Origin of the sequence: Bacillus sp. FSL K6-1284 (assembly GCF_038002625.1) — a bacterium.
Classification (GTDB): Bacteria; Bacillota; Bacilli; order Bacillales; family Bacillaceae; genus Bacillus; species Bacillus paralicheniformis.
On the sequence record NZ_JBBOCW010000001.1, the window covers coordinates 3,903,619 to 3,961,289 of the forward strand.

The 57,671-nt window shown below is 47.7% G+C and carries 55 protein-coding genes (2 of these 55 only partly in view); 6 read left to right on the forward strand and 49 right to left on the reverse strand.

Going from position 1 to position 57,671, the window contains the following annotated elements; translation table 11 throughout:
* From MHB72_RS19990 to MHB72_RS20000, 3 genes are all read right to left on the reverse strand, one after another.
* A protein-coding gene (locus tag MHB72_RS19990) for an ATP-dependent Clp protease proteolytic subunit (RefSeq protein WP_216919363.1) crosses the window boundary here: on the reverse strand, positions 1–299 show its 5' portion. It extends 274 nt beyond the left edge of the window; the window shows 299 of its 573 coding nt (coding positions 1–299); its start codon is at positions 297–299; the stop codon falls past the left edge of the window.
* Positions 300–312: 13 nt separating this feature from the next.
* Positions 313–918 carry an RNA polymerase sigma factor gene (locus MHB72_RS19995; protein ID WP_020453224.1) on the reverse strand — a complete coding sequence of 202 codons (606 nt, stop codon included), beginning with the start codon at positions 916–918 and terminating at the stop codon, positions 313–315.
* A 135-nt stretch (positions 919–1,053) separates the two neighbouring features.
* Positions 1,054–1,929 carry a M23 family metallopeptidase gene (locus MHB72_RS20000; RefSeq protein ID WP_023857113.1) on the reverse strand — a complete coding sequence of 292 codons (876 nt, stop codon included), beginning with the start codon at positions 1,927–1,929 and terminating at the stop codon, positions 1,054–1,056.
* Between the two features lie 193 nt (positions 1,930–2,122).
* Between MHB72_RS20000 and MHB72_RS20005 the strand changes: the two genes are divergently transcribed.
* Positions 2,123–2,620: a GNAT family N-acetyltransferase gene (locus MHB72_RS20005; protein WP_216919361.1), complete on the forward strand. Its 498-nt coding sequence runs from the start codon at positions 2,123–2,125 to the stop codon at positions 2,618–2,620.
* A gap of 50 nt (positions 2,621–2,670) precedes the next feature.
* Here the strand turns inward: MHB72_RS20005 and MHB72_RS20010 are convergent, their stop codons facing one another.
* On the reverse strand, positions 2,671–3,114 hold the full coding sequence (locus MHB72_RS20010) for a YwnF family protein (RefSeq protein ID WP_025810657.1): 444 nt from the start codon (positions 3,112–3,114) through the stop codon (positions 2,671–2,673).
* 247 nt (positions 3,115–3,361) lie between these two features.
* On the opposite strand from MHB72_RS20010, the gene cls reads away from it, so the two are divergent.
* Positions 3,362–4,810 (forward strand): cardiolipin synthase, encoded by a 1,449-nt coding sequence (cls, locus tag MHB72_RS20015; protein WP_023857110.1) that lies wholly within the window; start codon positions 3,362–3,364, stop codon positions 4,808–4,810.
* A 52-nt stretch (positions 4,811–4,862) separates the two neighbouring features.
* Here cls and MHB72_RS20020 read toward each other — a convergent pair whose 3' ends face one another.
* The 12 genes from MHB72_RS20020 to btr form a co-directional block, all read right to left on the reverse strand.
* Positions 4,863–6,296: an MDR family MFS transporter gene (locus MHB72_RS20020; protein WP_216919359.1), complete on the reverse strand. Its 1,434-nt coding sequence runs from the start codon at positions 6,294–6,296 to the stop codon at positions 4,863–4,865.
* Positions 6,293–6,517, reverse strand: coding sequence for an MbtH family protein (locus MHB72_RS20025; RefSeq protein WP_023857108.1), 225 nt, complete (start codon positions 6,515–6,517; stop codon positions 6,293–6,295). The genes MHB72_RS20020 and MHB72_RS20025 overlap by 4 nt, the downstream gene beginning before the upstream one ends.
* Before the next feature lie 2 nt (positions 6,518–6,519).
* A complete protein-coding gene (locus tag MHB72_RS20030) occupies positions 6,520–13,686 on the reverse strand; it encodes an amino acid adenylation domain-containing protein (RefSeq protein ID WP_216919351.1) in 7,167 nt (2,388 codons plus the stop codon).
* Positions 13,687–13,700: 14 nt separating this feature from the next.
* Positions 13,701–14,627: an isochorismatase family protein gene (locus tag MHB72_RS20035; RefSeq protein WP_095323616.1), complete on the reverse strand. Its 927-nt coding sequence runs from the start codon at positions 14,625–14,627 to the stop codon at positions 13,701–13,703.
* Between the two features lie 25 nt (positions 14,628–14,652).
* Positions 14,653–16,275 (reverse strand): (2,3-dihydroxybenzoyl)adenylate synthase, encoded by a 1,623-nt coding sequence (locus MHB72_RS20040; RefSeq protein ID WP_144497859.1) that lies wholly within the window; start codon positions 16,273–16,275, stop codon positions 14,653–14,655.
* A 14-nt stretch (positions 16,276–16,289) separates the two neighbouring features.
* Positions 16,290–17,480 (reverse strand): isochorismate synthase DhbC, encoded by a 1,191-nt coding sequence (gene dhbC, locus MHB72_RS20045; protein WP_254121897.1) that lies wholly within the window; start codon positions 17,478–17,480, stop codon positions 16,290–16,292.
* Between the two features lie 24 nt (positions 17,481–17,504).
* Positions 17,505–18,284 (reverse strand): 2,3-dihydro-2,3-dihydroxybenzoate dehydrogenase, encoded by a 780-nt coding sequence (locus MHB72_RS20050; RefSeq protein WP_234112361.1) that lies wholly within the window; start codon positions 18,282–18,284, stop codon positions 17,505–17,507.
* Between the two features lie 220 nt (positions 18,285–18,504).
* Positions 18,505–19,353, reverse strand: a complete 849-nt coding sequence (locus MHB72_RS20055) for an alpha/beta hydrolase (protein ID WP_216919347.1) — start codon at positions 19,351–19,353, stop codon at positions 18,505–18,507.
* 39 nt (positions 19,354–19,392) lie between these two features.
* Complete coding sequence (locus MHB72_RS20060) at positions 19,393–20,412, reverse strand: FecCD family ABC transporter permease (RefSeq protein ID WP_154999350.1); 1,020 nt, start codon at positions 20,410–20,412, stop codon at positions 19,393–19,395.
* Positions 20,405–21,409, reverse strand: coding sequence for a FecCD family ABC transporter permease (locus MHB72_RS20065; protein WP_182069932.1), 1,005 nt, complete (start codon positions 21,407–21,409; stop codon positions 20,405–20,407). Before MHB72_RS20065 ends, MHB72_RS20060 begins: the two co-directional genes overlap by 8 nt.
* 17 nt (positions 21,410–21,426) lie before the next feature.
* Positions 21,427–22,383, reverse strand: coding sequence for an iron-hydroxamate ABC transporter substrate-binding protein (locus MHB72_RS20070; RefSeq protein ID WP_154999352.1), 957 nt, complete (start codon positions 22,381–22,383; stop codon positions 21,427–21,429).
* Positions 22,384–22,474: 91 nt separating this feature from the next.
* Complete coding sequence (gene btr, locus MHB72_RS20075; RefSeq protein WP_216919345.1) at positions 22,475–24,070, reverse strand: bacillibactin transport transcriptional regulator Btr; 1,596 nt, start codon at positions 24,068–24,070, stop codon at positions 22,475–22,477.
* Between the two features lie 332 nt (positions 24,071–24,402).
* On the opposite strand from btr, the gene MHB72_RS20080 reads away from it, so the two are divergent.
* Complete coding sequence (locus MHB72_RS20080) at positions 24,403–24,789, forward strand: DUF5362 family protein (protein WP_340904177.1); 387 nt, start codon at positions 24,403–24,405, stop codon at positions 24,787–24,789.
* 45 nt (positions 24,790–24,834) lie between these two features.
* Here MHB72_RS20080 and MHB72_RS20085 read toward each other — a convergent pair whose 3' ends face one another.
* Both MHB72_RS20085 and MHB72_RS20090 read right to left on the reverse strand, forming a co-directional pair.
* Positions 24,835–25,476 carry an NAD(P)-dependent oxidoreductase gene (locus tag MHB72_RS20085; RefSeq protein WP_023857098.1) on the reverse strand — a complete coding sequence of 214 codons (642 nt, stop codon included), beginning with the start codon at positions 25,474–25,476 and terminating at the stop codon, positions 24,835–24,837.
* A gap of 74 nt (positions 25,477–25,550) precedes the next feature.
* Complete coding sequence (locus MHB72_RS20090; RefSeq protein ID WP_020453242.1) at positions 25,551–25,952, reverse strand: Rrf2 family transcriptional regulator; 402 nt, start codon at positions 25,950–25,952, stop codon at positions 25,551–25,553.
* 174 nt (positions 25,953–26,126) lie between these two features.
* Between MHB72_RS20090 and MHB72_RS20095 the strand changes: the two genes are divergently transcribed.
* Positions 26,127–26,510 carry a GRAM domain-containing protein gene (locus MHB72_RS20095; RefSeq protein WP_254121895.1) on the forward strand — a complete coding sequence of 128 codons (384 nt, stop codon included), beginning with the start codon at positions 26,127–26,129 and terminating at the stop codon, positions 26,508–26,510.
* 38 nt (positions 26,511–26,548) lie between these two features.
* On the opposite strand, the gene MHB72_RS20100 is transcribed toward MHB72_RS20095, so the two are convergent.
* The 3 genes from MHB72_RS20100 to fdhD form a co-directional block, all read right to left on the reverse strand.
* Complete coding sequence (locus MHB72_RS20100) at positions 26,549–27,028, reverse strand: hypothetical protein (protein ID WP_216919341.1); 480 nt, start codon at positions 27,026–27,028, stop codon at positions 26,549–26,551.
* Between the two features lie 151 nt (positions 27,029–27,179).
* The gene (gene moaA / locus MHB72_RS20105; protein ID WP_023857094.1) at positions 27,180–28,205 is read right to left on the reverse strand and encodes a GTP 3',8-cyclase MoaA; all 1,026 of its coding nucleotides are present in this window, start codon (positions 28,203–28,205) and stop codon (positions 27,180–27,182) included.
* 14 nt (positions 28,206–28,219) lie between these two features.
* On the reverse strand, positions 28,220–29,011 hold the full coding sequence (gene fdhD, locus MHB72_RS20110; protein WP_216919339.1) for a formate dehydrogenase accessory sulfurtransferase FdhD: 792 nt from the start codon (positions 29,009–29,011) through the stop codon (positions 28,220–28,222).
* A 266-nt stretch (positions 29,012–29,277) separates the two neighbouring features.
* On the opposite strand from fdhD, the gene MHB72_RS20115 reads away from it, so the two are divergent.
* Entirely contained in the window at positions 29,278–30,540 is a 1,263-nt protein-coding gene (locus MHB72_RS20115) for an L-lactate MFS transporter (RefSeq protein ID WP_216919337.1), read from the forward strand.
* Positions 30,541–30,573: 33 nt separating this feature from the next.
* Positions 30,574–32,925, forward strand: a complete 2,352-nt coding sequence (locus tag MHB72_RS20120) for an FdhF/YdeP family oxidoreductase (RefSeq protein ID WP_216919335.1) — start codon at positions 30,574–30,576, stop codon at positions 32,923–32,925.
* Between the two features lie 50 nt (positions 32,926–32,975).
* Here the strand turns inward: MHB72_RS20120 and MHB72_RS20125 are convergent, their stop codons facing one another.
* The 28 genes from MHB72_RS20125 to MHB72_RS20260 form a co-directional block, all read right to left on the reverse strand.
* Positions 32,976–33,668, reverse strand: a complete 693-nt coding sequence (locus MHB72_RS20125; protein ID WP_216919333.1) for a VWA domain-containing protein — start codon at positions 33,666–33,668, stop codon at positions 32,976–32,978.
* 370 nt (positions 33,669–34,038) lie between these two features.
* On the reverse strand, positions 34,039–34,725 hold the full coding sequence (locus MHB72_RS20130) for a VWA domain-containing protein (RefSeq protein ID WP_023857087.1): 687 nt from the start codon (positions 34,723–34,725) through the stop codon (positions 34,039–34,041).
* 315 nt (positions 34,726–35,040) lie between these two features.
* Positions 35,041–36,057, reverse strand: a complete 1,017-nt coding sequence (spoIID, locus tag MHB72_RS20135; RefSeq protein WP_023857085.1) for a stage II sporulation protein D — start codon at positions 36,055–36,057, stop codon at positions 35,041–35,043.
* A gap of 196 nt (positions 36,058–36,253) precedes the next feature.
* Positions 36,254–37,564: a UDP-N-acetylglucosamine 1-carboxyvinyltransferase gene (gene murA / locus MHB72_RS20140; protein WP_216919331.1), complete on the reverse strand. Its 1,311-nt coding sequence runs from the start codon at positions 37,562–37,564 to the stop codon at positions 36,254–36,256.
* Positions 37,565–37,596: 32 nt separating this feature from the next.
* Positions 37,597–38,340: a YwmB family TATA-box binding protein gene (locus MHB72_RS20145; RefSeq protein ID WP_020453253.1), complete on the reverse strand. Its 744-nt coding sequence runs from the start codon at positions 38,338–38,340 to the stop codon at positions 37,597–37,599.
* A gap of 136 nt (positions 38,341–38,476) precedes the next feature.
* Entirely contained in the window at positions 38,477–38,710 is a 234-nt protein-coding gene (locus tag MHB72_RS20150; RefSeq protein ID WP_216919329.1) for a DUF1146 family protein, read from the reverse strand.
* A 383-nt stretch (positions 38,711–39,093) separates the two neighbouring features.
* Positions 39,094–39,489: a F0F1 ATP synthase subunit epsilon gene (locus tag MHB72_RS20155; RefSeq protein WP_020453254.1), complete on the reverse strand. Its 396-nt coding sequence runs from the start codon at positions 39,487–39,489 to the stop codon at positions 39,094–39,096.
* A 23-nt stretch (positions 39,490–39,512) separates the two neighbouring features.
* Positions 39,513–40,934: a F0F1 ATP synthase subunit beta gene (atpD, locus tag MHB72_RS20160; RefSeq protein WP_020453255.1), complete on the reverse strand. Its 1,422-nt coding sequence runs from the start codon at positions 40,932–40,934 to the stop codon at positions 39,513–39,515.
* A gap of 25 nt (positions 40,935–40,959) precedes the next feature.
* Positions 40,960–41,814 (reverse strand): ATP synthase F1 subunit gamma, encoded by an 855-nt coding sequence (gene atpG, locus MHB72_RS20165; RefSeq protein ID WP_020453256.1) that lies wholly within the window; start codon positions 41,812–41,814, stop codon positions 40,960–40,962.
* An 88-nt stretch (positions 41,815–41,902) separates the two neighbouring features.
* Complete coding sequence (atpA, locus tag MHB72_RS20170) at positions 41,903–43,411, reverse strand: F0F1 ATP synthase subunit alpha (protein WP_020453257.1); 1,509 nt, start codon at positions 43,409–43,411, stop codon at positions 41,903–41,905.
* Between the two features lie 7 nt (positions 43,412–43,418).
* Positions 43,419–43,973, reverse strand: a complete 555-nt coding sequence (locus MHB72_RS20175) for a F0F1 ATP synthase subunit delta (protein ID WP_020453258.1) — start codon at positions 43,971–43,973, stop codon at positions 43,419–43,421.
* Positions 43,970–44,488 (reverse strand): F0F1 ATP synthase subunit B, encoded by a 519-nt coding sequence (atpF, locus tag MHB72_RS20180; protein WP_020453259.1) that lies wholly within the window; start codon positions 44,486–44,488, stop codon positions 43,970–43,972. Before atpF ends, MHB72_RS20175 begins: the two co-directional genes overlap by 4 nt.
* A gap of 174 nt (positions 44,489–44,662) precedes the next feature.
* Complete coding sequence (gene atpE / locus MHB72_RS20185; protein ID WP_020453260.1) at positions 44,663–44,875, reverse strand: F0F1 ATP synthase subunit C; 213 nt, start codon at positions 44,873–44,875, stop codon at positions 44,663–44,665.
* A gap of 49 nt (positions 44,876–44,924) precedes the next feature.
* Complete coding sequence (gene atpB / locus MHB72_RS20190) at positions 44,925–45,656, reverse strand: F0F1 ATP synthase subunit A (protein WP_023857083.1); 732 nt, start codon at positions 45,654–45,656, stop codon at positions 44,925–44,927.
* A gap of 7 nt (positions 45,657–45,663) precedes the next feature.
* Positions 45,664–46,047, reverse strand: a complete 384-nt coding sequence (locus MHB72_RS20195; protein ID WP_020453262.1) for an ATP synthase subunit I — start codon at positions 46,045–46,047, stop codon at positions 45,664–45,666.
* Between the two features lie 400 nt (positions 46,048–46,447).
* On the reverse strand, positions 46,448–47,077 hold the full coding sequence (gene upp / locus MHB72_RS20200) for a uracil phosphoribosyltransferase (protein ID WP_020453263.1): 630 nt from the start codon (positions 47,075–47,077) through the stop codon (positions 46,448–46,450).
* 127 nt (positions 47,078–47,204) lie between these two features.
* Positions 47,205–48,452, reverse strand: a complete 1,248-nt coding sequence (glyA, locus tag MHB72_RS20205) for a serine hydroxymethyltransferase (protein WP_025810647.1) — start codon at positions 48,450–48,452, stop codon at positions 47,205–47,207.
* A gap of 226 nt (positions 48,453–48,678) precedes the next feature.
* Positions 48,679–49,221 carry a TIGR01440 family protein gene (locus MHB72_RS20210; protein WP_026580236.1) on the reverse strand — a complete coding sequence of 181 codons (543 nt, stop codon included), beginning with the start codon at positions 49,219–49,221 and terminating at the stop codon, positions 48,679–48,681.
* Between the two features lie 15 nt (positions 49,222–49,236).
* The gene (rpiB, locus tag MHB72_RS20215; protein ID WP_003186021.1) at positions 49,237–49,686 is read right to left on the reverse strand and encodes a ribose 5-phosphate isomerase B; all 450 of its coding nucleotides are present in this window, start codon (positions 49,684–49,686) and stop codon (positions 49,237–49,239) included.
* Between the two features lie 137 nt (positions 49,687–49,823).
* Positions 49,824–50,279, reverse strand: a complete 456-nt coding sequence (locus MHB72_RS20220) for a low molecular weight protein arginine phosphatase (protein WP_023857079.1) — start codon at positions 50,277–50,279, stop codon at positions 49,824–49,826.
* 149 nt (positions 50,280–50,428) lie between these two features.
* Positions 50,429–50,989 (reverse strand): manganese efflux pump MntP, encoded by a 561-nt coding sequence (locus MHB72_RS20225; RefSeq protein WP_216919324.1) that lies wholly within the window; start codon positions 50,987–50,989, stop codon positions 50,429–50,431.
* 74 nt (positions 50,990–51,063) lie between these two features.
* A complete protein-coding gene (locus MHB72_RS20230) occupies positions 51,064–52,107 on the reverse strand; it encodes an L-threonylcarbamoyladenylate synthase (protein WP_023857077.1) in 1,044 nt (347 codons plus the stop codon).
* 157 nt (positions 52,108–52,264) lie between these two features.
* Positions 52,265–52,708 carry a GNAT family N-acetyltransferase gene (locus tag MHB72_RS20235; RefSeq protein ID WP_023857076.1) on the reverse strand — a complete coding sequence of 148 codons (444 nt, stop codon included), beginning with the start codon at positions 52,706–52,708 and terminating at the stop codon, positions 52,265–52,267.
* 343 nt (positions 52,709–53,051) lie between these two features.
* A complete protein-coding gene (gene spoIIR, locus MHB72_RS20240) occupies positions 53,052–53,711 on the reverse strand; it encodes a stage II sporulation protein R (RefSeq protein WP_020453271.1) in 660 nt (219 codons plus the stop codon).
* A gap of 120 nt (positions 53,712–53,831) precedes the next feature.
* Positions 53,832–55,016: an MFS transporter gene (locus MHB72_RS20245; RefSeq protein WP_035337893.1), complete on the reverse strand. Its 1,185-nt coding sequence runs from the start codon at positions 55,014–55,016 to the stop codon at positions 53,832–53,834.
* 74 nt (positions 55,017–55,090) lie between these two features.
* The gene (locus MHB72_RS20250; protein WP_023857073.1) at positions 55,091–56,137 is read right to left on the reverse strand and encodes a Gfo/Idh/MocA family protein; all 1,047 of its coding nucleotides are present in this window, start codon (positions 56,135–56,137) and stop codon (positions 55,091–55,093) included.
* Positions 56,138–56,150: 13 nt separating this feature from the next.
* Complete coding sequence (locus MHB72_RS20255) at positions 56,151–56,999, reverse strand: HAD-IIB family hydrolase (protein WP_025810643.1); 849 nt, start codon at positions 56,997–56,999, stop codon at positions 56,151–56,153.
* A protein-coding gene (locus MHB72_RS20260; protein WP_035337900.1) for a DegT/DnrJ/EryC1/StrS family aminotransferase crosses the window boundary here: on the reverse strand, positions 56,986–57,671 show its 3' portion. 628 nt of this gene lie beyond the right edge of the window; only the last 686 of its 1,314 coding nucleotides appear in the window; its start codon lies off the right edge, out of view; it ends in the stop codon at positions 56,986–56,988. The genes MHB72_RS20255 and MHB72_RS20260 overlap by 14 nt, the downstream gene beginning before the upstream one ends.

A 57,671-nucleotide genomic window follows, 5' to 3' on the forward strand; every position in this document is an offset into this window, starting at 1 on the left:
CCCATGGAAGCTGCCATTCCGACGCAGATCGTGCGGACATCCGGCTTCACATAGTCCATCGTATCCAAAATCGCATATCCCGCGGAAGTTGATCCGCCCGGGCTGTTGATATAGATCGAAATGTCTTTTTCATTGTCTTCGGCTGACAAAAACAGCAACTGGGCGGTGACCCGATTGGCGAGGTCATCGTTGAATTCAGAGCCGATCATAATGATCCGGTCTTTTAAAAGTCTGGAAAAAATATCGTACGATCTTTCACCGGCAGCCGTTTTCTCAATGACGTAAGGTATGGTGTTCATAGCCTTTTTCCTCCTAGGCAGCACACCTCATCATGCTGATGCAGGACGGCTGTGAAGCGCCGAAAAGCCATGTCTGTTTGGCAAATTCGAGCAGAGCATCGGGGTTGTGATACAATATCGCCCGAACAAGCAGGTCAATGTGTTCGTCATCCCGGTCCGCCGCTTCCCTTTGCAGAACATCCGGAGAAAGCCTTTTTAATCGCTGACGCGATCTGAATAAAAGCGATTTGACGGATGATTCGGGCTTACCGAGCGACTCGGCGATTTCGTGCAGCTGAAAGGAAAACACATCTTTGAGCAGAAAAATCGTTAATTGCTTCGGCGTTAAAATACCGGAAAGCTGTTTCAGCAGGTGCTCGAAGTCATCGGCCGCCTTCATGCGCTCTGCCCTCCCGTCTTCCAGATTGTCTTCAGACAGAAAGATTTCGCGTTTCCTTTTTCTGAGCAGGTCAATCCATTTATGCTTTGCCACCGTCTTTTGATAAGCATGTGAGGCGTCTGTTCGATTGATTTCGATTAATTTCAGGATGGTATCCTGGACTAAATCCTCGGCATCCCATTTATCACCTGTCATTCTCATGCAATACTTCATCAACGCTTGCTGTTCTAGCTCATTCATGAATGCATTCACACTCCTTAAAAGAGGCCTCTTACTTAATAAACGGCTGGCTCTGCAAATTTGATACGGGTTTTTTATGATTGTAACAAAAAAGGCGCCTATCGTATTTGATAGGCGCTCTGAGGGAAGCGTGCCTTATGACTGGCTTGAATCGTCAGACTGGGTTCCGTCTTGATTTTCTGACCCTTCAGACGAATCTTCCCGTTTGGTTTTGTCGTCTTTTCCACCTGTTTGATCTTTCGCTTTGTCTTCTGTTTTTGACTTTTCTTCAACAGAAGGCTGAGCAGGTTCCTTCATTTCAGCCGCTTGTTCCTCCACCGCTTTTTCGATGCTGGAGACCGGCTTGTCCATGAAGTTCAACGGGTTTAGCGCAACACCGTCTTTGCGGATTTCAAAATGCACATGGTTTCCGCCTTCTTCATTGTAAAGGTTTTTGCCTGCTTTTCCGATGACTTGATTTTGTTCAATCTTGTCACCTTGTTTGACGCTTACTTCAGAAAGAGACTGATACACAGTTGATAAACCATTTTCATGTTCAACTTCAACAACGTAGCCCAGTACAGGGTCTTTTGCAGCTTTGATGACCGTACCGCTGAGAGATGCGGAAACATCGAATGTTTTTCCGTCTTTCTCAGCCAAGTCGATACCTTTGCTCATGCTGTACGTGTTATTATAGTTTACAAGTGCTGCTTCTTTCTCTTCTTTAGTTGCGTCAGTTTCAAAGAACTTTTTAACGACAGAAACATTTTCAGAATCAGCAACCGGCATTGCGACATTTTCAACTGGTTTGCCTACTTCTACCGCGTCATCCCGGTTATCATAGGCTGATTTCTTACCATCGTCAGCAAGCTGATCTTTTACATCGTTGTTAGAAGCCGATTGATACCAAAGAACGGCGGTTAATACAACGACGGCACTTGTCAAATAGATGGCCGGAAATACCCAGCGTTTGCGAAAAAACTGTTGCAGCTTTGTGATTTTGGAAGTACGATTCTTTTCTTCCTCTTTCATTACTCATCACCTCAGCAACATTCTGAACACTTTTCAGAAAATATATACATTTACAAAAAACTTTTTTTCAAGTTAGTCTGCACCGGCTGCTTCGTTTTTATGTAAAAACCGCCCTAAAACCTGAAATTTCACCAATGTGCATGATAACGGGAAAAACGCCGAAGATATAACATATGAAGAAAGGACAGAGAGAATGAAACTACGGATCGCCAATCGGGAAGACCTTCCCGCAGTAGTCGAAATTTACAACTCCACCATTGCGTCGCGAATGGTTACGGCAGATACAGAACCCGTCACACCTGAAGAAAGGCTGAACTGGTTTTTGAACCATACCGAGGCAAGGCCTCTTTATATTGTGGAAAATGAACAAGGGGATATCGCCGGCTGGATCAGCTTCGAATCATTTTACGGTAGGCCCGCCTATAACAAAACCGCCGAAGTCAGCATTTACCTTCATGAAGACCACCGCGGCAAAGGGGCGGGTTCAGCGGTGCTTGAAAAAGCGCTTGAAGTCGCGCCAAAGCTTGGAATCCGTTCTTTAATGGCGTTTATTTTCGCCCACAACGAACCGAGCATCAAGCTTTTCAAAAAATACGGCTTTACCGAGTGGGGACACTTTCCCGGAATCGCCGAGATGGATCGAATACGGTACGATTTAAAAATATTAGGAAAAGAATTGAATGAAGCCTGATCATCATGGCACGAAAAAAAGAGCTGTCATGCAGCTCTTTTTTTCTTTCATCATTCAGCCAGCCTGCGCCTTCTGATCTCTTCTTCATTTAAAAATTCCAAAAAGCTTCTCATCACAGTAAACGGCTCTTCTTTGACCGCCTGAACGTACCGGCTTTTCCGTTCATCGGAAAGCACTTCGCTTGTTTGCATCCGTTCCAATATATATTTCATCACCGATTGCTGAACATTTCTTTTTTGGTAAGACGACTCTCTGAACAGCGCCATGCCGAAAGCTGCTGCTGCGGCAGCGCAGCCGATTTTTATCATTGAATCGGTTCCATAGGATGCCTGCCCCCAAAAAGAAGAAAGATAAACCAATGAAGCAACAAGCAGCGGAATCGCGATAAAAAGAAATATCAGCCTTTTCTTTAAGAACGGCGCCGCCACATGCTTGAGGTTATCCATTTCTTCTTTCATAAAAGCCGGCATTTGATGGAAACGTTCCATATCCATAATCAATCCCTCCCGATTTGGTTAAAGAGGCGTTGTTTCGCTGATTAAATCACGCTTTTTATATGTATATCGTAACTTAGATCCAACATGTTTTACAGTTTTTTGCCTTTCCCCTTTTTATTAGGAACTTTCCGTCCCCCGCCCCGTATAACATGAGATAGTTGCTTGAAAGGGGAGTAACTGTTATAAATGGAATGTATAAAAACAAATCCGTCTTGTGAGGTTCAATATGGATATTATTAAAAATATCAGCATCACATCGATATTTCTCGGCTTTATATTAGTTTTAAACACGCTATTGGCAATCGTTGTGATCTTTAGGGAACGCCGGGATGCAAGCTCCTCCTGGGCCTGGCTCTTGGTACTCTTCTTTATTCCCGTTCTTGGCTTTATCCTCTATTTGCTCTTCGGCCACAATTTGAGCAGGAATCACCTTTTTCAATGGGAAGACCGAAAGAGGATCGGGATGGAAAAAATATTGGAACAGCAGCTGACCAAGCTGAAAAACCGCGAGTTTGAATTTCGCAATAAAGCGACGGCGGACAGCAAAGACTTGATTTATATGCACATTCTGAATAACCACGCCGTTTTCACGGAAGACAATGCGGTCGAGCTGTTAACGGACGGACGCCAGAAATTCGACAGACTGCTTCGCGACATTGAAAACGCCAAAGACCATATACATCTTCAATATTATATTTATAAAGGCGATGAGATCGGAAAAAAGCTGCGGGACGCGCTGATCAAAAAAGCAAAAGAAGGCGTTGAAGTCCGTGTTTTGTATGATGAATTGGGATCAAGAAGCCTCAGGAAAAGCTTTTTCAAAGATCTGAAAAAGGCGGGAGGATTTGTCGAAGTTTTTTTCCCGTCGCGTTTTAAATTTATCAATTTGCGCATGAATTACCGCAACCACCGCAAGCTCGTCATCATCGACGGCGTCATCGGCTATGTCGGAGGATTTAATGTCGGGGACGAATACCTCGGTCTAAATCCGGCTTTTGGCTATTGGCGGGACACGCATCTCAGAATCAAAGGAACGGCAGTCCATTCGATTCAAACGCGTTTTATCCTGGATTGGAATCAGGCCTCGCACCATCACGATATTACATATATGCCAAACCACTTTCCTGACATCGATTCCAACGGAAACATCGGCATGCAAATCGTCACCAGCGGCCCCGATTCAGAATGGGAGCAGATTAAAAACGGCTATATTAAAATGATATCAACGGCAAAGCGGTCGATTCTTATACAGACGCCTTATTTTATTCCGGACGCAAGCCTGCTCGATGCCCTCAGAATTGCTTGTCTGTCCGGCGTTGACGTGAGAATCATGATTCCTAACAAACCCGACCATCCTTTTGTGTACTGGGCTACCTATTCTTACATCGGCGAACTTTTAAAAGCCGGCGCTTCCGTATTTATTTACGACAACGGATTTATCCATGCGAAAACAATTGTTGTAGATGAAGAAATTTCATCAGTCGGCACGGCAAATATTGATATGCGCAGCTTCAAGCTCAATTTTGAAGTGAATGCTTTTTTATACGATGAGGAAATTTCGAGAAGCCTTGTCCTATCATTTGAAAAAGATCTGCAAGTCTCAAGGGAGCTGACCTATGAGGAATATTTAAACAGAAGCAAATCGATCCGCTTCAAAGAAGCCATTTCGATCCTGCTGTCGCCGATTTTATAGCGCGCCATTCATGCGGTAAAAAAATCCTCCCGGAAACGGGAGGATTTTTGTTTTACTTACCGGAAGCCGCCGCACCTTTGGAAACTGAAGCATGCTTGTCCATTTGACGTTCAGTGTCAGCATCCTTGAGCTTGAGTGCGATGAAAAATGCTGCCATGAGGAAGCCGGCTGCACCGAGCAAAGCGGTCCGGTAAGCTGATAAATCGGGCTCTATCCCTGCGCCAGGCTGACTGAGCACGGCAAGGACGCACGACATGACGGCAACTCCAAAAGCAGATCCGAGTCGGTTTTGCACATTAAACAGCGTCGTTGCCCGACCCATTGATGAGGATGAAATGTTGGCAAAACAAACAACCTGCGCCGCGCCAACCGCATGCCCCAGGAAAAAGCCCGCCGAAAACAGCAGCAGCCTGAGAAGCCACAGATTTGACCCGTATCCGGTCAGGCTCAGCAGCCCAAACAATACAGCGGCGCCTAAAAGCGCAACGGAAATGACCCGCCTCGGCCCGAACTTATCTAACGACCTCGGCATCAGCTGGGAGGCCAGCATCAAGCCTAATGCTTCGGGAAACGTGATCAAAGCGGTATCGGTCGCAGAATAGCCGAGTGCTTCCTGGCACAACAGCGGAAATATATAGAGCATGCCAAGGAGTCCGCCTGCTGTCAAAAGCGAAATGACGCTCATCATTCCAAAAACCCGGTCCTTCAATAAGCGCAGTTCAATCAGCGGATGCTCAGCCTTCAGCTCGACAAAAACGAGAATGGCGAGGAGAATCACTCCCCCGGTTCCTGAAACAAGCACATTCGGAGAGCCGAAGCCCTGCACAGGCCCCTGGCTGAGTGCAAAAACTGCCAACGCCATTCCCGGCCCAGCCAAAAGAAATCCTAGCCAATCAAATCTCCCCGCTTTCGGCTCCATATGTTCATGAAGATATAACAGGCCAAACAGCAGAATGATCATACCGATCGGAATATTAATGTAAAAAATCCAGCGCCATGACAGCTGATCCGTCAGAAACCCGCTGATGATCGGCCCAACCGCAGGCGCGACCGCAATCGGAAGGACGAGAACTCTCGAAATTTTAGCCCGTTCGTGTGGAGGAAACGTCCTGAACAAGATTGCCATTCCCACTGGTGTGATCAATCCGCCGCCGGCTCCCTGGATCACGCGAAATACGTTTAATGCCGCCAGATTGTCAGCGATTCCGCATAATGCGGATGCAGCCGTAAATATGGAAAGCGCGGCAAGGAAAACACGCTTTGTCCCAAAGCGGTCTCCAAACCAGCCGGCTGCGGGAAGAAAGACCGCCAAGCTGACTAAGTATCCGATGTTAATTGTGCCTGCAGCAGACGGCAAAGTTTGAAATTCGTTCATGATGGCGGGCAATGCCATGTTAATGACACTCGCATCCATTGCAGCCATAAACATGGCCGTTACATATACAATGCTGACAACCGTCCTTTGATTGAACGGCCTTCTCTTCATTGCTGACCGCCGTGAACTTCTGCAGCCGGCTTCAAGCTGTTCGGCGAGAGATCGGTCCAATTCGAGCTGATATAGTCGATGCAGGCGCTGCGGCTCGTTTCCCCGCAGACAATCTCCCACCCTGCCGGAATATGAACAAAGGCGGGCCAGAGTGAATACTGGCCTTCCTCATTCATTAAAACAACATATGTGCCCTGTTCATTTTCAAAAGGATTTGTCATCGTTATCTCTCCCTACTTGTCCGTATCTTTTTCAAGCCGTCCAGTTTTTCCGCAACATGACGTCCGATTTCGGCCAGCGGCTCCGGCTGGCACAAATCTTTATGCCGGCAATCCATATCATGAATATCAATGTTTCCGTTCAGATAAGGAAGCCATGACTCCGGATCGATCGGATCAAACCATTCCGGTATCACGGTAGATTTGAAGAACAGGATATCACCATGAAAGACGCGGGGCTTATATTCGCTTAAAATCCGGACGGAATTCACATAAGTCTCCTTTAAATTCAAGATCGCAGCCTCATCCAGGCTGGCAAGCGCACTGCCGTCTCGGCGCAGTATATCGATCGCACTGGAAAGTTTCAGCGGTTCCCCGTTAAGGCTGTCCGGATCGTATCCTCCCAATGCCAAGAGTGCAATCAATGCTTCCTGCTCATCAGGTGCATCTTTAATTGGAAGGAAGTGATTCGGGTATGCATCAAGCATGACAAGAAGCGAAATGTCTTCCCCTTGTTCCTGCAGCTGAGTTGCGATCGCATGTACAACATTGCCTCCGAGAGACCAGCCGAGAAGACGATAAGGCCCTGTTGGCTGAATCGTACGAATGTGCCTGATATAATCCGCGGCCATGTCGTCGAGCGTATCAGGAAGCTCTTCCTGCCTTGCGATCCCGCGAGCTTGAAGGCCGTATATCGGATATTCCTTCCCGAGTGCCGTCATTAAACCGGCATAACACCAGCTGAGGCCCCCGGCCGGATGTACACAAAACAGGGGATCCTGACTGCCTCCGGTTCTCAGCGGAAGCAGTACATCCAGCGCACTTTGCCCGCCGCCGGATTCAAGCCGTTCAGCGAGTCCGCTGACAGTAGGCGCTTCAAGCAGGTCGCCGATGCCGAGCTCGACGCCGAGCGCTTCACGAATGCGGCTCATCAGCTGTACGGCGAGCAGAGAATGACCGCCAAGTTCGAAGAATCCGTCATCAATACCAATCCGCGGCACATTGAGGATTTCTGAAAAAAGATCGCATAAGATTTCTTCCTGCGGTGTTCTTGGCCCCCGCCCTTTAACAGCCGCGGCAAAATCAGGCTCAGGCAGCGCTTTTCGATCAAGTTTGCCATTTGGAGTCAATGGCAGGTCTGCAATTTTTACAAATGCAGAAGGCACCATGTACTCCGGCAGAGTGCCTGCGGCAAACCGGCGCAGCTCAGCCGGATCAGTTTCTTCTTCAGACGTCGGGACAACATAGGCGATCAGGCGCTTGTCCCCGGGCTGGTCTTCCCTTACAACTACAGCAGCTTGATTCACCTTGTGATGGCGGACAAGCACCGCTTCTATCTCGCCGAGTTCGATTCTAAAGCCGCGGATCTTGATCTGCTGATCGGCCCTGCCCATATAATCAAGAGAGCCGTCTTGGCGCCTGCGGGCAAGATCGCCGGTTCGGTACATCCGGGTTCCGGGCGGACCAAACGGATCAGCGACAAAACGGTCTGCCGTCAAATCGGGTCTGCCCAAGTAACCCCGTGCGAGGCCGCCCCCCGACACATACATCTCTCCGGTGACGCCCGGGGGTACCGGTTCAAGGTATTCATCAAGCACATATACACCTAAATCGGGAATCCCTTGACCGATCAGGCTGTTCGCTTGAAGTGCTGCAGTCTGCTGATCGAGGGAAATATAGCTGACATGTACCGTCGTTTCTGTAATTCCGTACATATTAATCAGCCGCGGGAAATGCTCCGGATGGCGTTCATACCAATCTTCAAGCCTCTTCAGTTCGAGCGCTTCCCCTCCAAAAATGATAAAGCGCAAGGAAAGGCACTTTCCTGTCTCAGCATTGTCCCGGTCAGCCTGCATCAATTGATAAAATGCGGAAGGGGTCTGATTGAGCACAGTCACTCCCTCGCGTACGAGAAGATTGAGAAAGTCGGCCGGCGAGCGGCTGATTGTATGAGGCACCACGACAAGCCGTCCCCCATTGAGCAGCGCTCCCCAAATTTCCCATACCGAAAAATCAAATGCGTAAGAATGAAACATCGTCCAAACATCGTCAGAGCCAAAATGGAACCATTGGTCAGTCGCTCCGAACAGCCGCACGACATTTTGATGTGGAACGATCACTCCTTTCGGCTTGCCGGTCGAACCGGATGTGTAAATGACATACGCCGGGTGAAGAGGCAGCAAAGGCTTCGTACGGTCGACATTAACCGGATTGGCAGAAGCGCATCCGTTCAGTTCCTCTTGTATGCAAGGGTCATCAAGGACAATCCGTTCAACAGATGCGGGAACAGAAAGGCATGATTCGACCGCTGAACTCGTAACGATGCAGGCAGGATGTGCATCATTCAACATAAACGCTATCCTTTCTGCCGGGTAGTCCGGATCCAGAGGCACATATGCCGCGCCAGCTTTCAGCACTGCAAGCAGTCCGACAACCATATCCAAAGATCTTGGCAGCGCCAGGGCAGCAAATTGTTCGGGACCGACCCCTTTGGCGATCAGGAGATGGGCAAGCCGGTTAGCGCGTCTATTGAGCTCGCCGTATGTGAGCGAGTCATTTTCATATATAACCGCAACGGCTTCCGGGTCCTTCGCAGCCTGCTTTTCAAATAAAACAGGCAAAGATGAACAAGTTATGTTGTTGGACGATTTGCTCCAGTCAGCCAGCATGTTTTCACGTTCGGCCGGAAGGAGAATATCAAGTCTTCCGATCGGCTGATCAGGGTCGGATACTGCTGAATCCAGCAGTCTGACAAGCCGTTCGGCTAATGTTTGAACCGTATTTCGCTCAAATAAATCTGTGCTGTATTCCACAAATCCGCCGATACCTGCGGGTGTTCCATCCGCTTTTCGATGTTCCCGAAGCTCAATCGTCAAATCAAACTTGGCTGCGCCGACACTGCGAATGTCAATGTCTGATTTAAGGCCGGAAAGTTCAAGCTCAGGTTCAGGCGTATTTTGATAGGCGAGCATGATTTGGAACAGCGGATGTCTCGCTCTTGACCTGGCAGGATTGAGCACTTCAACAAGGCGCTCGAACGGAAGGTCCTGATGCTCATATGCTGCAAGATTTACTTTTCTAACTCTGTTCAGAAGTTCCCGAAAACTTGGATTACCCGATGTATCTGTTCGGAGCACAAGCGTATTAACGAACAATCCGACAATTCCGCCTAAAGCATCATCGTTTCTTCCCGCTATCGGGCTCCCGAGCGGAATGTCGTGGCCTGCTCCGAGCCGTGTCAGCAGTGAGGCAAGGGCCGACTGCAAAATCATGAACATGCTGACTCCGGTGCTGCGGGACAAACCGAGCAAACGGCCGTGTAGCTGTTCGTCAATGCTGAGATCAATCGTACCGCCTCTGTAGCTTGATTCCGACGGACGCGAGTGATCAGTCGGAAGCTCCAGCTGATCAGGCAGATGTTCCAATGCCTTTGACCAATACCCGAGCTGCTTGGCAATCAGACTGTCCGGATTGCTCTCATGTCCAAGCAGATGTTCCTGCCATACGGCATAGTCGGCATATTGTATAGAAAGCGGCTCCCAAGCAGGTGCCTCACCATTCAGACGCGCATTGTAGGCGGTTTCCAAATCGCGGGTCAGCGGCGTTAAAGACCAGCCGTCGCCAATCATATGGTGCAAAAGCAGAAGAAGAACAAATTTGTCCGGTCCGAGTACGAATAGCTGGGCGCGAAACGGAGGTTCCTTTTCTAAATGAAAACGGTGCCGAACAGCCTCAGCCAGGACTTTTTCCAAATCATGTTCGCTGACATGGGATACAGCGAGTTCGGAACGCGCTTGATCCGCTTCCAATATCAGCTGGTGTGTTGTCCCCTGCTGATACGGAAAAATTGTTCGAAGCGGCTCATGTCTTGCTGCCACATCGCCCAGAGCGGCTGTCAGCGCCTCTCGGTCCAAACGTCCGGTTAAATGAACGACAACCGGAATATTATAGGTCGGGCTCGGTCCTTCCAAACAGTGCAAAAACCATAGGCGCCGCTGCGCGAAGGACAGCGGAATTTCTTCCCGGCGCTCTCTTTTACGCAATGCCGGACGGGCGCTCTGCGCCTGATCAAGCTGTTTGGCAAGCCCGGCGGCTGTGGGCTCATCGAATAAACGGCCGATTCCGAGTTCGACGCCAAGCGTTTCCCGAATCCGGCCGACAAGCCTGCCTGCCAGAAGCGAATGTCCGCCGAGATCAAAAAAGCTGTCATCAATACTGACTCGTGGCACCCCCAGCACTTCAGCGAATAAATCACACAATATTTCCTCTTGAGGTGCCCTTGGCTCACGTCCCCCTATATGCATACTCAATGCCGGAGCCGGCAGGGATTTGCGGTCAAGCTTTCCGTTCGGCGTAAGCGGCAGTTCATCAAGAATGACAAATGCAGACGGAATCATATAGTCGGGCAGTGTTTCACCAACGTAGCCGCGAAGCTCGACAGGATGAAGGCTTTCTCCCGAAGCGGGAACGACATACGCAAATATACGCGGATCACCGGGCTGGTCTTCACGAACAATAGCAGCAGCTTGTTTAACAACCGGATGATTTGCAAGCACCGCTTCTATTTCTCCCATCTCAATGCGGAATCCGCGAATTTTGACTTGATGGTCCGCACGGCCGATATAATCAAGCGACCCGTCTTCGCGCCAGCGCACGAGGTCGCCCGTCCGGTACATCCTCGATCCAGGCGGCCCGTATGGATTCGCAATAAAGCGTTCAGCCGTGAGAGCATGACGGTTCAAGTAGCCGCGCGCCACTCCTGTTCCTGCCACATAAAGTTCTCCAGCCGCTCCCGGAGGCACGGGCTGCAATCCGGCGTCTAGAACATACAGCTGCGTATTCCAAATCGCACGGCCGATCCCCGGAGATTTCGTGCAGTTGCCTCCCAGCGCGGCGGCTGTAGACCAAATCGTTGTTTCCGTCGGTCCATAAAGGTTCGTTAATGTGCATCCAAGCTGCTGCAATTGCCGGGCCAAGCTGACTTGCAGAGCTTCCCCTCCGACAAGCGCACGAAGACCTTTAAGCTTCTCCGGAGCGCTCGAGGCCAATGCATACCAAAGGGTCGGTGTGGCCTGCATCATTGTGATTCCGTATGTTTCAATCATTTTAGCCAATGCGGAGGGGTCTTGTACCGTCTCCTTCTCGGCAAGAACGACTGCCGACCCGCTGATCAGTGGCAAATAAATTTCGAGTGCTGAGATGTCGAATGCAATCGTTGTGACGGCCAGCAGCCGGTCGTCTTGATTAAGCGGGAACATATCCTGCATTGAAAGCAAAAAATTGAATAAGCTTTCAGCTTGTACAACTACGCCTTTAGGTCTGCCGGTTGATCCGGATGTATAAATCATATATGCCGGCTGAGCGCCGGAATGCTGTCTGCCGGGATTTCCTTCAGAACATCCGGAGATTTTTTCCATAACAGTTTGTTCATCAAGGATGAACTTCGGCGTTTGCGAACTGATCATGTCTTGTGCTTTTTTGCTGGTGATGACAAACAGCGGCTGTGCATCATTGAGCATATACTCGATCCTGTCAGCCGGATAATCGGGATCTATAGGTAAATAAGCCGCTCCAGCCTTGAGAACGGCGAGCATGCTGACAATCATTTCCGCTGAGCGCGGCAGGGCCAAAGCAACGAATGTCTCGGGTTTCGCCCCCTTATTGATCAGCAGATGAGCCAGTTGATTTGCCCTTTTATTTAATTCGGAATAGGTGAGAACCTCATCATTGGAAACGACTGCCGGAGATTCAGGGTACTCCTTCGCCATCATTTCAAATCGTTGCGTAAGACTCTCATTTGGAAGACCGCGGTCTGTTTGATTCCATTCGATCAAAATTTGAGCGCGTTCTTCCGGGAGAAGAATATCCAACGTCCCCACCGGCTGAGTTTGCTCGCAATCGGCAATCGTTTTCAGAAGAGTAAGAAAACGATGAATATGATGTTCAAGTTCATCCGTATGATAAACAGCGGGGTTTGCATCCATGTTTATTTTCAACCCGCCTCCGTCCGGGCGGCCGTAAATGTTGATTGACAGATCGTCCACAGGTCCTGTGGCAAGATTATGCACGATGCCTTGACAGCCGGCAAAATTCAAGCGTTGCTCAAAAGGCATCAAATTAAGCTGCGGACCGAACAGCCGCTGATTTTCGCCAAGCAGCTTGAGTTCCCGGCGCAGTTCTTCGTGGCGGTAATGCTGATGACGCCTCAGTTTCATCATCTCTGCTGAGATTTGCTTGACCAGCTCTCCTACGCTCATGTCCGGCTGCATGCCAATCCGAAGCGGAAGGAGATTCATGACCATACCCGGAATATGGAGAGCGGCTGACCCAAGGCGGCACATCATCGGCATCCCGAGAACGACGTCATTTGCCCCCGTCAGCCGATGAACATATATTGCAGCTGCTGCCATTACGGTTTCGTGCCAAGTTGCCCCCATTCTGCTTGCGGCAGACAGAAGACGCTCAGCATGTTCACTCGGCAGATAGTCAGACCTGCGAAGAAAGCTTGAAGAGGTGCGCGGCGCCCTTTCGGCAAGACTGACTACCTCCGGTTCATCGCTGAATCGCTCAAGCCAAAATTGCCGATCTTCCTGATACTTCTCTGATGCGCGGTAAGCCGTTTCCTCCGCGAGAATCAAATCGAGGGAGCCAAAGGCTCCGCTCTGATCGATCGATTTGTTCTGCATCAATGCGGTATATATTTTTGACAGCCGCTCGGCGATCAATGTAAAGCTGAACCCGTCCGTTGCGATATGGTGAGTTCGCTGATACCAGAAGTAATGATCCGGCGCCGTTTTGAAAAGCGCTTCTGTAAAAAGCGGACCGCGAGTCAGATCAACCGGACGGGCAAGGTCATCCTTCATCCAGCTTTTCGCCGCCTGTTCCGGATCGGTTTCTGAGCTGACATCAACATAATGAATCGGAAAATCTGCCGACGGAACGATCACTTGCCACGGTCCGTCTTGATCTTCTCCAAATCTGGCATGGAATGATTCAGCTTCTTTCATGACATGGCGCAGCGCTTTCTCGAAAAGCTCCTGATCAAGCGGGCCTTTAATTTCAACGTATTCAGCTGTATTGTAGATCGGATTTTCCGGATCAAGCTGCTGAGCAAACCAAATGCCGGCTTGCGCTCCTGATAATGGCTTTCGGTTATGTTGACATTCAGGCATTAAGGTGACCTCCTTCATTGATAGTCTGCATTCGGCAATGGTGCTTCTTTAGAGGAGGACAACAGTCTCCACCAGTTTTCAATCGAAGGGTCCTCCGCAAGCTCCACAAATGACACCTCCCGCCCCGCTCGGCGCCAGCGCTCCGCGAGACTCATGATTCTCACGGAATCAAGTCCCCTGTAAATCAAATTTTCGCTGTCGCTTATCTTTTCAGGTGATTCAAGAAGAAGCGATGCGACCTGTTCGCGAATGATCTGTTTTGTCAGTGCATGAGAGCTTTCTTTTGCGTGTTCATGGCTTGCGTCATCTTTCAGCTGGCTCAAAAGCTGTTCCGCAGTGATTGTGACGCTGCAGCGGTCAGCTGCGTATGTGATGGCCATTTCATGATGCTTTAATGAGAAATCCGCCACCGCATCGGCGACAAAAAACGTTTCAATATCTTGCATAAACGCATCACATGCCGTCATCAGGCAGCCGATATGGGCATAGATGCCGGTGATGATGAGCTGATCCCGACCTTGCTCCTCCAGCACACCTAAAAGGTTGGTTTTTCTGAACGCATTGTACCTCCACTTGGTCAGAACGATGTCGCCTTTATTCGGTTTCAGCTCATCTACGATCTTCTGCTCATCGGAATCAGTACCGATTCCAGGTCCCCAAAAATCTTGGAGAAGCCCCCGTTCTTCCGGTGTCTGAGCGCCTGGCTGAGCCGTGAAAATAACCGGAATGCCAAGCTCGGCACATCGCTTCCGAAGCTTCTTAATATTAGCCAGCAGATCTGTTACCGGAGACTCGCCGCAACGGTAAGCGTTGAGAAAATATTGCTGCATATCATGGATGAGAAGTGCAGCACGCTTCGGATGAGGAGTCCATGACACCTTGTTTTTCGGCATATTTGATGCTTCTGGCATTTGGTACGGTAAGATGGCAGGAATGGCCATCAAATCACATCCTCTCATTTTTTTATCACGTGATATTCTTAGCTGCAGACATTTTTTCAGCAATCGCTGTACGCAGTTCTTTTTTGCTGACTTTTCCTACGCCTGTCTGCGGGAATGCTTCAACCATTTCCACCCGGTCGGGTATTTTGTAGGCTGCAAGGCCCCTTTCTCTCAAAAACGATTGCAATTCAGCCTGAGCAGGTGCAGCGCCGCGTGGAATAACATACGCACACGTTCTTTCACCGAGAAATTGATCCGGCATCGAGACAACCGCCGCATCGAGTACGGCGGGATGTGCGAGCAGGTGGTTTTCCACTTCTTCCGCGGCAACCTTCTCCCCGCCTCTGTTGATCTGGTCTTTGGCTCGTCCTTCAACAATCAAATAGCCTGATGAATTGACTTTGACCAAGTCGCCCGTACGGTAAAACCCGTCTTCTGTGAACGCTTTGGCATTATGTTCCTCAGCTTTGTAATAGCCGCGGATCGTATAAGGACCTCTTGTCAGAAGCTCCCCGGTCTGTCCGGGTCCAAGTTCGCGTCCTTCTTTATCCACAATTTTAATTTCGTCAAACGGAGACATCGGTCTGCCTTGTGTGTGAACGATCGTGTCTTCAGGATCATCAAGTCTGGTATAGTTGACCAGACCTTCTGCCATGCCATAAACCTGCTGCAGTTTGCAGCCAAACACCGATGTGACGCGTCTGGCGGCTTCGGCACTGAATTTCGCTCCGCCGACTTGAAGGACCTGGAGACTTGACAAGTCGTCCCGGCGCGCCGGAGCAGCGTCAAGCCAGATTAGCGCAAGCGGCGGTACGAGACCTGTGATCGTTACCCTCTCCTTTTCGATCAGAGGAAAGGTTTCATCCGGGCTGCCTCCTGACGCAAGAACGACTCGGCCTCCCGCATAGAGTGTACCGAGCACTCCCGGCGAACTGAGCGGATAATTGTGAGCGATTGGAAGAGCGGCAAGATACACGCTGTTGTGATCAAGCCTGCAAATCTCTGCGCTGACCCTCAAGCTGTATATATAATCATCATGCGTCCTCGGGATCAGCTTAGAAAGACCTGTGCTTCCCCCTGACAACTGAAGAAAAGCGACATCTTCTGAATGGACGTTCTGCGGAGGTGCAGGCTGATCATAAAGGCCCGACAGCGCTTCAAACTCCTCCGATTCGCCGGCGACAATGACATGACGAAGCCCCCGCAGCTTTCCCTTTACCTGTCTCGCCAGCTTGCGGTAGTCAAACCTTGCGTGATGATCGGGAATCACATAAGCAGCAGCTTCAGAAAACTCGCAAAAATACGTGATCTCGCTATGTCTGTGCGATGGAAGCGCAAAGACAGGCAGAGCTCCGATTCGGAAGAGTGCAAAGCAAACTTCAAAAAACTCGATGACATTCGGTAGCTGGACAACGACGCGGTCATTTTTTTTGATCCCAAGCTTTAAAAGACCGCCGGCCAAAGAGTCGGCTCTCTTGTCTAACTCTCGATAACTTAAATGGGTATCTCCGTATGTAAGAGCAATGCGGCTGCCATGTTTTTCGGCCCGTTCCCTCAGCATTCCCCCAAATGTTTCGCCTCGCCAGCATCCCTCCTTCCGATATTTATCCGCAAACTCCTTCGGCCATGTTGGGCACCCTTTCAACATCCTTTATCCCTCCGTTATTCACTGTTCATTCCCATCGCAAGAAGCATCGTCCGAAACTTTGCAGACGTTTCTGCAAGTTCTTCTTCAGGCTTCGATCCGGCGACAATTCCGGCGCCTGCGTACAGCCGCAGCGCGTGTTCCTCCGCCTCAGCACAGCGAATCGTTACGACCCATTCACCGTCACCGTCCGCGTCACACCAGCCGACCATACCTGTGAAAAATCCGCGGTCAAACGGCTCAATCTGTTTAATCGCTTCTTTCGCCGCATTCGTTGGCGTGCCGCAGACAGCGGGCGTCGGGTGAAGGGCAGAGGCGAGCTCCAATGATGATACAGAAAGGTCTGTAAGCTCTCCCTTCAATTCCGTTGAAAGATGCCACATCGTCGGCGTGCTGATGAGAGACGGTTCCGGCACCTCCAGCTTTCGGCAAAACGGCCTGAGCGCGGAAGCAACCGCTTCGACAACGACCGCATGTTCGTGACGGTCTTTAGGAGAAGCAAGCAGTTCAGCCGCCCGTCTTCGATCTTCTTCGGGATCATCGCTCCGAGGTCTTGAGCCTGCTAAAGGATTTGCCGTAACGCGGAACCCGGACCGCGATACAAGCAGCTCGGGACTTGCGCCTATCAAAGTGGTACGAGGCGCTTCCGGCGATTGCCCGGTTAAGTCAACGGCAAAGTTGTACCCGCTTGTATTGCGGCGGGCAAGATTTCGCAGCAATTGACCGATATCGACTTTGATCGGCGAGGTCAGCTGCAATGACCGGGAAAGGACGATCTTACTGTATTCTCCTGCTGCTATACCTGCCAACCCTCGTCTGACCCCGGTCATATACGCTTCCGGGCTTGGAATCTGCTCGATATCATAGGGGTACAGGGCAGGTTCAGGCTCCTCTTTACCATCTTCTTCACATGTCAGCGGCCCTGCATGCCACGCTTCGACCGGCACGGTTAACTGCGCCGGCTTTGCATCATCAAACGGCACAGCTCCGACCACAATCGGGTTTTTCTGCCCGTTCTCCCTCGCTTTTTTCAGAACTTCCTCTGCCCGCTGCGCAAGGCTTTGCTCTTCCGTTTGAGAAACAGAAGCCAAGACTCCTTCCGCCAGAATGGTCCGCTCAGGGGAAGAGAAAAAGAATGAAGCACCGGCCTGATATTGCTTTAACAGCTGATCTGCAAGCGCTTCTGACACGACATGACGTTCTATCATCATTAAAACCTCCTTTAGATTGAATCAGGCTCCAAGCGTTGCTCCGCCATCGACACGCAAATCGTGCATCGTAATGTGACGAGCCCCGTCAGACAGCAAAAAAACTACAGCATCTGCAATATCAGCCGGCGAAGCCAATTTTCCGAGCGGGATTCCCGTTTTGAATGTTTCAAGCGATCCTTCAATGACGCCTTGCGCAGCTTCCTCACCCTGCCATAGCGACCGCTGCATCGGCGTATCGGTTGATCCGGGCGATACGATATTGCAGCGGATGTTGTACTCGGCAAGTTCAAGGCCGAGACATTTCGTAAACATTAAAGCAGCAGCCTTGGAGGCCGCGTAGGCGGCCATATGCATCCGCGGCACAGCGGCCGCATTTGATCCAACAGTCACGATCGCTCCAGTCCTGCGCGGAATCATCCGGCGGGCGACGGCACGCGATACGTTAAAAACCCCGGTAGAGTTGACGCTGAACGTCTTCTCCCAATCTTCATCACTCAATGAATGGATCAGACCTGTTCTGAGAACGCCGGCTACATTGACAAGCATGTCTATCGGACCGATCTCGCGTTCAACATGGGCGATAAGCTGCTCGACGGCGGCACTGCCGCCCACATCCGCGGCAAAACCGGAACCCTGCAGGTCTTTTTGTTCAAGTTCGGCTTCAAGTTCAAGCAGCCCTTTTCGATTTTGATCAGCTGCTGCAACAAACACCCCGCGTTCAGCAAGCGACAGGGCCACTTCTTTGCCGATTCCTTGCGAAGCCCCAGTCACCAAAGCAACCTTGCCTTTCACTCTTATCATTTCCTTTCTAAAAAGCGGCAGCGCCCGAGTCTTAAAAAGTCTCTGCCGGCTAAAATTCTAATTGATAATGATAATCATTATCGTTTAAAAATATAATATACCAATAAATGCAAACGGTCAAATCGTTTTCGATTGTTTATCCGTATCAATGCTCATGGTATATTATCTGTTATCCATTCTTATCTTTTTTAAAGCTCGGGGCGCCGGAAGCGCCCCGCTTTCAATCAGGCTTGAAGACAAACTGGAGCGCTCTGCTGATTAACACAGGCAGAACCGATATATGACCTTCCCCTTTAAATTCATGGTATTCCGCGCGAACCCCCTGGTTTTCCAAGGCGGCCAAGCGGTCGGCCAGCCTTTTTGCATTGTCGTTCATCCCGCTTTTATGCGTCTTTTCAAGCTCTCCGGCCCCAAGCAATACCTTTACATCGCCATCCGCTTCTTGCAATTTCGATATAAAGTCATGCTCTTCATCAAAAAATGACGGATGCCAATGGATGGACGGGCTGCCGGCGATATATGTTTGAAATAGGGCCGGTTTTGTAAACAGGGTCTGCAGAACAAAAAGTCCGCCAAGGGAATGACCGAAAATCGCCTGCCTTTTCATATCAATCTGGAATTCATGTTCGATCTCCGGCTTTAACTGCTGTTCGATGAAGGACAGAAAAGCTTTCGCCCCGCCCGGCTCAGGCCAGTCTGCTCCATCGGGTCTCCTGGGCAGCTCAGCGCCCGAATCCGGCAGAGTAAAATCGTAATACCGCCCCCGGTCAAAGGGAGCGTCGGTTTCATAGCCGATGCCGACGATAACGGCCGGCACGACGCCGGTTTTATCGGGACGGCGCGACTGCATCCGCAATGCCTCCACCATCGTTCCAAACACGGAATTGGCGTCAAGCAGATAAATCACGGGATATCCTGCGGGCGGCTTTTCCCCAAATGGTTTCGCAATAAAAATCCGGTATGTGCGGCTCCCATCCGGAGAACGCATGCACCGCTGTTCTGTCCCCGGTATCGCCACCGGAATACATTCAGCAGCATTGACAGACTGCTGAAGTTTTTCTTGAGCCATGTCATTCTCCCTTCCCCTCTTTGCAGAGCTAAAAACAGTCTAATGAACCGTCTTTTTTTGTTTAAACAGTAAAAATAAGAAGTACGGCACACCGAAAATGGCAAGAATGATACCCGCCGGCACCTCGGACGGCTGGAACAGCAACTTTCCGGCAAAATCGGCGCACAATACGAGAAACATCCCGATCAATCCGCTTAACAGCAATGAGTGGCGGTGCAGGACGCCGGCGAGCCTCCGCGAAATGTGCGGAGCAATCAGGCCGACAAATGCCATGCTCCCCGAGATAGCCACACAGGCGCTGATGATGCCGACACAAGCCGTGAGCAGCACTACTTTTTCAACATTCGCGGATACGCCGAGACTCTTCACCGTATCTTCATGAAAGCGAATGGTATCGAGCAGGCCGGACTTTGTCAGCAGGAATGGAATGAGAAGCAGCAGCCACGGCAGTGCCGCTTGAATATACGTCCAATTCGCCGACCAGATGCTTCCGTTTTTCCAAACCATGGCCATTTCGTGGTCATTCGGATTCATCTTCAATGACAGGTACAGCGAAACAGCGCTGAAACCCGAATTAATCGCGATTCCAACGAGAATAATCCTGCCCGAATCCAAGTTGCCGCCGTGCCAGGCAAAGATAAAAATGAATATTGCCGCCAAAATGCCCCCGATCAAGCCGAAGAATGGCATCCCCATTGCAGCGAGCAGGCTTGTCGTTTCGGTCTGGCCTTGAAAGATCAGCATGTAGCCGACGATCGCCGCCCCCGCACCTGCATTAATCCCCAGGATTCCCGGGTCAGCCAGTCCGTTCCTTGTCATCGCCTGGATGACGGAACCGGCAATGCCGAGCCCAAGACCCACGAGTGCTGCCGTCACAATCCTTGGAAGACGCAGCTCAAACAGGAGAATGGCGTATTGCTCATTCGGGTTGATGTGAAGCAATGTTGATAACAGCTCAGCCGGATGTACAGCAAACGATCCTACTGTTATGCTGAGATAACAGATTGTGAGAATCAGCACAATAAAAACAGCATAGATGACTGCAACCTTTTTAGGCACGCTGCTCCCCTCCTTTTCTTTTGATCAAATAAAGGAAGAAAGGAACGCCGATCACCGAAGTAACGACTTCAATCGGTGTCTCAAACGGATAGTTGATCAGCCGGCTGAGAAGATCGGCCAGCGTCAAAAAAACGCCGCCGAGAACGCAGGAGCACGGGATCAGCCGGCTGTAATCCGATCCGACGAGAAAACGCGTAATGTGCGGCACGACCAGTCCGACAAAAGCAATTTTTCCCGCCATAGCGACGGAACAGCCTGTCAGAACAACGACCGCTGCCATCGCTGTCCATTTGACGGCCTGCTTTTTCTGGCCGAGGCTTTCGGAAATGTCGTCCCCCAATGATAAAGCTGTCACTTTTTTGCTGAGAGAGAGCGCCAGAATGATGCCGATCACAAAAAACGGCACGGCATACTTCAGCAGCTCGGGATTCAATTGATGCAGCCTGGCGCTGTACCAGAAGCTGACGTCCTGGGAAATTTGAAAGTAAATCGATATCGCCGCAGACAGACTGCTGAGCAGCATGCTTGTTACCGTCCCGATTATGGCAAGTTGAACCGGCATAAAACCGTTTGGAATCACCGAGGCGAGACCGAAGACAAGGCCGGCGCCGACGGCTGATCCGATAAACGAATAGCCCATCATCTCCAGAGAGGATGAACCCGGAATCACCACCATCAACAGCGTGATCACAAACGCTGACCCGTCGGAAACGCCCATAATCGACGGGGAAGCCAAGTAATTTCGGGTGACACCCTGCATAAGCGCACCGGACACCGCCAGCGCCGCTCCGATTAAAAGAGCGCCGGCAGCGCGCGGAAGGCGGGAATGCCAAATGATTTGATGATCTGTGTTGCCCGGATCAAAATGCAGCAGCGCCGAAAAAATCACCTCGGGCTCAAGCTGTTTTGCACCGTAACATACCGATAGAAAAACAGACAGCAGTATGGCAAACGGAGCGGCGATCATAATGACGCGGGTCATTTGCTTTGAATGCATAGCTCAAGGAACCTTTTCTATTTGTTCTGCGCTAATTTCTCAGCTGCAGCCTTTAAAAATTCAACCTTGCTCCATGCCGTGCCGCCCTGCGCAAGCGGGTCTACAGCATTGACAAATACACGGTCATTTTTCACTGCAGAAATGCTTTTCCAAATTGGATTTTTCTCTAGATCTTTCAGCGCATTCGGATTGTCGGCATTCTCATCGTCTGAGAATTGGACAAACATATAGTCCGGATTCATTTCGCTCAGTTTTTCTAAAGAAACTAACTCCTGGGCTTTTGCCGCCTTGACTTCTTTTGGAGCTGTGAAGCCGAGCTCACCGTATAATGTGGAATTGAAGAATACGTCTTCCGGATAGATAAAGACATTGCCTTTTCTGATTCTGACTACGAGCGCTTTTGTATCTTTTGCCGTTTTCTCAAGCTTTGTTTTAGCTTCCTTAAGGTCTGCTTCATAATCCGAAATAATCTGCTTCGCTTTATCTTCTTTGCCTGTCAGTTCAGCCAGCAGCTTTAAATTGTCTTTCCAGTTTGAAGAAACGTGGGAAACAGGAATCGTCGTCGCGATGTTATCGAGTTTTTTCACCACTTTATCGGGAAATTTCGTTGAAGCCAGGATGACATCCGGTTTCAGCTCAAGGATTTTCTCCAGGTTCGGCTCCATTTTTTCGCCGACAGCGGTTGCTTTGTCAGTAATGCTCTTAAACAGGTCCGGGAACTTTCCGGAGAAGGAAATGGCACCGGCTGGGTGAACATCCAGAAGCTTGGCATCTTCCATCGATTCCACGCTTCCCGTAATGACGATTTGTTCGGCCGGGATCTTCACCTTGTATGTATGATCGAGGTACTCGATGCTCTTCTCAGCTGACGCTGTGCTCTTGCCATCGCCGCCCGCCTTTTCTTTGCTGTTCCCGCATCCCGCTGCGCTAAACGCGAGAAGGAGAATAAATAATAAGATTGATATTTTTCTCATCTGACTGAGACCCCCTGATTTAATTGATAACTATTATCAATTAAAATTATAGGTAAGCCTCTCCGATAACACCATGGATAATATCCGGCAATTAAAATGGATTTTTTCCGGACAAGAGCCGAACCGCCTGGCGAATGATTCGTTCATGGCTGCATGCGGAGTATTCCCGCCAAGGATCCGAATTCACCTGATACACCCGGTGATGCCGCACCGCTTTCAAATCCTGCCATGCAGCCGACTGCTGCAGCTCCCGGTAGAATGCCAGCGTCTCGGGCTCTTTAAAAACGAAAATCATGATGATATCCGGCTGATATGCCGCGATCGTTTCGATCGACACGGACCGGTCAGTCGGTTCTTTCAGCGATACAGCCGATTCAAAGCCAAGGTCGCCGAAAAATACATCTTGAACAGAGCGGTTATGCGCCAGATAAATCTCGTGTTTATGCAGGCGCAAAAACAAAAAGCTTCGGCGTCCGCAGATCGGATAAAGCGTTTCTTTCGCGGTCTCGGTGAGACGCTGGTAAGACAGCAGCCATTTCTGAGCCTCCGCTTCTTCATCCAAATGGGATGCGGTCAGCATAAAATGCCTTCTCCATTGTTCCTGTGAAGGCAAAAAGAAAACATCGGCGATCGACTGGAGTTGTTCCCGTTCCTCGTGAGACACGCTGTCCATGCTGATAATGAGCTCAGGGGCAGCCGATGACAATGTCCGCAGGTTTTCTTCCCACGGCTCGTGAAAGCGGTAAGCGCTCAGATGGATCGGAATATCTGCCGCGTAATGCTTATAGTAATACGATGTCCACTTCGGATGCAGGGAAGCGGCGTAAGGAATGAGGTGAAGCGGTATAAGCTGTCCGATCGTATTCTGGCCGTAGGCCGCCAGTTTCCTGCGCCTTTTTTTCATATAAACGGTCGGGGATAAACCAGTATGCTTCTTAAATGTCCTGCTGAAATAAAATTCATCCTGATACCCGATTTGGCTTGAGATTTCCCTCAGCTTGTAGCTTGCTTTCGCCATCAGCTGCTTCGCTTTCGTCATCCTCGTCTCAGTGATAAACTCTGTCACGCTTCGACCGTACAGCTTTTTGAACGTTTCGCTGTAATGCTTCGCGCTGATTCCGGCCATTTGCGCGAGTTGATCAAGCGTCAGGTGTGCATCTGAATGCTCTTCAATATACTCCTTTGTTTTTCCTATGGCTGATGCGGTGTTTTCGGGATGAGTCAGTTTAGCCGAATAGATATCGTACAAAAGCTGCTGCAGGTCTGCTTGGCATTTCAGCTCCTGGAGCGCTGAAGAAGCCGGCCATAAGGCGGAAAGTTCCTGAAGGCGGGAAGCCAGATTTCCGACAGAATGGACATTCATCATCTGAAGTTCGGAAAAAGCGTCAGGGTCGGTGTCTGCTTCAAGTGTCAGGCGGCGGTCGTCATAGCTGTAGGGCTGCAGCCTGATGAGATACCCGCTGATTTCAGCTGACGAAGCTGTGATTCCGAATGTTTCATAAGGCGGAACAATATACAGCGTTTCTTTTTGGAGCGGACTGCCTGATGCCTGTATATCAATTCTCCCTTCACCCTTCAAGTGAAAGATCAAAACAAAAGAGTCTGCCAGCTGCTGTTCATCCGGAAGATCGCCGGGCTTTCTTATATGATCGACTTGCAAGAGACGATAGAAATAAGAAGATTTCATAGAAAAACCGCCTTTCTTAACACCAGTAATATCACAAAAATAAAAATGCCCCTAAAACAATATGGTAAATTGGTTGCGGGGTTCTGGTCCGGCACAAAATACCAGTTTGCAAGGTGCATTTCACATCACTTATAGCAATATGCTTCTTACGATTTACTATAACACAGTCGCTTTTATTGGGGAATAATGTTGTCAGTGCGGTCATCTGCCCAATGTGCACTTTAAAATATAATAAAAAATCAATACTTATCATTTCAATATCTTTTTGCCTGGTGTATAACTATAGAGAAATTACTATATTTAAAGGGAAGGCGTGACTTCTTATTTTGGAAATGACATCCAGCATGAAAAAATCGCTTGATGCGATTGCAAAATGGGGGAAAATAACCGGCGTTTTTATGATTATCGGCGGAGGCATCTATGACTTCTTCGGAATTTCTTTGCTTATCATCGGAGCCGCTCCAGGTGTGCTGATGATTTTTTCGGGGATCTACCTTATAAAATCGGCAAACGCCGCTCAGAAAATGAGTGATGACATGCCGCAAGAACCGCATGAGGCCTTGCTTGACAACTATGTGAAGTTTATGAAATGGCAATTTTTCTTCTTACTATCCAATATTGTGATCTTCATTTTATGCATAGTCGCCTTTTTCTTCCTGATCTTTTTAGGTATTCTTACCGATTTACACAGCGGATATGATCCTTATTATTATGAATGAAAATCAAAAGCCTGTCTCGGGAATTGATCCCAAGACAGGCTTTTATTATTCGGCTTCACCGACAACAGTGAAACGCTCATTGATATGCTCGCCTTTTTCAGCCTCGTCCACCACTGCAATGGCATAGTCTGCATAGCTGATGTAGCTTTCTCCGGCGGCGTTTACGATTAAGTTTTCCTGACCTTTTTGATATGAACCTGTTCGCTTTCCTTCCGGATTGAAAAATGCCGCCGGGCTGATGAACGTCCATTTCAGTCCCTCCGCTTCTTTCAAATCCTGAAGGTTCTGCCCCTGATTTTTAGCCGTCGGCAAGTATTCTTTAGGAAACTCAGGCGTATCGTACAGCTGGGTTGTTTTTTCCTTATCGACATAAAGGCTTCCTGCACCGCCTACGACGATTAATCTTGTTTCAGGAGCCTGCTTAAACAGTTCAATCAGCTTTCTTCCAGCTTCAACATGGAGATGCTCCTGCCCTGGGGCCGCGCCGAATGCATTGACGACAACATCCAATCCTTTGATGTCTGCCGCTGTCAGGTTGAAAATGTCTTTTTCAACGACAGTTGCACCGCTGTTCGCCATTTTTGACGCACTTCTGACAATTGCCGTCACTTCGTGTCCTCTTTCTGATGCTTCTTTTAAAATCATGCTGCCCGCTTGACCGCTTGCACCGATAATACCAATTTTCATAATCGCTTCCTCCAATAATTTAAGTGTTTGTAACAAAATAAGTTACATGTTGATGATGAAACATCATCTCTTATTTAAAAGAGATGAGTTAAGACGTCTTTAAGAGACTTGCTGGCCAATTCGTTCTCCATCGCCTGCTGAACGCTGTGAAACGTTTGGTCAAGCGTTGTTTGAATTTGTCTTCCAACCGGACAGTTTGGATTCGGCTTGTCATGAATCGCAAACAATTCCTCTTGCGGCTGAACCGCGCGGTAAATATCCAGCAGAGATATATCTTCAGGATCTCTTTTCAGGGTTGCCCCGGCCACTCCCGGCCGCGACGTCAGAATACCGCCTTTTTTGAGCTGGCTGATCATGCGTCTGATCACAACCGGGTTCGTATTGACGCTCCCGGCGATCATTTCCGAAGATTCCCGCGGGTTTGCAGCGATTAAAGACAAAATATGAATGGCCACTGAAAGACGGGTGTTCACCATAAGTTTTCACCACCGATGTAATTATTATAGTTACAGGATAAGTTTTTTGTCAACTATTATCATATCCTTAATAATCGTAAGAATAAATAAAATTTTTTCAAACCACCCTCATGTCTCACTTTGGAACTTTTTCGCAGGATCTTTCGTATTAATTGGTGAAGGGAGTGTTTTTCAATGAAAGAGATAGCAGAAGGAAAAGCAGCTTTGGATGTCCGGCTTGAGCCGAATGAAGAGATCAGATCTATTATTCTTTGCGCTTATAACGCGAGACTGTCTGCACGTTACACTCCTTACAGAGGCGTGCTTGCGGCCACTGACAGGCGGCTCATGTTTTATTCTTCTCTGTTTGGCGCCCCTTTTCACCTTGACATCCGCTATGATACCATCTCCTCGTTCCGCCGCGAAAAAGGGCTGATAACAGGAGGCGATCACCTCGTCGTGATGAACGACGGGGATCGGGAAGCATTTCAATATTTTAGCGGCTGCGATGTTTTGGAAACATTCATCGAATCCGTTCGAAAGCTAAGGAAACTGCCTGAAGACATCATGCATGTCTGAAAAACGCCGGCTTCGGATTGTGCCCGCAGCCGGCATACTCAATTATTAATCTCGTACTTCTCCCCATATCTCAGCACTTTATAAATTGCCATTCCATCAGAAAGATGATTTTCGGAATATCTCACGGGAATCAGAGCAAAAAATACATAATAGGTTGAAAAATAAACAAACTGGTAGAAAAAAATATTTTCGGGTATGATGTCTTTGATAATCAGCAGATTGACAATAAAAATAGACGCTAAATTAAACAGCGATCCGCCGGCATAAATCATCGCATTCGTAAAACGGTTATCGTATTTCAGATCTCCGTATTTGCAGAAGGAATCCATGAAGTAAACACTTCTGATTTGCACAGGGCCGAATTTCAGCAATTTTTTGCCCATCCCGATTTCAAGCGAAGATTTCCCGCCGAACAACACCGCCATGACGCTGTGGCCCAAGACATGAAGCACCGACACGGCGGGAAAAACGATCAAGAACGACCAGAAGAATTTGACAATATCCTGCAGTCCGAACATTCAATCATCCTTTCTGTTTCAGCCCATGTTTTTTAAAGAATTTCCGCTTTTCCCCCCGTATCAAACCTGTCAATATGCAAGTCAAGCCGGCCTCCGAAGCATAAAAAAACCGCCCATCTTTTCAATGGACGGCTCTCTCCAAGGCGGTCAATTATCCTCCTATATAGGACATTTCAACCTTTTTCCGCGGAGCCGCTTTTGAAAGAGCGCGGTCGAGCGAATACTGGTCATCGCGATTCCGCCAGACGGTGCCGATCGCCTTTGCCAGCTCCTGATCGGTCTGCCCGCTTCTGATCAGAGTTCTTAAATCAAACCCGCTCGATGCGAAAAGACATGTGAAAAGCTCGCCTTTCGCCGATAGTCTTGCTCTGTTGCACGTGCTGCAAAAAGCATCGGATACAGAAGAGATAAAACCGATTTCTCCTGAACCGTCCAGATATCCGTACCGTTTGGCGACTTCTCCTTTGTAGTTCGGGTCGATCGGTTCAACCGGCATGTCTTCATTGATGATCCGGATGATATCCGCTTTTGTCACCACTGACTGACGGTTCCATTCATTTGTGTTCCCGACATCCATAAACTCAATAAACCGCAAGATATGGCCTTTTTCTTTAAAATAGCGGGCCATCGGCAAAATATCCTTTTCATTGACCCCTTTTTGGACGACCATGTTGATCTTGACGCCGAGTCCGGCCTCTTTCGCCGCTTCAATTCCGGCCAGCACCTTGCTGACGGAGACGCCTCTGCCGTTGATCGCTTTGAAACGCTCGTCATCCAGGGAATCCAGGCTGACCGTGACCCGTTTCAGCCCCGCTTTTTTCAGCTTGTCAGCGTAAACCGGCAGCAGGACGCCATTCGTCGTCATTGCAATATCGCGAATCCCTTTGATCTCCGCAAGCTTCCCGACTAATTCCGGCATATCTTTTCTCATCAACGGCTCGCCGCCGGTGAGGCGGATTTTTTCCACCCCGAACTGATGAACAAACAGCTTGGCCAATCGTTCAAGCTCTTCAAAAGACAACAGTTCGCCTTTTGGCAAAAACGGATAATCCTGTCCAAAGATTTCGGCAGGCATGCAATACGTACATCTTAAGTTGCAGCGGTCGGTGACAGAAATTCTTAAATCCCGAAGCGGCCGGCTTTTCTGATCCAAAACTTGTTCACTGTTGTTGTTCACGCCTGTTGCCTCCTTTATGTTAACTGAATTCGCTCGTGATGCGTATATACATTAAATGACCGGTTCCTGGCAAAACCAATCGTCATGATATTCAGCTCCTCTGCCATTTGAATGGCCAGCTCGGTCGGCGCCGACTTGGAAATGACCGCGGAAACCCCGATTTTTGCGGCTTTAAGCAGTACTTCCGAAGAAATTCTGCCGCTGAACACGATCAGCTTGTCGCGCACAGGGACCTGGTGAAGCAGACAATATCCGTACAATTTATCAAGCGCATTATGTCTTCCGATATCAGATCTGACTGCAATCAGCTTGTCAGTGCTGCACAAAGCGGCATTATGAACGCCCCCCGTATGGCGAAAAAGCTTGCTGTTTTTCTGCATGTCGCGCATCAGCGCCAAACAGTTCTCAGGCGTAATGGTCACGCCGTCAATCGCCGTTTTTGCGGTTTTGACGTCCTGCTGGAAATAAAAATGCCGCCCTTTTCCGCAGCAGGAGCCGATCACCCGCTTCGTGTAATCCTTCAGTACCAGCTTTTTTGAGCTATCAAGGTCGACATATGCAAATCCGAGACTTTCATCTATTGTAAACCTTTTAATCTCATTTTTAAATCGGATCACACCTTCAGATGCGAGAAATCCGATCACTAGTTCTTCCAGGCTGTCCGGCGAACAAACAAGCGTGACAAATTCCTCACCGTTCACCATGACAGTCAGGGGGAATTCCGTTGCCATCTGATCTTCTTGCTGTGTCATCTCTCCATTATCATAACGGAAAATGTTTCGGCTTGTTGTGATGTTTTTCCCCATGAATAAACCCCGCCCCTTTGTTTCTTATCATATCTATTACTATACTCGTCTATCATGCCGTTTCACAACCGTCAGGTCAAATTTGGAAGCTTCATCTTGTTGATAGCTTGAAAACATGATATTATTTTTTAAAAGTTCAAAAAATATACACTTTTCAAACAGACTGCCTTTCTTCGCAGCAACCCCGGAAACCGCTTTCAAACAATCGCTCCCCGGCAGCCTTCTGTCTTTATGACAAGCCTTTCTTTTCCACAGGAGGTTCTCGCATGAAAAAAGTGAAAAACAGGTGGCTCATTGCTTTATGTGCTGTAGGTATTCATTTGTCTATCGGGTCTGTATACGCATGGAGCGTCTTTACAAACCCGCTCGCTGAAACCTTCGGCTGGAGCCTCAGCCAGATCAGCCTGACGTTCAGCATCGCTATTTTATTTCTCGGTCTTTCAGCCGCATTTTTGGGGCACTTCGTCGAAAAGCACGGCCCTAAAAAAGCAGGCATGCTCGCCGCTCTTTTCTTCGGAGCTGGCGTGACGTTTTCAGGCTTCGCCGTTCAGATCGGCTCCCTTCCCCTGCTTTATTTGTTTTACGGCGTCTTCGGAGGAATCGGACTCGGCGTCGGCTATATTACGCCCGTATCTTCGCTTGTTAAATGGTTTCCTGACCGCCGCGGCTTGGCTACGGGGCTAGCCATTATGGGATTCGGATTTGCGGCCTTGATCAGCAGCCCGATCATACAGAAGCTGATCTCAGCGGTCGGTATAGCCAATACCTTTTTTATTCTCGGCATTTGCTACTTTCTTGTGATGATGCTGTCTTCGCTTTACCTCGCTCCGCCGGAAGACGGCTGGAAGCCTGAAGGATTTTCAACCAAAAACAACGGAAAGGCGCAAAGCGCCGATATTTCCCAGCTGACGGCAAATGAAGCCATTAAAACGAAACGGTTTTATTATTTATGGCTGATGCTTTTTATTAATGTTACGTGCGGAATCGCCATCATATCCATCGCTTCGCCGCTGGCGCAGGAAAGTGCGGGCATGTCCGCCGCCGCTGCTGCCGCTCTCGTCGGCGTTTTGGGCGCATTTAACGGCTTAGGGCGAATCGGCTGGGCCTCAGCCTCTGATTACATCGGCCGGCCGAATACGTATACCGTCTTTTTCGCTGTACAGCTGATCGCCTTTCCGCTTTTGCCGTTTATTTCCGACAAGGCCGTCTTCTCTGTTTTGATGGCATTGATCTATACGTGCTATGGAGGCGGGTTTGCCGCAATTCCGGCTTATATCGGGGATTTGTTCGGAACAAAGCAGCTCGGTGCAATCCACGGATACATTTTAACGGCATGGGCGGCGGCAGGACTTGCGGGCCCGATGTTCTCTTCTTGGGTGCGTGATGCAACAGGAAGCTACAGCCAGAGCCTGACGGTTTTCGCAGCACTGTTCGCCATCGGCCTGTTCATTTCGATCTTCATTAGAACCGACATTAAACAGTTGCGAAAAAAAGCGGCGGTTCATGTCTCAAACTCGGTAAAAGGATGATCTGGCAGTATCCGCTGGAAAGGAGAGAATGGAATGGGAAAAACAAAGCATGAAGGTCCGATGAAGCTGAATAAAAAGCCCGCGCCAAAACTGTGGGCGTCTTGGGCGCCGCTGGGACTCGGAAAGGTAAAGCCAAAGCATATCAGAGATACGATGAAAACGGCATGGGACAATAAAGACAACATTTCGTACGCCTACAGAATTTTGACGCAAGGCGTGTGCGACGGCTGTGCGCTCGGTGTATCCGGGCTCCGTGATCAGACGCTCACAGGGCCTCATCTATGCACGACGCGGCTGAACGTCCTCCGCTTAAATACGATGCCAGCGATCGAGGACAATTGGCTGTCCGCCGACATTGAACAGTTGAGAAAGCTGGACAGCACCGAGCTGAGAAAGCTCGGACGCATCCCTTATCCGCTGTCGAGAAAAAAAGGAGAACGGTCGTTTTCGAGAATTTCATGGGACGAAGCGCTCAGTCGAATCGCGGACAAAATCAAATCGATTGATAAACGACAGCTCGCCTTTTATTTAACGGCCAGGGGTATTACGAATGAGGTATACTATACAGCCGCAAAAGCGGCTCGGTTTATCGGCACAAACAACATTGACAACGCCTCGCGGATCTGCCACTCGCCAAGCAAAACAGCTTTAAAAAGGTCCCTTGGCATCGGCGCCTCAAGCTGCAGCTACCGAGACTGGATCGGGACGGATGTCCTCGTCTTCTGGGGATCTGTCGCCGCCAATAACCAGCCGGTGTCAACAAAATACATGTATGCCGCCAAAAAAGCGGGAACAAAAATCATTATGATCAACCCGTACCTGGAACCTTCGATGGAGAAATACTGGATTCCATCGATAGCTGAGAGCGCCCTTTTCGGCACCAAAATCACTGATGACGTATACCAAGTCAATATCGGCGGCGACATTGCCTTTATGAACGGGGTAATGAAGCACTGGTTTGAAATGGAACGGGAGGCCCCCGGTTCAAGCATTGACCGCGCTTTTATCGAAGCACACACAAACGGATTCAATGAGCTTAAACAGCATATCGAAAAACAAAATTGGAAGACGCTTGAAGAGTCATCCGGCATATCGAAAGATAGAATGAAAGAATTCGCCATCTTGCTGGCCCGGGCGAAAACCGGCGTTTTCATTTGGAGCATGGGACTCACACAGCACCGTTTTGCGACCGACAACATTTCACAGGTGGCAAATCTCGCCCTTTTACAAGGATTCATCGGCAGAAAGCATTGCGGCCTTATGCCGATCAGAGGGCACAGCGGTGTGCAGGGTTCTGGAGAAATGGGTGCCGATCCTTTCGTCCTGCCAGGCGGTGATTTTGACGAAGAAACTACCGCACGGATCGAGAAGATTTGGGGCTTCCGTATACCGACTTGGCAAGGCGATACGATCGGCCAGACAATCGAAAACATGCTGCTGCCGAACGAAAGCGAAAGAAAAGTAAAAGTGTTTTATACAAGCGGAGGCAACTTTTTGGAAACGATGCCGAACCCCGATTTTATCAAAAAAGCATTACAGGAAGTTGAGATGAGAGTCCATCAGGACATCATCTTCAATACTTCCACCCTTGTCGATGCCAAAGAAGAAGTTATCATTCTCCCCGCAATGACAAGATATGAACAGCCTGGCGGAGGAACCTCGACCAGTACGGAACGGATGGTCTATTTCAGCCCTGAAATTAAAGGACCGCGCATCGGAGAAGCCCGTTCTGAATGGGAAATTTATATGGATCTTGCCAAACGGGTTCGGCCCGCAGACAAAGAACTGATCCATTTTGACGACGCTGCAGAAATCCGTGAAGAAATCGCTGCTGCCAACCGGAATTATGACGGGATTCAGCATATAAAAAAACGCGGAGATGTCTTTCAATGGGGCGGCGCCTGGCTTTGTGAAGGCGGGATGTGTCCGACGGCAGACGGTAAGGGTAACCTGATCCCCGTCGATCTTCCTGAAAACAGACAAACTGAAGGACGCTTCCTCGTGACGACAAGGAGGGGAAAACAGTTCAACTCGATGATTTATAGTGAAAAAGATCCTTTCAACGCGGCAGATCGCCGGGATGTCATGATCAATCCAAAAGATGCCGAGGAGCTTTATATTCAAGATGGAGAAGCGATCGTTCTATTCAACCGCTACGGAACTTTCCAAGGCCGGGCAAAATATGCCACCGTACAACGCGGAAACACGGCGGTCTACTGGCCGGAAGGAAATGTCCTGATCCCTAAAGGCGTATACGAAAACCATGCCCGTATTCCGGAATACAACACGGCGGTCATGATTGAAAAGGCGGAGATTTTCCATTCAAGAAAAGATCCGCGCTATGCAGAAAAACGAATCGAAGAACTCGAAATGTCGACAGATTAGCTTAACAGAAGGTCGGGACGGCACTGCGGCCGTCCCGCTCTCGTACGGAGTTACTGAGACAGTTTTACGCCTTCTTCTTTCCATACCTTTTTAAAATCAGAAGCTGAGTCGGCTTCAATCAATTTTCCGCCGCCAGCAGCAGCTACTTTTTTAAGCTTAGCTTTTTCTTTCACGGTTTTCACATCAAGTCCAACAATGTTGACGATTGTTTTAATGTTGGATTTGCGCAGATCTTTCGCTGCCTGAACAGGGTCTCCTCCGCATGTTTCTTCACCGTCTGTCACGATGTAAACATAATTCTTACCATCTTTATCGGCAAGATCTTCTTTTACATCATAAAGAGATTTTGCAATCGGAGACCAGCCTGTAGGCCTAATTCCGCTTAAAGCGTTTTCGAACGAGTTGGAAGAAAACGGCTGCAGATCATAGACGGTTTCCGTCGTACCGCAAGATAGTTCTTTTCCGGAGTTTTTATTGTTGCCTTTATGTCCGAACACATTCAGCATAACATTCGCATCGCTTGAAAGCAGGTCAGCAAAGTCGGTTACGGATTCTTTGGCAATATCAAATTTTCTTTCTCCTTCAACCTTTTGTGCCATGCTGCCGCTTGCATCAAGCACAACTGCAACATTGACATCTTTTTTGCTGTTGTCCGCATTTCCGTCTTCAGCCGCGAAAGCAGCAGCCGGAGCCAATGACAAAAGCATGGTGAACGTTGTTAACAGAGTAAACCTTTTTTTCACCTTTCTCACTTTCCTTTCCGCACTTTTTTTCGGACCGAACTTCCGCATGAGATCTAGTCCACCAACATCGTAAAAGAAGGCTTGATAGAAATAAATAGGCCGGATCTCCTTTTCAAATTCACAAATTCTTCATAATCCTTACGATAATCGACCGACACTTCCACTTAAGTCCTACCAAAAAAGTCCGCTAAAAGACCGTTTTCGTCCCAATAAAACAACAGTTACGACAAATTACCCCTCCAAAGGATTCAGCGGGGTTCAACGTTCTGAAACAATAACTTAATATTTGTAAAGTGTTTTACTTGACTTTTGACAATCTTTTCATCAAAAAAGGAAAGCTGCGGAAACATGTCCACAGCTTTTTTCCAGTTTATTTAGAAAGCTCGATTGCTTCCTGAGTGAAAATTCTTTTGATGTCATTTTTGGTTTTTGCTTGGAAATATTCACCGCCGCCGGCTGCTGCGATGCTTGTCAATTGTCCGTGAAAATCTCCTTCATAATCAAAGCCGATTACGTTGACAACCGCATTAGATTTGCGCAGTTCTGTTGCGACTTTTACCGGGTTGCCTCCGCATGTTTCCTCACCGTCTGTCAGCAGATAGACGACGTTTTTCCCGTTGTTGTTCTGCTGGTCAAGCGCGTTTTTGGCATCTTGCAGCGCGTTTGCAATCGGTGTCCATCCAGTTGGTCCGATGCCGTTTAATGAATTGCGGAAGCTTTGCTCGTCATACGTTTGGAATCCGTACACTCCTCTGATTGCATTGCAGGATTGTACTTTTCCGGAGTTTTTATTGTTTCCCTCTGAACCGAAAACCCTCATGAGCACGTTTGCATTTTCAAGCTTAGAACCAAAGCTAAACGCCTCATTTTTGGCAAGCTCGTATTTTGAGACTCCGCCGATCTTTTTAGCCATGCTGCCGCTTGCATCAAGCATAATCGCGATGTTAGGCGAATCTTCAGCAACTGTTACCTCCTGTTTTTTCTCAGCTGCGAAAGCAGGTGAACCAAGGCTAAGAACCATAGCGGTCAAAATCCCTAATGTCAGCTTCTTCTTCATTTCTCCCTTTCCCCTTTCTTAAATAAAGTCGTTAACACATTATTATCGTAGAAGAACACCAGGGAGAAATAAATAGGGCATGTCTCCTTTTCCTCGTTATTCATTTCAGCATACAACAAGCAGATAAAATAGACTTTATAGCCTGTGAACCCTTATATTGACAAGAGATTTACGGCCTTTTGACGCTGTTCAGCAAGCCCTCCGGCACATGATTCTTGAAATATTTGTATAATATTTTGGCGTACATCAACTTCATAAGAATGCCAAATTTGATGACATTCAAAAGACGTCGCCAATGAGGCAGACGTCTCTTTATTATTTCTTCGCCATGTATTTATTTAAAAATTCATCAGCATTGGATACGGCTGTTCCTTTGTAATAATACTTGACGATGGCTTCCGCTTTCTTGCCGTCTTTCGCCATATAATGTGCGCCGTATTGGCTCATTCCTACTCCATGTCCAAAACCCCTCGTCGTGACGGTAATCTGATTCCCGTCGCGTTTCCAATCAAAGTCTGCCGATTTGAGGCCGAGCTTTTCACGAATATCTCTTCCCTCAAGCTTCTTTCCATTAATGACAGCAGTCGCTACGCGTTTTCCCGGCGTTCTTTCAGTGATCTTCCCAATGCTGTTTGAGCTGGGCAGCTTCACGCCGAGCTTTTGTTCAAATTCAGTGACAGTAAACGTTTTGTGGTTCAGGAATTTCGGCGACTTTGTATCCCAGGAGCTTTTCACGCTTTGCAGGTACGGAATATCACTTGTCCAATAAGCCCCCGCATTCTCGGTGTACCCGTTGCTCGTCGAGAAAAACGAAGCGTCAATTGGCTTATGATCATAGGTTAAAATTTTGCCTTGCGTACTGGCGACAGCTTCGGTCACTTTTTTGATTTTCCAATCGTAATCTTTCTTCCACAGCCTGCGGAGCTCTTCTTTGTTTTTATACACCTGGAACATCTGCGTATCATCGACGAGCGAGCCCTTCGGCGATCGGACAGCCTGCTCTGATACCATTTGCCTCACAATATATGTGCGGGCCGCGAGCGCTTGTGCTTTCAAAGCTTCGATATCGAAATCAGCCGGCATTTCCGAAGCAACGACACCAATGACATACTCTTCAAGCGGAATGTCTTCAACTTTCCGGTCAGCCGTTCTGTAGACCGGAATTGAAACGGGAGACTCTTTTAAGGTGACTTTCTTTTTTTCCTCGTGTTGCTGAGCGTGCTTTTCTGTTTTGATTGCCCCCGGTCCCCCGTGAAAAGGGAGGACAAGCAGTGTTGGTATGAGTAAAATCAGCATGCAGATTCCTGCTAGTACAATAAATAGCTGTTTCAAATCAGTGCCCCCATTTCTGTTTTGTCTCTTTCATTTTATGGGCGGGGACAAGCTAATATGACTGTACTTTTCAACTGCGGCTGCGTATTTTAAAAGCCATTCTTGTGCATAATGATAGATATGGGAGACATACTGATATAGAATACTTGAAACATAAAAATCAGTATGCCGGATGACATACTGATTTCACGTTGATTTATGCGTTTAAATCGGATACAACTTCTTTATTTTCAATATGAACCGCTTCTTCATCGTTAACGCGCTCAATATCAGCACCGATACCGGCAAGTTTTTGGTGGAAGTTGACATATCCCCGGTCTAAATGTTTTAATTCGGTTACGCGCGTATGACCGTCAGCGACAAGGCCAGCAAGGATAAGAGCTGCGCCGGCGCGAAGATCCGTTGCGGCCACCTCAGCACCTTGAAGCTGCACAGGACCATTAATAATGACAGAACGGCCTTCGATTTTAATATCTCCGTTCATACGGCGGAATTCTTCCGCATGCATGAAGCGGTTCTCAAAGACGGTTTCTGTGATCATGCTGGTTCCATTTGCGCGCATCAAAAGAGCCATCATCTGAGACTGCATATCAGTCGGGAAACCTGGATGTGGCATTGTTTTTAAATCAATAGGCTTCAATTCAGAAGGACCGATGATCCGAAGACCGTCTCCTTCTTCCATGATTTGAACGCCCATTTCTTCCATTTTCGCAATTAAAGATGTTAAGTGCTCAGGAACCGCTCCCTTTACCAGTACGTTCCCTTCGGTAATCGCAGCGGCAACCATGAACGTACCCGCCTCGATCCGGTCAGGAATAATGGTATGTTTTGTACCATGAAGCGCCCTAACGCCTTCAATTTTAATGGTGCCTGTACCGGCACCCCGAATTTTACCGCCCATTGCATTGATATAGTTAGCCAGATCAACGATTTCAGGCTCTTTAGCAGCATTTTCGAGCGTTGTCGTGCCCTCAGCCAAAGCTGCAGCCATGATCAGGTTTTCAGTTGCTCCGACACTAGGAAAATCAAGATAAATTTTTGCGCCTTGAAGGCGGCCTTCTACAGTCGCTTCAATAAAGCCGTTTCCGACTTTAATTTTTGCGCCCATTGCTTCAAAGCCTTTCAGATGCTGATCGATCGGTCTTGAACCGATTGCACATCCTCCAGGCAAAGCCACTCTCGAGTGACCTGTGCGAGCAAGAAGCGGACCCATCACCAATACAGATGCGCGCATTTTACGAACATATTCAAACGGAGCTTCCGTAGACAAAGTGCGAGATGCATCAACCGTTACTGTATTATTTTCAAAATGTACACTTGCGCCTAAATGACGTAACACTTCGTTAATCGTATATACATCGGAGAGCGTAGGCACATCACATATTACGCTTTTTTCTTCACTGGCTAATAAAGATGCAGCGATAACTGGTAAAACGGCATTTTTTGCTCCTTCAACTTTGACTGTGCCGTTTAACTTTCGACCGCCGCGGACGATGATTTTTTCCAAGGTATTCCCCTCCGCGTCCCAATTTCTCTATATTAATATTCAGTCGTGACGATTGGTGTGCCAACCGTGACGGTAAGTTTTTCGCCCATTCCCGCATTTCTAAGCGAGACTTGCAGATTCATACGGTGTTTTTCTGTCTTGATGGATTCTTTCCACTCGTTAGTGTAAGCAGAAATAGAAACGAAATTTGGTTCGATTAAATCTTCAACTGACTTTGCATCAAATTCATGTACTAGTTCATTTGCTTTTTTTTGCAAAACAACATTCATCATACCATTTAAATGGCCCTTTAGACAAGTAAAAATTGCGGTCTTTTCTCGCATTATGTCGAATGCATCCCGTTCAAACTGCTTATATGTAGTATTCCAGTTTTCCCGTGGTCCCGCGCCTTTTTGCTCATACAATAAATACGAAACAAGTCTCTGGTTTTTGTGGGTGGATACCAAATGTATTTTGGAATTGATGTGATTTTTTTTGTCCTGAAAAACACCTGTTGCTTTAACTGTATCATCGTCTTCCCGCGTTATAGTCCATTGATATTGTCGATGCTGTTTCTTGAAATGTTTCAGTTTTGCAAAAAAATCTTTTTCACTTAGGGTAAGCTGCTTTTTTGTATGCAGGGTCCATTCTTCAAGCTCGACATCATGGCGGCTCAAACCTTCCGCCAGCTGTTCCAGCGGCGTATTGCCCGCTGCTTCAAGCGATTGAAAGACATGAACAATTAAAAATAAAACCACAATAAAAATGAGGGCATTAACCGTTTGTTTTGTCTTCATTCCGCATCATCCTCTCCTACTCTCCATTGTTGACGGATCGTAGGAAAAGCATACGTGGAAAAACAAGGTCCCCCGGTGATTTTGCGGAATGCGGCGTTACCCACATTTGTCCATTCCCAAAAATTCTTTTACTCAATCATGAAAATAAATTTTGAAGCTGTCTGGAATAATAAAGATAGTCCAGGAAAAAATTGCTGACGGTGGAGCCGACGGCGATTGTAATGATGATCATTAACACCCTCGCCTGAATGACTTTTCCTTTCCTGATAAGCGGATCAATTTTGACCGCCAGAAGAGCCCACCAAGTCAATGCAATAAAAAAAAGATGAACGATGATACTGACAGCAGCCTGTTGTCCGATCTCTTCCATTATTGATGACGCCTCCTTACGTTCCAGCCGGTTTGGTGGCTCCGGCCTGCCTAGTCTCTTCTGCTGTGGGATAAAGGAATGATGCCGGTCATTTCAAGTCATTTTAACAGTTTTGATGTTTCATGTTAAGACGTTCATGGATAGAACTTTTTCCCATAGATGGAGTGATCCTCTGTTGCCTGAGGCCAATGTTGAGGAGTTTGCTTGAATGTCTTACATCCTCTTTCTGGCGGAAGAGAACATAGCTTACTATTTTGTATTATAGATAGATTCAAACTAAAAAGGCGAACAATTTGTGAACTTTTTTCAACATTTTCAATTCTGTTTAATCATGAATATAAAAGAACCCTTCCCATCCTTAAATATGGGAAGGATCCTCATCTTTATCTCGCAACATCCAACCGGTTAATCGCGCGTTTTAAAGCAAGCTCTGCCCGAATAATGTCAACATCTGGCGTATGCTTTTGCAAACGTTCCTCGGCACGCCGTTTTGCGGCCAAGGCGCGTTCTTTGTCAATTTGTTCAGATGTTTCCGCCGTCTGGGCCAGAATGGTGACATGGTCAGGGCGGACTTCAACTATGCCCCCGCTGACGGCAACCAGCTCAGTTTGACCGTCTTTTTTCAGACGGACTGCAGCAATTTTTAGCGGAGCAACCGTCGGAATATGGCCGGGTAAAATACCAAGCTCACCGCTCTCTGCTCGAACGCTTACCATTTCTATATCCGCATCGTATACTGGGCCGTCGGGAGTAACGATATTGACTTTTAAGGTCTTCATGCTTTTACCCTCCTAGGACCAGATTATACTTCTACACCCATTTCTTTCGCTTTTTCGACAACTTCTTCGATTCGGCCGACAAGACGGAAAGCGTCCTCTGGAAGGTGATCATACTTACCTTCAAGGATTTCTTTAAAGCCTTTTACCGTTTCTTTGACAGGAACGTAAGAACCTTTTTGTCCTGTAAACTGTTCAGCTACGTGGAAGTTTTGCGATAGGAAGAACTGTACGCGGCGCGCACGGCTGACGACAAGCTTATCATCGTCAGAAAGCTCATCCATACCGAGAATCGCAATGATATCCTGAAGCTCTTTATAGCGCTGCAGGATTTGCTGTACTTGGCGGGCCACTTGATAGTGCTCTTCTCCGACGATTTCTGGCGCAAGTGCACGAGAAGTTGAAGCCAGAGGGTCAACCGCAGGGTAAATACCCATTTCAGACAGCTTACGCTCAAGGTTTGTTGTCGCATCCAAGTGAGCGAACGTTGTTGCCGGTGCCGGGTCAGTATAGTCATCGGCAGGAACGTAGATCGCCTGAATCGATGTAACGGAACCGACATTTGTAGAAGTGATCCGTTCCTGAAGCTGACCCATTTCAGTTGCAAGCGTCGGCTGATAACCAACCGCAGACGGCATGCGTCCAAGAAGTGCAGATACTTCAGATCCGGCTTGAGTGAATCGGAAGATGTTATCGATAAAGAACAATACGTCCTGGCCTTCTTTATCACGGAAATGCTCTGCCATTGTAAGTCCTGTCAAGGCAACGCGCATCCGCGCACCAGGCGGCTCGTTCATCTGACCGAAGACCATTGCCGTTTTGCCGATAACGCCGGAATCTTTCATTTCATAGTAAAGGTCGTTTCCTTCACGCGTACGCTCGCCGACACCCGCGAATACAGAGATACCGCCGTGCTCTTGAGCGATGTTGTTGATTAGCTCCTGAATCAAGACGGTTTTTCCAACTCCCGCTCCTCCGAAAAGACCGATTTTTCCGCCTTTAATATATGGAGCGAGCAAGTCGACGACTTTAATACCCGTCTCTAAGATTTCAACCTCTGTTGATAGCTGATCAAATGTTGGAGCTTCTCTGTGAATCGGATCTTTGGCAGCATCAGCCGGAAGCGGCTCATCCAAATCGATGTTTTCCCCGAGTACATTAAATACGCGGCCGAGTGTCACGTTTCCGACCGGAACGGAGATCGGCTCTCCCAGGTCGATGGCTTCCATTCCGCGTGTAACACCGTCAGTTGAAGCCATTGCAATCGTCCGAACTGAATCATCACCCAAGTGAAGCGCTACTTCAAGGGTAAGTTCGATATCTACTTCATTCTCGTTCTGCGCTTTATGTGTAACTTTAATCGCATTATATATTTCAGGCAAGTGACCGTCTTCAAAACGAACGTCTACGACCGGTCCCAATACCTGGCTAACGCGTCCTTTTTTCATCTCTATCCCTCCTGACAAGCTTTTTCTATTCTAAGGCAGCTGCACCGCCGACAATTTCCGTAATCTCCTGCGTAATCGCCGCCTGACGAGCACGGTTGTAAGACAGTTCGAGGTCAGCGATAAGCTCTTTCGCATTGTCCGTTGCGTTTTTCATCGCTGTCATCCGCGCAGCATGTTCACTCGCTTTACTGTCCAGAATCGCGCCGAAAATCAAGCTCTCAGCGTACTGAGGCAGAAGCACTTCCAAAATTTCTTCTTCGTCCGGTTCAAATTCATAGGAAGTTCTTTTTTTGTTTGGCGCGATATCTGATAATGGCAGCAGCTTTTTCTCCGTCACCTCTTGAGAAATCGCGCTGACAAAGTGGTTGTAGAACAAGTAAAGTTCATCAAATGTCTCATCGATAAACATTTGTATCGTACTGTTCGCCAAATCCTTAATTTCTGGAAAGGAAACTTCGTCCCTGATGCCGGTCATTTCGGAAATAACCGGGATGCCGCGTTTTTTGAAGAACTCGCGTCCCATTTTTCCGATCGCGATGACCGCATATTCGTCTTTTGACTGATGGCGTTCCTGGATTTTCTGGTACGCTTTGCGGAGAACGTTAGCGTTAAAAGCGCCGGCAAGTCCGCGGTCAGATGTGATGACCAGATAGCCGGTCCGCTTCACGGGACGGCTCGACATCATCGGATGCGTTCCGGTGTATCCAAGCGCAATATCAGCAACGACTTCCTGCATTTTCTCCATGTATGGAACGAACGATTTCGCTTTACTCTCAGCGCGGTTCAGCTTTGAGGCAGAAACCATTTGCTGAGCTTTGGTGATTTGACTCGTTTTTTTATTTGAAGTAATTCTGGATTTAATATCCCGTAATGAGGCCAAAAGGTTTCACCACCTTTTTGTTTTCAAATTCACTCCGAATTTACGTGAAAAAGAGAGAAAAAGAAGATCTTTTTCTCACTTCAAATGTTTAGTTACTGGGTGCAAACGTACGTTTAAAGCCTTCGATCGCAGCCTTCATGTCCTCGTCGGCCGGAAGGTTTCCTGTCTGAGCAATTGAATCAAGGAGATCTTTATGGTTTTGATCAAGGTACATAAAGAACTCTTCTTCAAAGCGTCTGATGTCCTCTACAGGCACATCATCGAGGAATCCGCGGGTCAGGGCATAAAGAATGGCAACCTGCTTTTCGACGCGGAGCGGCTGGTTCAGATCCTGTTTCAGAACTTCCACTGTACGGGCTCCACGGTTCAGCTTGGCCTGCGTCGCTTTATCAAGGTCAGATCCGAACTGTGCAAATGACTCAAGCTCGCGATAAGATGCCAAGTCAAGACGAAGCGTACCGGCTACTTTCTTCATCGCTTTGATTTGCGCAGATCCGCCGACACGGGATACCGATAATCCAGGGTTGACGGCAGGGCGCACGCCTGAGAAGAACAAATCAGACTGCAGGAAGATCTGTCCGTCTGTGATTGAGATGACGTTTGTCGGAATATAGGCTGAAATGTCGCCAGCCTGCGTTTCAACAAACGGCAATGCTGTTAAAGATCCTCCGCCTTTAGCGTCGCTCAGTTTCGCAGCGCGCTCAAGCAAGCGGGAGTGCAGGTAGAATACATCTCCAGGGAATGCTTCACGGCCTGGAGGACGGCGCAGAAGCAAGGAAAGTTCACGATAAGCCGTCGCTTGTTTTGAAAGGTCGTCATACACAACCAGCACGTGTTTTCCGTTGTACATGAATTCTTCACCCATCGTAACACCCGCATACGGCGCTAGATACAATAGCGGTGCAGGCTGTGAAGCGGAAGCTGTGACAACGATGGTATAGTCAAGAGCGCCTTTTTTGCGCAGCGTTTCAACGACACCGCGAACAGTCGATTCTTTCTGACCGATCGCAACATAGATACAAATCATGTCCTGATCTCTTTGGTTCAAGATCGTGTCAATCGCAATCGATGTTTTACCCGTCTGACGGTCACCGATGATCAGCTCACGCTGACCGCGGCCGATAGGAATCAGCGCATCGATCGGTTTAATTCCCGTTTGAAGCGGTTCATGAACGGATTTACGATCCATAACACCAGGTGCCGGGCTTTCGATCGGACGGGTTTTGCTTGTGAGAACCGGGCCCATTCCGTCTACAGGCTGACCGAGCGGATTGACAACGCGGCCGAGCAGCTCTTCACCGACGGGAACTTCCATGATCCGTCCGGTTCTTTTGACTTCGTCACCTTCACGGATGTCTTTGTAAGGTCCCAAAATAACGATACCTACGTTTGATTCTTCAAGGTTCTGAGCTAAGCCCAGCACACCGTTTGAAAATTCGACAAGCTCACCTGCCATACAGTTATCAAGGCCGTGCACGCGTGCGATACCGTCACCGACCTGAATTACCGTACCTACGTCGTGAACTTCTATTTCAGACTGATAATTTTCAATTTGCTGTTTAATAAGAGTGCTAATTTCTTCAGCTTTGATGCTCACTTAGGTTTCACCCCTTCTTTCGATTTTCGCCTGCTAATTGACGTTCTATCCGGTCAAGCTTCCCTCTTACACTGCCGTCATAAATACGGTTCCCGATGCGGATTTTTACTCCGCCGATCAGATCCGGATTCACTTCGTTTCTGACGCGCAGTGAAGCGGCGCCTGCTTCTTTTGCAAACACTTGAGAAAAAGAGGAAATTTCCTCTTCACTGAGCGGTTTTACAGAGTATACGATCGCGTCTTCCGTCCCGCGGAACCGGTTCGCCATTTTTACATAATCGTCCGCGAGATCCGGGACGATTGACGTGCGGCTGCGGTCAACGAGAAGATAAAGCGTATGTAAGACTGCAGTCGAAACAGATCCGAACGAGTCTTTTAAAATCTGCTTTTTCTTTTCAGCGGGCACTTTAGGATGACTCAGAACGGCATTGAGGTCTTTATGATCAATAAATATCTTCTTAACGACGGTCAGCTCTTCTTCTATTTCATTGACCTTCTTGGATTCAAGGGCAATGTCAAACAAAGCGGCTGCGTAGCGTTTGGAGACAGCTGATTGGCTCATCGGCTTTCTCCCACTTCTTTAAGATAGTCTTGGATCAATTTTTCCTGGGCTTGTTCGTCAAGCTCTTTTTCGATCACTTTCGAAGCGATCATCACAGACAGTGATGCAACCTGCTCACGTAGCGCGCTGACAGCCTGGTCTCTTTCTTTGACGATCTCGCTTCTGGCTGATTCTTTCATGCGTTCTGCTTCCTGGCGCGCAGCCTTGATGATTTCATCCTTTTGCTGTTCTCCCAGTTTTTTCGCGTTTTCAATCAGAGAATGGGATTCTTCACGCGCTTCTTTCAAAAGCGCCTGCTGCTCTTCAATGAGCTTCTTCGCTTCTTCATTCTTTTTCTCGGCAGAGGAAATCTCTCCGGTAATGTAGTCTTCACGCTCTTTCATTATATTTAATAGCGGCCCTAAAGCGTATTTCTTCAAGAGCGCTAACAAAATCAGCATGGCAACAAGCTGGAACAGCATTGTTCCGGCATTAAACCCTACTCCTGCACCCATAACCTGTGGTAAAAAAGACATCGAATACGGCAACTCCCTTCTTGCAGATTATCTCTCCGAGGCCATCGAAAAAATGTTCTCCCTCTTTTTTCAAGAGGTTGTTTCTTCCGGCCGTTATGACAGTTCAAGCAACCATAAAGCAATGGCGAAGGCCTCTTGCAGTGATCTTCGCCATTTTACTAGTTATATAAGTTTTTAGCCGAAGAATGCTAAGAACGCGATAACAACAGCGATAATCGGAAGGGCCTCAACCAATGCTACCCCGATGAACATAAGCGTTCTTAATTCTTTACCAGCCTCAGGCTGACGTGCGATTCCTTCTACTGTACGTGATACGATAAGTCCGTTACCAATACCTGCACCAAGTGCACCTAATCCAATTGCGATTGCAGCTGCTATTAAATTCATGAAAAAGTTCCTCCTTTAAATTGTTATCCTTTTCGGATATGTCTTGTTTTTAGTGTTCATGACTTACTTTGTGAGACATGTAAACCATTGTTAACATCGTGAAGATGAATGCCTGGATTGTACCTACGAACAAGCTGAACGCCTGCCATAAGATCATCGGCACAACCGCTCCAATGGTTCCAACCAGCCCCATGAAAATGCTTTGAGAATAGAAGTTGGTTGCCATTCCGGCAAGAAGGCCGAGCAGAATTTCGCCGGCGAAAATATTACCGTAAAGACGCAATCCCAATGTTAATGTATTCGCAAATTCTTCAATAATTTTGAGCGGCACTAAATACGGAATTGGTCTGAAGAAATCTTTGGTATACTCCCCCAACCCTTTTCTTTTCACTCCGTAGTAATGAGTGAGGCCTACTACCATGACGGCGAGGGTTAAAGTAACCGCCGGATCGGCTGTCGGGGATTTCCACCATAATTCATGGCCTACTGTAATGGAAAACGGAAGGCCGAGCATGTTGGCAACAAATATGTACATCAGCAGGGTTATGCCAAGGGCGAGAAAGTCTCTGCCGACTTTAAGATCCATTGTGCTGCCGATAATATTGCGAACAAAGTCGACAATCCACTCCATAAAGTTCTGGGCTTTCGTCGGCCGGATCGCGAGTGTTCTTGTGGTCAGCACCGCTATCAGAAAGACGATGATGCTTGTCACAGTAATCATTAAGATACTTGATACATCAAAGTTAAGGCCTAAAAAGTTAACAACTCTTGATTCGTGCAAAGGGTCTTCACCTCTCTTCCATTGATGAACGTTTTAGCTGGATAAAGGAATCTATCATAATGACAGGATAAATTGTCATCAACCCCACAATGACGCCTGCCAAATGAATATATTCAGGGTATTTATAAGCAATGGCCGCCGCGATAATGGCGTTGCACAATCTGGAAGCAGTCCCGAGAGAACGGATCATTTTGCCTTTTGCCACTGCTTTATCGAAGGCCTGCATCCTTTTGGTCAGCAGCCAGAGATTGAAATAGCTGAAAACAGTGCCGGTAATCAGGCCTAAAAAAATCGCCTGAAATGGCAGAAATCCATAGCCCAACACGCAGACTGCTAAAATATATAGGACATATTTTTGTTGCCTACGGAATGAAAGACTCGCATCGGTCATCAAATACGCTCCTGATGTGAAAATTTTAAATCTATCTTACGATTACGGTAAACTAGGCGGTCTGACCATTTTACAGAACGTAGTGTTCTGTTCAAGACTTCACACACTCCGAAAATTCTCGGGCCGGTGATCTGTCTGTCGCCTGCAAATATGGGGTTTTCAAAGGATTTTAACAGAGGACTGGTCATTATGATAACCGCTATGAAAACCTTATCATAATAGCCTATTTTAGCATACAATAGCCCCCCTGAGGTGTCAATCTGTTTAAAGTTAAAAAACTATTCATAATCACAGCGTCTCTCACAAAATGTTCACAAATTCGCCCCATTTAAGACGCACACATGTTTAATTATGGTATAAAACACAAAAAAAGAAAACCCTTTTTCAGGATTTTCTTACATTATTTCGTTCCGAACATGCGGTCTCCGGCGTCGCCCAATCCGGGAACGATATATCCTTTTTCATTTAGTTTCTCATCCAAAGCGGCAATGTAAATGTCAACATCAGGATGATGCTTCTGAACTTCGTCTACACCTTCCGGAGCAGCGATCAGACACATAAAACGGATATTTTTTGCGCCGCGTTTCTTCAAGCTGTTCAGTGCCTCTACCGCCGAACCTCCGGTAGCCAGCATCGGATCGACGACGATGAATTCGCGTTCTTCAACATCGGATGGAAGCTTGACATAATATTCAACAGGCTTCAATGTTTCAGGATCACGGTAAAGCCCGACATGTCCGACTTTTGCAGCGGGAATCAGCTTCAAAATTCCGTCTACCATTCCCAGTCCCGCTCTTAGAATCGGAACAACCCCGAGTTTTTTTCCGGCGATGACGTTTGACTTTGCCATTTGCACAGGAGTTTCTACATTCACTTCCTCCAGCGGCAGGTCCCGCGTAATCTCAAATGCCATCAGCGTTGCAACCTCATCAACAAGCTCTCTGAATTCTTTTGTTCCGGTCTCTACATCCCGGATGTATGTAAGCTTATGCTGTATAAGAGGGTGGTCAAACACATATACCTTTCCCATATCCGTTTTCAGCTCCTTTTTTTCACACACTTCTATTGATTCTACATAAAAAAACAGCTTGTTTCAACAAAAATCAGGAGACAATTTTATGAAAAAAGCCGCCCCTTTTGGGAGCGGCACAAATATCTTAGTAATCAAGCCCGGTATATAACGGGTATTTGCTTGTCAGCGCTTCTACGCGCTGTTTTGCTTCTTCCAGCTTCGCTTCGTCTTCATGGTTTTTAAGGGCAAGCGCGATGATCGCTCCCACTTCTTCGATCGCTTCCAGATCAAAGCCGCGGCTTGTCACGGCTGCTGTACCTACGCGGATTCCGCTCGTTACGAAAGGTTTTTCAGGATCATAAGGAATCGCGTTTTTGTTGACGGTGATGCCGACTTCATCAAGAACATTTTCAGCCACTTTTCCGGTCATGCCGAGAGAGCGCAGGTCGACCAGCACAAGATGGTTATCCGTTCCGCCTGATACGAGCTCGATGCCCTCTTTTTTCAATGTTTCAGCCAAGTGCTTCGCATTATTGATGACATTTTGGGCGTATGTTTTGAATTCGTCTTTTAAAGCTTCGCCAAAGGAAACAGCCTTTGCAGCGATCACGTGCATTAACGGTCCGCCTTGAATTCCAGGGAAGATCGACTTGTCGATTTGCTTTGCAAACTCTTCACGGCAAAGAATCATGCCGCCGCGCGGTCCGCGAAGCGTTTTATGAGTTGTCGTCGTCACAAAGTCAGAGTAAGGAACAGGATTCGGGTGAAGACCTGCTGCTACAAGTCCGGCGATATGCGCCATGTCTACCATCACATAGGCTCCGACTTCATCAGCGATTTCGCGGAACTTTTTAAAATCGATGGTGCGCGGATACGCGCTTGCCCCGGCCACGATCAGCTTAGGCTTATGTTTAAGCGCTTTTTCACGTACATCTTCGTAGTCAATATACTGCGTCTCTTTATCAACACCGTATTCAACGAAATTGTACTGAACACCGCTGAAGTTGACAGGGCTGCCGTGCGTTAAATGTCCGCCATGAGCAAGGTTCATTCCCAATACGGTGTCACCGTGCTCTAAAATCGTGAAGTATACCGCCATGTTCGCTTGTGCGCCGGAATGCGGCTGAACGTTGACGTGCTCGGCGCCGAAAATCTGCTTGGCGCGGTCGCGCGCGATATCCTCTGCGACATCTACATGCTCACATCCGCCGTAGTAGCGTTTACCAGGATATCCTTCCGCATATTTATTTGTTAAAACCGAGCCTTGAGCTTCCATAACCGCTTCGCTTACAAAGTTTTCAGAAGCGATCAGCTCAATCTTCGACTGTTGACGTTTCCGCTCATCTTGAATGGCGCTAAAAACTTGTTCATCTTGCGCAGGTAAATGTTTCATCAGCGAGATCCTCTCCTATCTGTTTCCATTTCGTTAATTATACCATCTCATTGTACACGGTTTTTCATGCAAATGTAAGAGATTATTTTTAAAAATCGTTTTTTATTATTGGAAAAACCGAATATTAAACGAATAGACAAATCATATAGTTCGACATATCATTTGTTCAAAAAATTATTTTAATAAAGAAAAAAAGCCTGTCCGGCTCTTCCCCCCGCTTCTTCCGCTACTCCGCTTCATAGACGGCGCGGACGCCTCCAATCAGCTTCGGCCTTGTCCGCGCAAGCGTCACATGCGCTTCGCCCAGCTGTTTTTGAGAGACGCGGACAGGAACGGCCACAGGCTTTAAATGCATCCCTATAAACGTGTCGCCGATGTCGATCCCCGCATCGGCCTCTATTTGTTCAACAAGGACAGGAGCCTTCATATGTTGATAGGCATATGAAGCCATGGAACCCCCCGCTTTCGGAACAGGAACAGCAAAAACAACGGGAAGACGGTATGCTTTCGCCGTTTCTTCCTCGACAACCAACGCCCTGTTTAAATGCTCGCAGCATTGAAAAGCAAGGGCGACTCCTGTTTGATCCCTGAGCTCTTCTAAGCCTTTGTAGACCGCTTCAGCGATTTGTCTGCTTCCCGAAGTGCCGATTCGCCTTCCGGCCACCTCGCTTGTGCTGCATCCGATGACGACGATGTGGCCGTTGCGTAAATTTGCCTGCTGATGAAATTCATCTAATATAGAACGCCATGTTTGTTCGAGATTCTTCATGATTGACGACACCCTTTATTCATGCTTGTCTTCATAATCGGCGATTTTTCCGATGCGGACAGCGTGCCGCCCGGCTGAAAACTCAGTCGTAAGCCAAACCTTTGCAATCTCTCTCGCTAAACCAGGGCCGATCACCCGTTCACCCATCGCAAGAACATTCGTGTCATTGTGCTCTCTTGTCATTTTCGCGCTGAAAACGTCGTGGACAAGGGCGCAGCGGATGCCTTTTACTTTATTGGCGGAAATGCTCATGCCGATTCCTGTTCCGCATATTAAAATGCCTCTGTCAGCTTCCCCGTTCGCCACTTTTTGCGCGACCGGAAACGCATAATCCGGGTAGTCCACAGATCCTGAACCGCATTCGCAGCCGTAATCTTCGTATTCGATGTTCAATTCATCCATCAATGCCATAATTTCTTTTCTGATATTGATTCCGCCGTGATCTGAAGCAATGATTACTTTCATTGGAATGACTCCTCCTCGTTTGATGTGCCGCCAAAAGTCTCGTGCAGACCGTTAAGCAGTATACAGCCGCTATATATTTCTGATTGATCATGTCTATTGTACCCGCTGCCGCTCGATTTGCAAACGCTCCTTAGCTTCTATTCCCGAGATTTTCCCGCCAGCATTTCTGCCAATTTTTTCAGCAGCTGCTCCAGCTCATCTCTCGTTTTTTGATAGTCGCTGAGAGATCCGCCGAACGGGTCAATGATGTCCCCGCTTTCTCCTTTGACATACTCTTTCAGCGTATAGATTTTATCTCGGCTCTTTGAAAATTCATGTACTGCCACCTGTTTGTGCTGCTCCGTCATCGTCAACACGAGATCCGCCCATTCAACCTTCTCCTCGGAAAGCTGTGAAGATGTATGATTCAGAGCGATGTTTTTTTCAAAAAGCGCTTCGACTGCATATAAAGAAGCTTTTCCGTTTTCAGGAGCAAACAACCCGGCAGATTTGACGGAGACATCCAGTTTTTTTTCGGCAGCCGCAGATTTAAAAAGCGCTTCCGCCATCGGGCTGCGGCACGTATTTCCAGTACAGACAAATAGTATGTTCAATCCTGTTCACTCCTTTGTTCATATTATAAAGGATTCAGCGGAAAATAATAAAATCCGCTCCAGAAATCAAAAAAGAGAGGATCTCTCCCCTCTTTTTCTAAGTTTCATTATGTTATGCAAAGCGGGAAAAAGATTTTCTCCTCTTTCAATTAAATGGGCAGCAAAAGCTTCAGGCCGAAGCTCAGTAGGATGGCTCCTCCGAGCGCTTCGCTGTAAGCTCCAAGCCACGTTTGAACCTTTTTTCCAAGCAGCAGACCCGCCCAAGTTAACACCATGCTGAACAAACCGAACAAAAAGATCGTTAATAGCGGTTTCGTCCCGTAGAGGCCGAGGCTGAGACCGACTGAAAAGCTGTCGAGGCTGACGCCGACGGCAAAAATGAATAAGCCGAAGCCGTGCGGAGAGATGACCTGCTCCCCGCTTTTATTAAAAGATGCGGCAATCATCTGAATGCCCAGCACCAATAAAAGCGCTCCTCCAAGATACCCCGCAAGCGCACCAAGCGCGCCCGAAAGAAACTGTCCCGCAATCATACCGCCAAGCGGCATGATGACATGGAACAATCCAATAATGACGCCGATTTGAAAGATTTGGTTCCTTTTCAGCTTGGCCATTCCCATTCCAAGACCGACTGAAAAGGCATCCATGCCGAGTGCAAAAGCCATGATCGAGAGCGTCAGGATTTCGCCTATTAACACATCAACATTCATGCAATTCCCCCTTGGACACGCCAGCTTTTCTAGCTTATGCACGTCCAAAGGCGGATAGAACAACCCTGCTTAGGCTACGCTTCGATTACGCGATGGCCTGCCGCTTTCAAGAGCCGGTTCATAATCGCCCGGCCCACCCCTTCCTCAGGGAAAGACTCAGCAAAAATAAAATCGAGCTGTTCTTCGTCAAAGCTGCGGAGAATGTCATACAAACCGGCGGCAACCGTTTCAAGACGGTCTCTTCTGCCGCAGATGCGGACGGCATCCGCCTGATAGGCACCGGCCCGTTCCTCTGTCGTAAGGACGCCGACTTTCATGCCGTCTTTCTGATATTGGCCGATCAGCCGTTGAATATCTTCAACGCTTCCGTTCACAATGGCAAGCGGGGCTTCCGGTGCATAATGCGTATATTTCATCCCGGGAGACATCGGCGCCTTTTTTTCGTCGGTGAGGCCCTGGTCAATCAAGACAGAGCCGGCCGCTTCTTCGAGCTGCTCTTTTGTGACGCCGCCCGGCCTCAAAATGACCGGAATTTCCCCGGTGCATGAAACAACTGTTGATTCAACCCCTACTCCTGTAGGACCGCCGTCAACGATACCTGCAATCCTTCCATTTAAATCGTGAACGACATGCTCGGCTTTCGTCGGACTCGGTTTCCCGGACAGATTGGCGCTCGGGGCGGCCACCGGAACGCCGGCCTGTCTAATCAGCTCAAGGGCAACAGGATGATCAGGCATTCTGACCGCGACCGTATCGAGCCCCGCCGTCACCTTTGTGGATAACACCCCGGGTCTGCAAGGCAGTACAAGGGTCAGCGGTCCGGGCCAAAAACGCTTCATCAGCATTTCGGCCTGAGGCGAATCAACCTCTGCAAATTCTCCGAGCTGTTCAATTTCAGCGATGTGGACAATGAGCGGATTGTCGCTCGGACGCCCTTTCGCTTCGTATATTTTAGCTACTGCTTCGCTGTGTTTGGCGTTTGCACCAAGACCGTAAACCGTCTCTGTCGGAAAAGCAACCGTTTCATTTTGCTTGAGCAGTCTTGCCGCTTGTGCAATTTGTGGACAGTTTGTGGACAAATCACGTTTTACATCCACAGTCCATACTTTTGTTTTCATTAACATCAAAACTCCCTTAACAAAACACTAAAAACGTTAATCATTCATGTAAATCCTGTTGAAAGTATAAAAGATGAAGAAAAAGAAAACAAGCGTTGTCCACATTTTGTGGATAACGCTTTTGAATCCGTGGATATCTCTGTGTATAAGTTAACGGCTAATTAGACGTTTTCTCCATCAAAACGGCTCCGTTTACGCTCAACGAGTCTGAAACATGCTCTGATCCATCAAGCTCTTCCGGAATTGCCGCAGCTTGTTTAAAACCGAGCACTTCAAGGAAATCCATCGATGTTCGTTTATTGGCAACTAAATACAGGGTTTGGATTCCCCGCTTTTCACACAATACCTGCATGCTTTGAAACAGGGAAACGATGTGGCCCTGGCTGAGCTTGTCAGACACGACAAGCGAGCGCAGCAGCCCTTTTTTGTTTTCAAATTCCTCCATTCCGAGGCAGGCGACGATTTCATCGGGAGGGTCTTCCATCATGATAAACTGGCTCTTCGCTTCCTCAATGCCTTTATGGCTTGTCCCCGCCTTTTTTAAAAACGCTTCGATCGCATTCATGTCTTTCATTTCCGCTAACCTCAATTGGTAGAACATCTTTTCACCCCGTTTTTTAACTTCTCTATCCAATCTATGAGGGCGACAGTAAAATATACCTTTTGATTTGGAAGAAAGCCGGCAATTCATTTTTCAATTTTGATTAGCAGGAACTAATGCTTTGAATGAGTATGCAAATGAACTCTGTACTGGTGATAAGACAGTTTCTCTTTCTACCGGGCAATGTAATTGACACATCAGAAAGGGACAGAAGGTGTATATTCGAAAAGCAGTATTTTCCCTGAACCGTTTTGGAAAATTATATCATATTCAAAAGCGTGAATAACCATCATGAAAAAACAAACAGTAAAAAACCGCCCTGCACGAAAGCACGGCGGTTCCTTTAAGAAAAAAGCCCGGTAATCCATTCGACAAGAAAAAATTTCACTTCTTTGTCTTCTTTATCTTTGCCAGATACCGCTTCATCTGCAGCGACTGTTTTTTCTTCCCGGGCGTTTTCCCCGGCATCGGTTTGTTCGTCTTCAGGCGACTTTACGGCTTCCCCATTGGAAAAATCAAGAAAGCAAAGCGGCGGAAACAGGACACACCACCAGTTGGCTCCCTCTCCCTTGCCTAATGTAATTAAAACAGCCTCATATTCTCCGGCTGGATACACCATATTGCCGTATAGCTTTGTCGGAAATGAAACTCGATCAAAACGGACAGACACGGATTGCCGGACATTTTCGCGCTTCATAACATCCTTGGCAACCTCTTTGATTTCGGGCAGCTTCGACCTGATGACTTGTCTCGCTTCCTCAACCGAGGTCAGGTTTTCCACCCATTTCGTAATTTGTTTATTGACCTCATCCCTGATTTTGCGTTTGACGCTTTGGTCGCTCCCGCTGTCGCTGTTTGCCAAAATCCGCAGCCGAATCGCTTCATCTGGAATCACGGCAGGCTTCCCGTCTGATGATTGGGCCGTCTCTTCCGTCGTGAGATTTGCAAGCGCTCCTATTAATAAAAGAAAAATATACATACAGGCAATGTTTGATTTCTTCATTTTCCCCACCGTTCCTCTCCGTTCTTCAACCTTTTCTAGCAATATTATGGTCAAAGATGGAACGGTTTAAACGGATGCTGAAAAAAATTCTACTAAGCTTGTAATCTCTTCCTAAAAGGTCTACATATCCAAATGGCTCTGCTTGTTTTTTTGCAGGCCGGATAAAAAAATCACCGCGCTGATCACGAGCAGCAAGCCCCCCAATCCGCCGAACAGCAGAAACGGGAAGACAGCCGCTACGCTTGCATCAATCGCCCAGCCGATCAAAAATGAAAGAAGCGCTCCTCCCAGACTTGCGGATGAAATGAAGAGACTGGTGATTTCCTCTGTAAAAGGCTTTCCAGCCAACGAGGCCAGAGTGACGGCGCACGGAAAAATGCCGGCTGCCGAGAGCCCGATGAAAAATACGAGGAGCAGCTGTGTTTGATGAACCGGAAACCATGCCAGAATCAAAAGCAAAACAGTCAAGGCTCCGGCACTGAAGATCAGAAAGGCAACGGAAGTCAAGCGTCCGCCAAAAATACTTGTCAACAAACGCCCGCACACCATTCCCGTCCAAAAAAACGAAACGCTGATCACGCTGATTTCTTCTGCTCCTTTTTCCAGCATCAGCGCCGGCAAAAAGTTTGCGAAATTGGTCTCGATACCCGCATATACAAAAGCGAATATGAGAAAGAGGAAAATGCTTTTTTCTTTCCTTCCGGTTTCAAATATGGCTGACACAGTCGGTTTTTCCTGATAAGTCATTTGACCGGAAGCAGTGTCAGGGGTTTTTCTGCACAAATAAACCACCCACATACACGCAAGCACAAAAACGAAGATAAATAAAGCATACAAGGGGAAATGCCAGGCATATCGTTCCGTAAGGATATAAATAAGAAAAGGAAACAGCAAAGCGCCCAATCCGAAAAAAACCTCTAAAATATTCATCCCCTTCGCATTTTTATCTTGGGCAATCACATACGCTCCCATCGTCGTTTCTAAAGTACCGGCGCCAAAGCCGAGCAAAAACCCCATGATGACAAAAAAGATGAACATATCAAAAAGGAACACGCCTAAAAGCGTTACGAGAATAAGAAGAAGGCCAAACGTCAATACAGCCGCATGAGAGGTGCGCCTGACAAATATCGGCGCAAGCAGGACACCGATTAGAAAACCGGTGAATTGGAAAAAGATCAGGAAGGATAGATCATGAACATCCCGGTGATATTCTTGAATGATATAAGGTGACAGGCTCCCCAGCAGGATATGGATAACCCCTACGAGAAAATAAAACGAACAGCCGAATAGAAATATTTTTTTCATTAGACTCACTCCTTCGTTGCAGACCATAAAACCCTTGCGGCTATTGGCACGGCCGGCAAGGGCTTTTCGCAATGCTAGTTTGCTTGTTTTGAAAGGGACAGCTGCTGACCTTTATTGAAAAATTCATTTAAGTAGAACTGCGTCTTGTATCCATCATCAAAAGTGGCAAGAGGTGCGAAATTGCGATCCCGAATTCCGTTCATCCATTGAATCAGCTGAACTCTGAAGGAATCGGCCCATCCGTAAAATTCATTTTCAGGGTCTGTCAGCCACGTGTCCGGCATTGTTATCATCTGCTCCGTCAATCCGGTCCTCAGCAAAAACTGATTTTTCTGCCGTGAATGATAGTAGAATACGCCGTTTTGGCCATTGACCTCGATGCTAAAGCCGCACTCATCCGTTTTTGTGCATTTTGACGTAATCATATTGACAAACACATGATTTTCAAGCTGGCCGTATACTTCAGAATGATCATCAACATATACCTGTTTTTGTTCTTTTTCTTTGACGACCGTCATCATTTTGACTTTTAAACTGTCCAGTTTAAACGGGCTGTCGAACAAATAAAGAATGAGATCGATTAAATGCACACCCAAATCTCCTAATGCCCCGCTCGTTTTATTGCTTTTCGAATGATCGCGCCAAGTATATTTTTTTCTTCTCAAGGCGCTGTTTTTCTTAAAATGGACATTGATGGACAAGATATCTCCAAGTTCATTGCCGGATAGCATATCTTTTAGGCGCTGAACAAATGTGAGATGGCGGTAATTGAAGCCCATGATCGGAATATAAGCAGATTGAGACGCCCTGTTTTTCATCTCCTCCGCTTCCTCCATTGAGACAGCCATCGGTTTTTCACACAATACATACTTACCTGCGGCCATCGCTTCAAGCACATGTTCTTTATGGCAAAAGTTCGGCGATGAAACGATGACTGCCGTCGACTGATTCAACAGCTCCTGCATACTGTTAAATGTGGTTCCTCCATATTCAAACGCACATTTGCGCGAGGCAAGCGAGTTGATATCAAAAAACCCGGAAAGCTCGGCACCTTTGACTGTTGAAAGAGCTTTCGCATGAGCTTTTGCAATTCCTCCTGCTCCAATAATTCCGATTTTCATCTAAGGACACTCCTTATCTTTTGATATGGGCTTTTAGCACTTCTAAAATTCCAGCCGTATAGCTGCCTTCTGTCATACGGGAATGGAGCGACTTTGCTTCTGCTGTCGCATTCCCCACCAGATAACCATGTCCGGTTTTTTTAAGCATATCCACATCGTTTCCGCTGTCGCCGAAAGCAAATGAATTCTCCCTCTCTATCGCGAATTTATTCAATATAAAATCCACAATGTACGGTTTGCCTGTCCGCAAAGGGATAAAGTCCACATCATAGCTGTTTTCCGGATCGCCTGCCAAAGGGTTGCAGCGATTGATATTTACTCCTATTTCATGCTCTCTTGCAAGCCGTCTGATGGCTTCAAGCGCCCTCTTATCTGTGTTCTCATCCGACGATCTATAGTAATAGTTGATTTTATAGCGGGAAAAACCATGCTGAGTCTGAGGCACAAGCTCAATCTCATATTTTTTAGAGAGAGTCTGCTTGATTTCTTCGACCAGATCATGGGAGAAATTCGATTCTTGCAATCGGGCTTCCCAATCTTTATCAGAGACTTGGCCTTCTTCAGAGAAATACGTGATCTCAGTGCCAAGGTCACTGGCGACAAAATGCGGAAGATATCGAAAGCCTCCCCGCTTCATTTTTGCAAGAACAGATGACAGGCTGCTCCCGGTCACCCAGCCGAGCAAAATCTTGTGATCGAGATGGTTCGAATGAATAAATGTTTCAAGGTCCATGAGCGCTTTCCTCGATTCATCGGTGATGCTGTGGGCGAAATATGTCTCATCAAAATCGCAAAATACGGCGTACTTCGGCTTGTTTACTTGCTGCAAAGTGTGAAAAGAAAGTGTTTCATGATACGACATCAATTAAGGCCTCCATTACTTTGTCTTGTTCTTCTACGGTGAGTCCCGGATAGAGAGGAAGCTGAAGCATTTGTTTATGCACTGATTCAGTGACCGGCAGCGATGTATGCTGATAATCGGCTTTTACAAGTGGTGTGTTTTGATGATGGGATAAAATCGGGTAGTATATATCTGTTTGGACATTATGAAATTTAAGCATCATATCTTTGACTTGGTCTCGATTTCCGCTTATCATTTTAATTGTAAACAAATGCCATACATGATCATCGGTCATTTGAGGCAATTGGATCAGACCTCTGTCTTCATACTGCTGCAAATGCGTAATATAACGATCTGCTAAATATAAGCGCTTCAGATTATTTAATGAAAGATGTTTCATCCTTGCCAGTCCAATAGCGGCTTGCAGATTATCAATCTTAGCGTTAAAGCCGTAATCAGCAGCCTTTTTATTTTTTTGATTCAGTTCAAAGCCGTGGTACATATATTCCATGCATGCGGATGCAAATGATGGATCATCCGTCACAATTGCGCCTGCTTTTCCGCAAGTGCCGAGATTTTTATACGGATTAAAGCTTAATATGGAGCAAAGGCTGTTTTTTCCCAGATCGGAAACGCCGATCGACTGGCAGGCGTCTTCAATAATCGGGATGCCGTATTTATCAGCGATTTTTG

Excerpts from the sequence above, each read along its gene's own strand:
- MHB72_RS20085 (WP_023857098.1), bottom strand. The coding sequence starts at position 25,476 with ATGAAAATTGGTATTATCGGTGCAAGCGGTCAAGCGGGCAGCATGATT.
- spoIIR (WP_020453271.1), bottom strand. The coding sequence starts at position 53,711 with ATGAAGAAATCAAACATTGCCTGTATGTATATTTTTCTTTTATTAATA.
- MHB72_RS20090 (WP_020453242.1), bottom strand. The coding sequence starts at position 25,952 with ATGGTGAACACCCGTCTTTCAGTGGCCATTCATATTTTGTCTTTAATC.
- upp (WP_020453263.1), bottom strand. The coding sequence starts at position 47,077 with ATGGGAAAGGTATATGTGTTTGACCACCCTCTTATACAGCATAAGCTT.
- MHB72_RS20225 (WP_216919324.1), bottom strand. The coding sequence starts at position 50,989 with ATGAATGTTGATGTGTTAATAGGCGAAATCCTGACGCTCTCGATCATG.
- MHB72_RS20130 (WP_023857087.1), bottom strand. The coding sequence starts at position 34,725 with ATGAAGAAGAAGCTGACATTAGGGATTTTGACCGCTATGGTTCTTAGC.
- MHB72_RS20040 (WP_144497859.1), bottom strand. The coding sequence starts at position 16,275 with ATGTTGAAAGGGTGCCCAACATGGCCGAAGGAGTTTGCGGATAAATAT.
- MHB72_RS20095 (WP_254121895.1), top strand. The coding sequence starts at position 26,127 with ATGAAAGAGATAGCAGAAGGAAAAGCAGCTTTGGATGTCCGGCTTGAG.
- MHB72_RS20030 (WP_216919351.1), bottom strand. The coding sequence starts at position 13,686 with ATGCCTGAATGTCAACATAACCGAAAGCCATTATCAGGAGCGCAAGCC.
- MHB72_RS20255 (WP_025810643.1), bottom strand. The coding sequence starts at position 56,999 with ATGTCGTATCATGAAACACTTTCTTTTCACACTTTGCAGCAAGTAAAC.
- MHB72_RS20025 (WP_023857108.1), bottom strand. The coding sequence starts at position 6,517 with ATGACAAATCCTTTTGAAAATGAACAGGGCACATATGTTGTTTTAATG.
- rpiB (WP_003186021.1), bottom strand. The coding sequence starts at position 49,686 with ATGAAAGTAATCATTGCTTCAGATCACGGCGGAATCAATATCAGAAAA.
- MHB72_RS20195 (WP_020453262.1), bottom strand. The coding sequence starts at position 46,047 with ATGACCGATGCGAGTCTTTCATTCCGTAGGCAACAAAAATATGTCCTA.
- MHB72_RS20020 (WP_216919359.1), bottom strand. The coding sequence starts at position 6,296 with ATGAAGAGAAGGCCGTTCAATCAAAGGACGGTTGTCAGCATTGTATAT.
- MHB72_RS20050 (WP_234112361.1), bottom strand. The coding sequence starts at position 18,284 with ATGATAAGAGTGAAAGGCAAGGTTGCTTTGGTGACTGGGGCTTCGCAA.
- MHB72_RS20210 (WP_026580236.1), bottom strand. The coding sequence starts at position 49,221 with ATGAAGAATCTCGAACAAACATGGCGTTCTATATTAGATGAATTTCAT.
- MHB72_RS20230 (WP_023857077.1), bottom strand. The coding sequence starts at position 52,107 with ATGAAAACAAAAGTATGGACTGTGGATGTAAAACGTGATTTGTCCACA.
- MHB72_RS20235 (WP_023857076.1), bottom strand. The coding sequence starts at position 52,708 with ATGTTCTACCAATTGAGGTTAGCGGAAATGAAAGACATGAATGCGATC.
- MHB72_RS20005 (WP_216919361.1), top strand. The coding sequence starts at position 2,123 with ATGAAACTACGGATCGCCAATCGGGAAGACCTTCCCGCAGTAGTCGAA.
- glyA (WP_025810647.1), bottom strand. The coding sequence starts at position 48,452 with ATGAAACATTTACCTGCGCAAGATGAACAAGTTTTTAGCGCCATTCAA.
- MHB72_RS20065 (WP_182069932.1), bottom strand. The coding sequence starts at position 21,409 with ATGCATTCAAAGCAAATGACCCGCGTCATTATGATCGCCGCTCCGTTT.
- MHB72_RS20175 (WP_020453258.1), bottom strand. The coding sequence starts at position 43,973 with ATGAGCCAATCAGCTGTCTCCAAACGCTACGCAGCCGCTTTGTTTGAC.
- MHB72_RS20000 (WP_023857113.1), bottom strand. The coding sequence starts at position 1,929 with ATGAAAGAGGAAGAAAAGAATCGTACTTCCAAAATCACAAAGCTGCAA.
- MHB72_RS20120 (WP_216919335.1), top strand. The coding sequence starts at position 30,574 with ATGGGAAAAACAAAGCATGAAGGTCCGATGAAGCTGAATAAAAAGCCC.
- MHB72_RS20080 (WP_340904177.1), top strand. The coding sequence starts at position 24,403 with ATGACATCCAGCATGAAAAAATCGCTTGATGCGATTGCAAAATGGGGG.
- MHB72_RS20035 (WP_095323616.1), bottom strand. The coding sequence starts at position 14,627 with ATGGCCATTCCTGCCATCTTACCGTACCAAATGCCAGAAGCATCAAAT.
- MHB72_RS20010 (WP_025810657.1), bottom strand. The coding sequence starts at position 3,114 with ATGGATATGGAACGTTTCCATCAAATGCCGGCTTTTATGAAAGAAGAA.
- MHB72_RS20250 (WP_023857073.1), bottom strand. The coding sequence starts at position 56,137 with ATGAAAATCGGAATTATTGGAGCAGGAGGAATTGCAAAAGCTCATGCG.
- MHB72_RS20115 (WP_216919337.1), top strand. The coding sequence starts at position 29,278 with ATGAAAAAAGTGAAAAACAGGTGGCTCATTGCTTTATGTGCTGTAGGT.
- fdhD (WP_216919339.1), bottom strand. The coding sequence starts at position 29,011 with ATGGGGAAAAACATCACAACAAGCCGAAACATTTTCCGTTATGATAAT.
- dhbC (WP_254121897.1), bottom strand. The coding sequence starts at position 17,480 with ATGATAGAACGTCATGTCGTGTCAGAAGCGCTTGCAGATCAGCTGTTA.
- MHB72_RS19995 (WP_020453224.1), bottom strand. The coding sequence starts at position 918 with ATGAATGAGCTAGAACAGCAAGCGTTGATGAAGTATTGCATGAGAATG.
- atpF (WP_020453259.1), bottom strand. The coding sequence starts at position 44,488 with ATGTCTTTTTTACCACAGGTTATGGGTGCAGGAGTAGGGTTTAATGCC.
- MHB72_RS20070 (WP_154999352.1), bottom strand. The coding sequence starts at position 22,383 with ATGAGAAAAATATCAATCTTATTATTTATTCTCCTTCTCGCGTTTAGC.
- btr (WP_216919345.1), bottom strand. The coding sequence starts at position 24,070 with ATGAAATCTTCTTATTTCTATCGTCTCTTGCAAGTCGATCATATAAGA.
- MHB72_RS20245 (WP_035337893.1), bottom strand. The coding sequence starts at position 55,016 with ATGAAAAAAATATTTCTATTCGGCTGTTCGTTTTATTTTCTCGTAGGG.
- MHB72_RS20145 (WP_020453253.1), bottom strand. The coding sequence starts at position 38,340 with ATGAAGACAAAACAAACGGTTAATGCCCTCATTTTTATTGTGGTTTTA.
- MHB72_RS20155 (WP_020453254.1), bottom strand. The coding sequence starts at position 39,489 with ATGAAGACCTTAAAAGTCAATATCGTTACTCCCGACGGCCCAGTATAC.
- atpE (WP_020453260.1), bottom strand. The coding sequence starts at position 44,875 with ATGAATTTAATAGCAGCTGCAATCGCAATTGGATTAGGTGCACTTGGT.
- MHB72_RS20100 (WP_216919341.1), bottom strand. The coding sequence starts at position 27,028 with ATGTTCGGACTGCAGGATATTGTCAAATTCTTCTGGTCGTTCTTGATC.
- MHB72_RS20055 (WP_216919347.1), bottom strand. The coding sequence starts at position 19,353 with ATGGCTCAAGAAAAACTTCAGCAGTCTGTCAATGCTGCTGAATGTATT.
- MHB72_RS20150 (WP_216919329.1), bottom strand. The coding sequence starts at position 38,710 with ATGGAAGAGATCGGACAACAGGCTGCTGTCAGTATCATCGTTCATCTT.
- atpD (WP_020453255.1), bottom strand. The coding sequence starts at position 40,934 with ATGAAAAAAGGACGCGTTAGCCAGGTATTGGGACCGGTCGTAGACGTT.